This window comes from Neisseria uirgultaei (genome assembly GCF_962719845.1).
Taxonomy (GTDB): domain Bacteria; phylum Pseudomonadota; class Gammaproteobacteria; order Burkholderiales; family Neisseriaceae; genus Neisseria; species Neisseria bergeri.
The window spans coordinates 1-53,848 of sequence record NZ_CAUIYF010000007.1; the positions used below are offsets into that span (position 1 = coordinate 1).

The window sequence follows — 53,848 nt, forward strand, 5'->3', positions numbered from 1 at the left end:
CCCCCCCCCCCCCGAAAAAAGGTAGAATCGGGCTTGGTTTGGGCAGAATCATCCATCTGATTCCAAGGATGGATGATGTTTTATTCTCAAGTAAATAAAGGAAAGATGATGAGCCTACTTAATGTCTTTAAAGATATTTTGAACAACAAAGAATTGAATTCGGAAGAACGGCATGATTTGGAGCGGGCTGTTAAGATCTTGCAGGATACGCACGTCAATATTTTGATTACCGGAGCCACCGGTTGCGGAAAATCATCCACCATCAATGCCTTGTTCAGCATAGATCAGGCAACGGGAAAGAGCGATGGGCCGGTAAAGGAAGTCGCAAAAGTAGGCGTGGGTGTAGATCCTGAAACTATGGATATTGCCAAATATGAATTGGAGAATATGACGATTTGGGATAGTCCGGGTTTGGGCGATGGAGAGAAGGCAGACCAACAGCACCGGCGCAATATCATCAATAAGCTGCTGGAGAAAGACAGTAACGGCAATGCCGTCATCGACTTGGTTTTGGTACTGCTCGACGGCGGTTCCAGGGACTTGGGGACATCATACGAACTGATTAACAATGTAATTATCAATACATTGAAGAAGAGCGGGGAAGGCCGTACAGACCGGTTGCTGGTTGCGATTAATCAGTGTGATATGGCGATGAAGGGGCGGAATTGGGATGCGGAAGCCGGCCGTCCGAACGCTGACTTGGAAAACTTTTTGGAAGAGAAAGTGTGTTCGACACGCAAGCGCATTCAGGAAGCTACCGGCGTTACGGTCAATCCGATTTATTTTTCAGCGGGCTTTAAGAGTGAAGATGAGGAGCAACGTCCCTATAACATAACCCGCCTGTTGCGTTATATCATTACGGCTATGCCGTCTGAAAAACGGGTGATTGTGGCAGAGAAGATTAATGTGGAAGAAATCGAGCGAGATACCAGCCGCCGCAAACAGGAGGAGCGGCAAGAAATCGACAGCAGTATCGGCAGTGCGCTGGAGAAAATATTGGGGGCTGCGGGAGGCGTGGTTAAAGATGTTGTTTCAACGATAGCGAGCAGTGTCGGGACGCTGATCGGCGGCGCTGCAAAAGCGATTGGAGAAACGATTGGAAGGGGGATTAGCACGATTGCCTCTTGGTTTGGCTGGTAGGAGCGCATATGCATCGTTACCGTATTTCTGAAATCGGGCAAAAAGTCGCAGCAGCCGGTTTCCGTCCTTTGGATGTCTTGCTTGTCGGTGCGACAGGTGTCGGCAAGTCCTCAACCTTAAATGCCTTGTTTGGCGAACAAAAAGCCAAGGTAGGCACAGGCGTGGATCCCGAAACGCAATTGGTCGAAAGCTATATGCTGAACGATGTGTTGCGGTTTTGGGACAGCGCAGGCTTGGGCGACGGGAAGGAGGCTGACCGCGCCCATCAGAAAAAACTGATTGATGTCCTGTCTAAAACCTACACTCATTCGGATGGGCAGTGGGGCTGGATAGATTTGGTGTTCGTTATCCTTGACGGCAGTTCTCGCGATTTGGGTACGGCCTATGATTTGTTGAGGGACGTTATTCTTAAAATGATTGATCCGGATAGGGTTATTGTTGCGATTAATCAGGCGGATATGGCGATGAAAGGACGTTATTGGGATAAGGTGCTGCATCAGCCGCAGTCGGCTTTGCAACAATTTCTAGACGAGAAGGCCGAATCGGTACAAAAAAGGATTCTGGAAGCGACAGGTTTGCAGATTTCCAAACCCGTTTACTATTCGGCATACGAAAGCTACCATCTCAAAGAAATAATGGATGCAGTCATCAACCATATTCCGGTTTGTCGGAGAAAGATGCATACGCCGTGATGGTCGGATACCGACCCTTTAAAAGAGTCCGACCCTATGCCGTCTGAAGATTCAAAACGCTTCAGACGGCATATTGAAGATATTTCTGATATTTCTGTTGATATTTCTTTGACTTGTCGGATATAATGCCGAGCTTGGTACATTTGTGCCAAGTTTAACTTTGTCTGAAAGACAGGCCAATCGTAGCCTGTCCCTTTACTTTAAAAGGAAAATAATCATGACTTTAGGTCTGGTTGGACGCAAAGTTGGTATGACCCGCGTGTTTGACGAACAGGGTGTTTCTGTTCCGGTTACCGTTTTGGATATGTCTGCCAACCGCGTTACACAAGTAAAATCCAAAGATACTGACGGTTATACCGCCGTTCAAGTTACCTTTGGTCAGAAAAAAGCCAATCGTGTCAACAAAGCCGAAGCCGGACACTTTGCAAAAGCAGGTGTCGAAGCCGGTCGCGGTTTGGTCGAATTTGCTTTGACTGAAGAAAAACTGGCTGAATTGAAAGCCGGTGACGAAATCACCGTTTCTATGTTTGAAGTCGGTCAACTGGTCGATGTAACCGGCACCTCTAAAGGTAAAGGTTTCTCCGGTACGATCAAACGTCATAACTTCGGTGCCCAACGTACTTCCCACGGTAACTCCCGTTCTCACCGCGTTCCGGGTTCTATCGGTATGGCGCAAGACCCGGGCCGCGTGTTCCCCGGTAAACGCATGGCCGGCCAATACGGCAACACCAAAGCAACTGTTCAAAAATTGGAAGTTGTCCGTGTTGACGCAGAACGCCAACTGCTGTTGGTTAAGGGTGCTGTTCCGGGTGCGGTCAACAGCGATGTTGTAGTTCGTCCCAGCGTGAAAGTAGGTGCGTAATGGAATTGAAAGTAATTGACGCTAAAGGACAAGTTTCAGGCAGCCTGTCTGTTTCTGATGCTTTGTTCGCCCGCGAATACAATGAAGCGTTGGTTCATCAGCTGGTGAATGCCTACTTGGCAAACGCCCGCTCCGGTAACCGCGCTCAAAAAACCCGTGCCGAAGTAAAACACTCAACCAAAAAACCATGGCGTCAAAAAGGTACCGGCCGTGCCCGTTCCGGTATGACTTCTTCTCCGCTGTGGCGTAAAGGCGGTCGCGCGTTCCCGAACAAGCCCGACGAAAACTTCACTCAAAAAGTAAACCGTAAAATGTACCGTGCCGGTATGGCGACTATCCTGTCCCAATTGGCGCGTGACGAGCGTTTGTTTGCGATTGAGGCGTTGGCTGCCGAAACTCCTAAAACCAAAGTTTTTGCCGAACAAGTGAAAAACTTGGGTTTGGAGCAAGTGCTGTTTGTAACCAAACAGCTCGACGAGAATGTTTACTTGGCTTCACGCAACTTGCCAAACGTGTTGGTTTTGGAAGCTCAACAAGTTGATCCTTACAGCTTGCTACGTTACAAAAAAGTAATCATCACTAAAGATGCAGTTGCACAATTAGAGGAGCAATGGGTATGAATCAACAACGTTTGACTCAAGTGATTTTGGCACCTATCGTTTCTGAAAAAAGCAACGTATTGGCTGAAAAACGCAACCAAATGACGTTTAAAGTCTTGGCAAATGCAACCAAACCTGAAATCAAAGCTGCTGTTGAGCTGCTGTTCGGTGTTCAAGTTGCTTCTGTAACTACAGTTACAACTAAAGGCAAAACTAAGCGTTTTGGTCGTACTTTGGGCCGCCGCAGCGATGTTAAAAAAGCTTATGTAAGCTTGGCTGCCGGTCAAGAGTTGGATTTGGAAGCCGCTGCTGCAGCTGCAGATAAGGAATAAACAAAATGGCAATTGTTAAAATGAAGCCAACTTCTGCAGGCCGTCGCGGCATGGTTCGCGTGGTAACAGAAGGTTTGCACAAAGGTGCGCCTTATGCACCTTTGCTCGAAAAGAAAAATTCTACTGCCGGTCGTAACCATAATGGTCATATCACCACCCGTCATAAAGGCGGCGGTCATAAACACCATTACCGTGTTGTAGACTTTAAACGTAACAAAGACGGTATCCCTGCAAAAGTAGAGCGTATCGAATACGATCCTAACCGTACTGCCTTCATTGCACTGTTGTGCTATGCAGACGGTGAGCGTCGCTACATTATCGCTCCTCGCGGTATTCAAGCCGGTGCTGTATTGGTTTCCGGTGCTGAAGCTGCCATCAAAGTAGGTAACACCCTGCCGATCCGCAACATTCCCGTTGGTACCACTATCCACTGTATCGAAATGAAACCTGGCAAAGGTGCGCAAATTGCACGTTCTGCCGGTGCTTCTGCGGTATTGCTGGCTAAAGAAGGCGCATACGCTCAAGTCCGTCTGCGTTCTGGCGAAGTTCGTAAAATCAACGTAGATTGCCGTGCAACCATCGGTGAAGTCGGTAACGAAGAGCAAAGCCTGAAGAAAATCGGTAAAGCCGGTGCCAATCGTTGGCGCGGTATTCGTCCGACCGTTCGTGGTGTTGTCATGAACCCTGTCGATCACCCGCATGGTGGTGGTGAAGGTCGTACCGGTGAAGCTCGCGAACCGGTTAGCCCATGGGGTACTCCTGCTAAAGGCTACCGCACTCGTAATAACAAACGCACGGATAACATGATTGTTCGTCGCCGTTACTCAAATAAAGGTTAATTAGTATGGCTCGTTCATTGAAAAAAGGCCCATATGTAGACCTGCATTTGCTGAAAAAAGTAGATGCTGCTCGCGCAAGCAACGACAAACGCCCGATTAAAACTTGGTCTCGTCGTTCTACCATTCTGCCTGATTTTATCGGTCTGACCATTGCCGTGCACAACGGTCGCACCCATGTGCCTGTGTTTATCAGCGACAATATGGTTGGTCATAAATTAGGCGAATTCTCATTGACCCGTACCTTTAAAGGCCACCTGGCCGATAAAAAGGCTAAAAAGAAATAAGGTGAATCATGAGAGTAAATGCACAACATAAAAATGCCCGTATCTCTGCTCAAAAGGTTCGTTTGGTAGCTGATTTGATTCGTGGTAAAGACGTTGCCCAAGCTTTGAATATTTTGGCTTTCAGTCCTAAAAAAGGTGCCGAGCTGATCAAAAAAGTATTGGAGTCAGCTATTGCTAATGCCGAGCATAATAACGGTGCGGACATTGATGAACTGAAAGTGGTAACTATCTTTGTTGACAAAGGTCCAAGCTTGAAACGTTTTCAAGCTCGCGCCAAGGGTCGCGGTAACCGTATCGAAAAACAAACTTGTCATATCAATGTGACAGTGGGTAACTAAGGAAAAGCTATGGGACAAAAGATTAACCCTACAGGCTTTCGCCTGGCGGTAACTAAAGACTGGGCTTCAAAATGGTTTGCTAAAAGCACCGACTTTTCTACTGTTTTGAAGCAGGATATCGATGTTCGCAATTATTTGTGTCAAAAATTGGCTAATGCTTCAGTTGGTCGCGTAGTGATCGAGCGTCCTGCTAAATCTGCACGCATTACCATTCACTCCGCTCGTCCGGGTGTGGTTATCGGTAAAAAAGGTGAGGATATCGAAGTTTTGAAACGTGACTTGCAAGCCTTGATGGGTGTGCCTGTTCATGTAAATATTGAAGAGATCCGCCGTCCTGAGTTGGATGCTCAAATTATTGCTGACGGAATTGCCCAGCAGTTGGAAAAACGCGTTCAATTCCGTCGTGCTATGAAACGAGCAATGCAAAATGCAATGCGTTCTGGTGCTAAAGGCATTAAGATTATGACTTCAGGCCGTCTGAATGGTGCGGATATTGCCCGTAGCGAATGGTATCGTGAAGGTCGCGTGCCACTGCATACTTTACGTGCAAATGTAGATTATGCAACCAGCGAAGCGCACACCACATATGGTGTATTGGGTCTGAAAGTTTGGGTTTATACGGAAGGCAATATTAAATCTTCCAAACCTGAACATGAGAGTAAACAAAGAAAGGCAGGTAGACGTAATGCTGCAGCCAACTAGACTGAAATACCGTAAGCAACAAAAGGGTCGTAATACCGGCATCGCTACTCGCGGTAATAAGGTAAGTTTCGGTGAGTTCGGCTTGAAAGCCGTAGGTCGTGGTCGTTTGACTGCCCGTCAAATCGAAGCTGCTCGTCGTACAATGACCCGTCACATCAAACGTGGTGGTCGTATTTGGATTCGTGTATTCCCTGATAAACCGATTACTGAAAAGCCTATTCAAGTTCGTATGGGTGGCGGTAAAGGTAACGTGGAATATTACATTGCCGAAATTAAACCAGGTAAAGTGTTGTATGAAATGGATGGCGTTCCAGAGGAACTGGCTCGTGAAGCATTCGAGTTGGCTGCTGCCAAATTGCCTATTCCTACAACCTTTGTAGTAAGACAGGTGGGTCAATAATGAAAGCAAATGAATTGAAAGACAAATCCGTTGAGCAGTTGAATGCAGATTTGTTGGACTTGTTGAAAGCTCAGTTTGGCTTACGTATGCAAAACGCTACTGGTCAATTAGGCAAACCAAGTGAATTGAAACGTGTACGTCGCGATATTGCTCGTATTAAAACCGTTTTAACTGAAAAAGGTGCTAAGTAATGAGCGAAACTAAAAATGTTCGTACTTTGCAAGGCAAAGTAGTAAGCGACAAAATGGATAAAACCGTAACAGTATTGGTTGAGCGTAAAGTAAAACATCCGCTGTATGGTAAGATTATTCGATTATCTACTAAAATCCATGCCCATGATGAAAATAATCAATATGGAATTGGTGATGTAGTTGTTATATCGGAATCCCGTCCATTATCAAAAACTAAATCTTGGATTGTCAGTGAGCTGGTTGAGAAAGCACGTTCTGTTTAAGAATTAAAGCAACGTGCTTGAAATGGGAAACGAAGTATTGCAGCAAATTTAATTTGCGTGTAAACTTCGTTTCCTGTCTTTCAGTTTCTTCTGGAAGTTTCTTCCCTCTCGGGGTCCAAGACTGGTTTACTTGAACCGTAAGGTTTCATTTAATAAGCAGCGGCTTTGCTGTAAGTTATCTGAAAGTGGTAAATTAAGTTGGTTAATTTAAAGGTAATAACATGATTCAAATGCAGACCATCTTAGATGTGGCTGATAACTCTGGTGCGCGTAGAGTAATGTGTATCAAGGTATTGGGTGGGTCTAAGCGTCGCTATGCTTCGGTTGGCGATATTATTAAAGTTGCAATTAAAGATGCGGCTCCGCGTGGTCGTGTCAAGAAGGGCGATGTTTACAATGCTGTTGTTGTTCGTACTGCAAAAGGTGTTCGTCGTCCTGATGGGGCTTTGATTAAGTTTGATAACAATGCTGCTGTGTTGTTGAATAATAAGCTCGAACCTCTGGGTACTCGTATTTTTGGTCCTGTAACTCGTGAGCTGCGTACTGAGCGATTTATGAAAATCGTTTCATTGGCTCCTGAAGTATTGTAAGGGGTGGTGGAATGAATAAGATTGTTAAAGGCGATCAAGTTGTTGTTATCGCAGGTAAAGACAAGGGTAAGCGGGGTCAGATCATCCGTGTACTTGGTGGTAAGGTAATTGTTTCTGGTGTAAATGTTGTTAAGCGTCATCAGAAGCCGAATCCAATGCGCGGAGTTGAGGGTGGTGTTATTGTAAAAGAAATGCCTTTGGATATTTCTAATATTGCAATCCTGAATCCGGAAACTAATAAAGCAGACCGTGTTGGTATTAAGCTGATTGAAAATGAAGGCAAAGTTAAACGCGTTCGTTTCTTCAAATCAAATGGCTCTATCATTGGAGCATAAGGAGATAACATGGCTCGTTTGAGAGAGTTTTATAAAGATACAGTTGTTCCTGAATTGGTTAAACAATTTGGCTACAAATCAGTAATGGAAGTTCCACGTATTGAGAAAATCACCTTGAATATGGGTGTGGGTGAAGCTGTTGCTGATAAAAAAGTTATGGAGCACGCTGTTTCTGATTTAGAGAAAATTGCTGGTCAAAAACCAGTTGTTACTGTTGCTCGTAAATCTATCGCAGGTTTCAAAATCCGTGATAACTATCCAGTTGGTTGCAAAGTAACATTGCGTCGTGATCAAATGTTTGAATTCTTAGATCGTTTGATTACTATTGCATTGCCTCGCGTACGTGACTTCCGCGGTGTAAGCGGTAAATCATTTGATGGTCGTGGCAATTACAATATGGGTGTTCGTGAGCAAATTATTTTCCCGGAAATTGAATACGATAAAATTGATGCTTTGCGTGGTTTGAATATTACTATTACAACTACTGCAAAAACTGATGAAGAAGCGAAAGCTTTGTTGTCACTGTTCAAGTTTCCGTTTAAAGGATAATCATGGCTAAGAAAGCACTTATTAATCGTGAGCTGAAACGTCAAGCATTAGCGAAAAAGTTTGCTGCTAAACGTGAGGCAATTTTCGCTGTTATTAATGATGCTAATGCGACTGAAGAAGAACGCTTTGAAGCACGTTTGAAATTTCAATCCATTCCTCGTAATGCAGCACCTGTACGTCAACGTCGTCGTTGTGCTTTGACAGGTCGTCCTCGTGGTACTTTCCGTAAATTTGGTTTGGGTCGTATTAAAATCCGTGAAATCGCTATGCGTGGCGAGATTCCTGGTGTTGTTAAAGCTAGCTGGTAATAGGAGTATAAATAATGAGTATGCATGATCCTATTTCCGATATGTTGACTCGTATTCGCAATGCGCAACGTGCTAATAAAGCAACTGTTGCCATGCCTTCTTCAAAATTGAAATGTGCAATTGCAAAAGTTCTGAAAGATGAAGGCTATATCGAGGATTTTACGGTTTCTGCTGATGCAAAACCGGTATTGGAAATTCAATTGAAATACTATGCAGGTCGCCCTGTGATTGAGCAAATTAAACGTGTTTCACGTCCTGGTTTGCGTATTTACAAAGCATCAAGCGAGATCCCTAGCGTAATGAATGGCTTGGGTGTCGCTATTGTTAGTACTTCTAAAGGTGTGATGACTGATCGCAAAGCCCGTTCTGAGGGTGTTGGTGGTGAGTTGTTGTGCATCGTAGCCTAGTGGAGAAATGTAAATGTCACGCGTCGCAAAAAACCCAGTGACTGTTCCTGCTGGTGTAGAAGTAAAATTCGGAACAGATGCATTGGTAATCAAAGGTAAACATGGCGAACTGTCCTTTCCTTTGCATTCCGATGTTGCTATTGAACTAAACGATGGTAAATTGACTTTTGCTGCAAAAAATGACAGTAAGCAGGCTAATGCTATGTCTGGTACTGCTCGTGCATTGGTTAATAACATGGTTAAGGGTGTTTCTGAAGGTTTTGAGAAAAAACTTCAATTGATTGGTGTAGGTTATCGTGCCCAAGCGCAAGGCAAAGTTTTGAACTTATCTTTGGGTTTCTCTCATCCAATCGTATATGAAATGCCTGAAGGTGTTTCTGTTCAAACTCCTAGCCAAACAGAAATCGTTTTGACTGGTGCAGATAAACAAGTGGTTGGCCAAGTCGCTGCTGAAATTCGTGCATTCCGTTCTCCTGAGCCTTATAAAGGCAAAGGTGTTCGTTATGTAGGTGAAGTAGTAGTGATGAAAGAAGCCAAGAAAAAATAATTGAGGTTCACTAATGGATAAACATACAACCCGACTCCGTCGTGCACGCAAAACCCGTGCGCGTATTGCGGACTTGAAAATGGTAAGATTATGTGTGTTCCGCAGCAATAATCATATTTATGCTCAAGTAATTAGTGCTGAAGGTGATAAAGTATTGGCTCAAGCCTCTACATTGGAAGCTGAAGTACGTAGTAGCCTGAAATCAGGTAGCAACGTTGAAGCAGCAGCTGTAGTTGGTAAGCGTATTGCTGAAAAAGCTAAAGCAGTAGGTGTTGAAAAAGTTGCTTTTGACCGTTCAGGTTTCCAATATCACGGTCGTGTGAAAGCTTTGGCTGAAGCTGCACGTGAAAATGGTTTAAGCTTCTAATATTTGGAGACTTTCAGATGGCAAAACATGAAATTGAAGAACGCGGTGACGGCCTGATTGAAAAGATGGTTGCAGTTAATCGCGTGACTAAAGTAGTTAAAGGTGGCCGTATTATGGCTTTCTCTGCACTGACTGTTGTTGGTGATGGAGATGGTCGTATTGGTATGGGTAAAGGTAAGTCAAAAGAAGTGCCTGTTGCAGTCCAAAAGGCGATGGATCAAGCACGACGCTCTATGATTAAGGTTCCATTAAAAAATGGTACGATTCATCATGAGGTTATTGGTCAACATGGTGCTACTAAAGTATTTATGCAGCCTGCTAAAGAGGGTAGTGGCGTAAAAGCCGGTGGACCTATGCGTTTGGTTTTTGATGCCATGGGCATTCATAATATCTCCGCCAAAGTACACGGATCTACTAACCCATATAATATCGTACGTGCAACATTAGATGGTTTATCTAAGTTGTATACTCCTGCTGATATCGCAGCCAAACGTGGCTTGACAGTGGAAGACATTTTGGGAGTTAACCATGGCTGAGCAAAAAAAGATTAGGGTTACATTGGTTAAAAGCCTGATTGGTACAATTGAATCTCATCGTGCATGTGCACGCGGTTTAGGTTTGCGTCGTCGCGAGCATACGGTAGAGGTTTTAGATACCCCTGAAAACCGTGGTATGATTAATAAAATCAGCTACTTGTTGAAAGTGGAGTCTTGATATGTTTTTGAATACAATTCAACCTGCTGTTGGTGCTACGCATGCTGGTCGTCGTGTTGGACGCGGTATTGGTAGTGGTCTTGGTAAAACAGGTGGTCGTGGTCATAAAGGTCAAAAGAGCCGGTCTGGTGGGTTTCATAAGGTGGGTTTCGAGGGTGGTCAAATGCCCTTGCAACGACGCCTCCCTAAAAGAGGTTTTAAATCTTTAACAGCATCAGCTAATGCACAGCTTCGTTTAAGTGAACTGGAATCAATTGCTGTTAATGAGATTGATATTTTGGTCTTAAAGCAAGCAGGTCTGATTGCATCTACAGTCTCTAATGTTAAAGTTATTGCTTCTGGTGAAATTTCTAAGGCAGTTGCTTTGAGGGGTATTAAAGTTACCAAAGGTGCGAGAGCTGCTATCGAGGCTGCTGGTGGTAAGATTGAAATGTAAGGTTTAATATTGTGGCTAATCAACAAACGTCATCAGGTTTATCCAAGTTTGGAGATCTTAAGAAACGTCTTTTGTTTCTATTTGGAGCATTGATTGTTTTTCGAATTGGTGCCCATATACCCGTACCTGGAGTTGATGCTGTTGCTTTAGCTAAATTATACGAAAGCGCTGGAAACGGCATCCTGGGAATGTTGAATATGTTTTCCGGTGGGTCGTTAGAGCGCTTTAGTATATTTGCAATAGGAATCATGCCATATATTTCAGCTTCTATTATTGTACAGCTCGCTTCTGAAATTTTGCCATCATTGAAGGCTTTAAAAAAAGAAGGGGAGGCTGGTAGAAAGGTAATTACGAAATATACTAGGTATGGTACTGTTTTGTTAGCAATTCTTCAAAGTCTAGGTGTTGCATCTTTCGTATTTCAGCAAGGAGTTGTTGTAACAAGTTCATTTGAGTTTCATGTTTCCACGGTAGTTTCTTTGGTAACGGGAACCATGTTTCTTATGTGGCTTGGGGAGCAAATTACTGAAAGGGGTATCGGGAACGGTATTTCTTTAATTATTACGGCAGGTATTGCTTCAGGTATTCCTTCGGGTATTGCAAAGCTGGTTACACTGACGAACCAAGGTTCTATGAGCATGCTTACGGCGTTGCTTATTGTATTTGGTGCCTTATTATTAATTTATTTGGTTGTATACTTTGAAAGTGCACAGCGGAAGATTCCTATTCATTATGCAAAACGCCAGTTTAATGGTAGGGTGGGGAGTCAAAATACGCATATGCCTTTCAAGTTGAATATGGCTGGTGTTATTCCCCCAATTTTTGCTTCCAGTATTATTCTATTTCCATCTACTCTTTTAGGTTGGTTTGGTTCGGCTGACACAAATAGTGTTTTGCATAAAATAGCTGGATTGTTACAACACGGTCAATTGCTGTATATGGCTTTATTTGCAGCGACAGTTATTTTCTTTTGTTATTTTTATACGGCTTTGTTTTTTAGCCCTAAAGAAATGGCAGAGAATTTAAAAAAGAGTGGTGCTTTTGTTCCTGGGATTAGACCTGGTGAGCAGACCTCTAGGTATTTAGAAAAAGTTGTATTACGTTTGACATTGTTTGGAGCTCTTTATATTACAACTATTTGTTTAATTCCAGAGTTCTTAACTACGGTTTTAAATGTACCTTTTTATTTGGGTGGTACGTCTTTGTTGATTCTAGTTGTTGTAACGATGGATTTTAGTACACAAATAAATTCGTATAGGCTTACTCAACAGTATGATAAGTTAATGACTCGTTCAAAATGAAATCATTTTCTCGGAAATAGAATTATGGCGAAAGAAGATACTATTCAAATGCAAGGTGAAATTCTTGAAACTTTACCTAATGCAACATTTAAAGTAAAACTTGAGAATGACCATATTGTATTGGGTCATATTTCTGGGAAGATGCGGATGCATTACATTCGTATTTCTCCGGGAGATAAGGTCACAGTAGAGCTGACACCTTATGATTTAACTAGGGCTCGAATCGTTTTCAGAGCAAGATAAACCAATAAAAGGAAAATAAAATGCGTGTACAACCATCTGTTAAGAAAATTTGCCGAAATTGCAAGATTATTCGTCGAAATCGTGTAGTTCGTGTAATTTGTACTGATCCCCGTCACAAACAGCGTCAAGGTTAATAGAATATTTCTTTTAATGTGATTCTGTGATATAGTGACACACTTTGCCCTAAAAAGGAAAAAATATGGCTCGTATTGCAGGGGTAAATATCCCTAATAACGCACACATCGTAATTGGTCTTCAGGCTATTTACGGTATTGGTGCTACTCGTGCTAAATTGATTTGTGAGGCTGCAAATATTGCGCCTGATACTAAAGCAAAAGATTTGGACGAGACTCAATTAGATGCTTTGCGTGACCAAGTTGCCAAGTATGAAGTAGAAGGTGATTTGCGTCGTGAAGTAACTATGAGTATCAAGCGATTGATGGACATGGGCTGCTATCGTGGCTTCCGTCATCGTCGCGGCTTACCATGCCGCGGTCAACGCACTCGTACAAATGCGCGTACTCGCAAAGGTCCGCGTAAAGCGATTGCTGGTAAGAAATAAATTTTAAGGAATTTTATTAATGGCTAAAGCAAACACAGCTTCACGTGTACGTAAAAAAGTACGTAAAACCGTGAGTGAGGGTATTGTGCACGTTCATGCATCTTTCAACAATACCATCATTACAATCACTGACCGTCAAGGCAATGCGTTGTCTTGGGCTACCTCTGGCGGCGCTGGTTTTAAAGGTTCTCGTAAAAGTACACCATTTGCAGCACAAGTTGCAGCAGAAGCAGCTGGTAAAGTTGCCCAAGAGTATGGCGTTAAAAATTTAGAGGTTCGTATTAAAGGTCCAGGTCCTGGTCGCGAATCCTCTGTACGTGCTTTGAATGCTCTTGGTTTCAAGATTACCAGCATTACTGACGTTACCCCGTTGCCTCATAACGGTTGCCGTCCGCCTAAAAAACGTCGTATTTAATATTGGAGTGATTTGAAACATGGCACGTTATATTGGCCCTAAATGTAAGTTGGCACGTCGCGAAGGTACGGATTTGTTTTTGAAGAGTGCGCGCCGCTCTTTGGATTCTAAATGTAAAATTGATTCCGCTCCCGGTCAGCATGGTGCAAAAAAACCGCGTTTGTCAGACTATGGTTTGCAGTTGCGTGAAAAACAAAAAATCCGCCGTATTTATGGCGTATTAGAACGTCAGTTCCGTCGTTATTTCGCAGAAGCTGATCGTCGTAAAGGTTCTACTGGCGAGTTGCTGTTGCAATTGCTGGAATCTCGTTTGGATAATGTCGTTTATCGTATGGGTTTTGGTTCTACCCGAGCTGAAGCAAGACAGCTTGTTTCTCATAAGGCGATAGCTGTAAATGGACAAGTCGTCAATATTCCTTCTTTCCAAGTGAAAGCTGGTGATGTTGTCTCGGTTCGTGAGAAAGCCAAAAAACAGGCACGTATTCAAGAAGCATTGGGTTTGGCAACTCAAATCGGCTTGCCGGGTTGGGTTTCTGTAGATGCAGATAAACTTGAGGGTGTGTTCAAAAACATACCGGATCGCTCGGAATTGACCGGTGATATTAATGAACAGCTGGTGGTAGAGTTCTACTCTAAATAATGCTAGCTCAGTGAGGGACAGTTAAATGCAGAATGGCACAACCGAATTTTTGAAACCTCGTCAAATTGATGTAAATACTTTTTCTGCAACTCGTGCAAAAGTATCTATGCAGCCATTTGAACGTGGTTTCGGTCATACCTTAGGTAATGCTTTGCGCCGTATCTTACTGTCATCCATGAATGGTTTTGCTCCTACTGAAGTGGCTATTACCGGTGTATTACACGAATATTCTACTGTTGATGGTGTTCAGGAAGATGTTGTTGACATTTTGCTGAATATTAAAGGTATTGTGTTTAAACTCCATGGTCGTAGCCAAGTTCAACTTGTGTTGAAGAAATCAGGTTCAGGTGTCGTATCTGCCGGTGATATTGAGTTGCCGCATGATGTAGAAATTCTGAATCCTGGTCATGTCATTTGTCATTTGGCTGATAACGGTCAAATTGAGATGGAAATTAAAGTAGAGCAAGGTCGTGGTTATCAATCTGTTTCAGGTCGTCAGGTAGTTCGTGATGAGAACCGTCAGATTGGTGCAATCCAGTTGGATGCGAGCTTTTCGCCCATCAGCCGTGTTAGCTTTGAGGTTGAACCTGCACGTGTAGAGCAGCGGACGGATCTTGATAAGTTGGTTTTGGATATCGAAACCGACGGTTCTATTGATCCTGAGGAAGCTGTACGCAGTGCAGCACGTATTTTGATTGATCAGATGTCTATTTTTGCTGATTTGCAGGGTACGCCTGTGGAGGAGGTTGAAGAAAAGGCACCTCCTATCGACCCTGTTCTTTTGCGTCCGGTGGATGATCTGGAATTGACAGTACGTTCAGCTAATTGTTTGAAAGCTGAGGATATTTATTATATTGGCGATTTGATTCAACGCACTGAAACCGAGCTTCTTAAAACGCCGAATTTGGGACGTAAATCTTTGAATGAGATTAAGGAAGTATTGGCATCTAAAGGTTTGACACTGGGTTCTAAGTTGGAAGCATGGCCACCTGTAGGCTTGGAAAAGCCTTAATGAAGAATTAAAGGATAATTGATATGCGTCATCGTAATGGCAATCGCAAATTAAACCGTACCAGCAGTCATCGTGCTGCAATGCTGCGTAATATGGCGAATTCATTATTGACTCACGAAACTATTGTAACAACTCTGCCTAAGGCCAAGGAATTGCGCCGTGTAGTAGAGCCGTTGATTACATTGGGTAAAAAGCCGTCATTGGCAAACCGCCGTTTGGCATTTGACCGTACTCGCGACCGTGATGTTGTAGTAAAACTGTTTGGCGATTTGGGGCCTCGTTTTACTGCTCGTAACGGTGGTTATGTTCGAGTGTTGAAATACGGATTCCGTAAAGGTGATAATGCACCTCTGGCACTGGTTGAATTGGTTGACAAACCGGTTGCTGAGTAATTTTAGTCATATAACGCCATCTGCCGAAAAGCAGGTGGCGTTATTTTTGCAATATCTGATAGGTAATAGGGTATTGGCTATCATGTTTAAAATATTAATTGAATAGCTAAGGTTTGCGCGGTAAACTTATATCATTAAAAAATTCTATGATGGTCTATATGATGAATGCCTTCGATATAAAGTCGACAAAGATGGACGTATTGTCTATATCTTTGCATACATCAGACTTGTTTGATTTGGAAGATGTGCTGGTCAAATTGGGCAAGAAGTTTCAAGAGTCTGGTGTTGTTCCATTTGTTCTGGATGTTCAAGAGTTTGATTATCCCGAGTCTTTGGATCTTGCTGCATTGGTTTCGTTGTTTTCAAGGCATGGTATGCAAATTTTGGGTCTGAAGCATTCTGATGAACGATGGGCTGCTGTGGCTATGAAGTATCATTTGCTGTTTTGTCTGTCTCATTCGGAAAATGTCAAAGAACTGGGTCAGGTTGAGGTGCAGAAAACGGAGGATGGTCAGAAAGCAAGGAAAACAGTATTGATTACATCCCCTGTCCGTACCGGTCAGCAGGTTTATGCCGAAGATGGCGATTTGATTGTTACAGGGGCGGTCAGTCAGGGGGCGGAATTGATTGCGGATGGCAATATACATATTTATGCGCCGATGAGGGGGCGTGCTTTGGCCGGTGCCAAGGGTGATACTTCTGCCCGCATATTTATCCACTCCATGCAGGCAGAACTGGTTTCTGTGGCGGGTATTTACCGTAATTTTGAACAGGATTTGCCGGATCATCTGCACAAGCAGCCGGTACAGATATTGTTGCAGGATAACCGATTGGTTATCAGTGCAATTGGCTCAGAGTAATTGTTTGATATTTTAAAAAGGAAATATTGTGGCAAAAATTATTGTAGTAACTTCAGGTAAGGGCGGTGTCGGTAAAACGACTACCAGCGCAAGTATTGCAACAGGTTTGGCATTACGCGGATATAAAACTGCGGTAATTGATTTTGATGTGGGTTTGCGTAATCTCGACCTCATTATGGGTTGCGAGCGTCGTGTCGTTTATGACCTGATCAATGTCATTCAGGGTGAGGCGACGCTCAACCAGGCTTTGATTAAAGATAAAAATTGTGAAAACCTGTTTATTTTGCCGGCTTCCCAGACTCGGGATAAAGATGCTTTGACACGCGAGGGCGTAGAAAAAGTGATGCAGGAGCTGTCCGGCAAGAAAATGGGCTTTGAGTATATTATTTGCGACTCTCCCGCCGGTATTGAGCAGGGTGCATTGATGGCGTTGTATTTTGCTGATGAAGCCATTGTAACGACCAATCCTGAGGTTTCCAGTGTGCGTGACTCCGACAGGATTTTGGGAATTTTGCAAAGCAAATCCCGTAAGGCGGAGCAAGGCGGTTCGGTTAAAGAACATCTGTTGATTACGCGTTATTCTCCCGAACGTGTGGCAAAAGGCGAAATGCTGTCTGTACAGGATATTTGCGATATTCTGCGTATTCCTTTGCTGGGTGTGATTCCCGAATCCCAAAACGTCTTGCAGGCATCCAATTCCGGAGAACCGGTCATCCATCAGGACAGCGTAGCGGCTTCTGAGGCATATAAGGACGTTATTGCCCGTCTTTTGGGCGAGAACCGTGAAATGCGTTTCTTGGAAGCTGAGAAAAAAAGCTTCTTCAAACGTCTGTTCGGAGGATAAGGTATGTCATTGATCGAACTTTTATTCGGTAGAAAGCAGAAAACGGCAACCGTTGCCCGCGACCGCCTTCAAATCATCATTGCCCAAGAGCGCGCCCAAGAAGGTCAGGCTCCGGATTACCTGCCGACTTTACGTAAAGAGTTGATGGAAGTCCTGTCCAAATATGTGAATGTTTCATTAGACAATATCCGTATTTCCCAAGAAAAGCAGGATGGTATGGATGTGCTTGAGTTGAACATTACTTTGCCGGAACAGAAAAAGGTATAGGACATGACCTTAACCGAATTGCGGTACATCGTCGCAGTCGCCCAAGAACGTCATTTCGGTCGGGCGGCGCGGCGTTGTTTTGTCAGCCAGCCCACTTTGTCTATTGCCATTAAGAAATTGGAAGAAGAGCTTGCCGTCTCTTTGTTTGACCGTAGCAGCAACGATATTATTACGACTGAGGCGGGGGAACGTATCGTTGCACAGGCGCGTAAGGTATTGGAAGAGGCGGAGCTTATCAGGCATTTGGCAAATGAAGAACAAAACGAGCTGGAGGGTGCGTTCAAACTCGGGCTGATTTTTACGGTTGCGCCGTACCTGTTGCCGAAATTGATTGTTTCGTTGCGCCGTACTGCACCGAAAATGCCTTTGATGTTGGAAGAGAATTACACGCATACTTTGACCGAGTCGCTCAAACGCGGGGACGTTGACGCGATTATCGTTGCCGAACCGTTTCAAGAGCCGGGCATTGTTACCGAACCCTTGTATGACGAACCGTTTTTCGTGATTGTCCCGAAAGGGCATTCATTTGAGGAACTGGATGCCGTTTCGCCCCGGATGCTGGGTGAGGAGCAGGTTTTGCTGCTGACGGAAGGTAACTGTATGCGGGATCAGGTGCTCTCAAGCTGTTCCGAATTGGCGGCGAAACAACGCATACAGGGGCTGACCAATACATTGCAGGGCAGCTCGATCAATACAATCCGCCATATGGTCGCCAGCGGTTTGGCAATCAGCGTGTTGCCGGCAACCGCGCTGACCGAAAACGATCATATGCTGTTCAGCATTATTCCGTTTGAGGGTACGCCGCCAAGCCGGCGGGTCGTATTGGCGTACCGCCGCAATTTTGTCCGTCCGAAGGCGTTGTCGGCGATGAAGGCGGCGATTATGCAGTCGCAGCTTCACGGGGTAAGTTTTATCCACGACTAGGCGCGGGCAATGCCGTCTGAAACGAAACGGGTTTCAGACGGCATTTGTTATCTCTGCCGTCAATCAGGCAAACCGATTTGACCTGCAATCGTTTTTTATTTCACTTTCGTACATACCTCACGGGAAGTTCCGTCTTCAGACACTAATTTTCCTGTTTTATCCAGTTGATACACTTCATCTTTTCCGGGTTTGTCCATCTGCGCGACCAATCCGGTGTATATCATACTTTCCAAGAATTGGCCGTCTTCTGATTCTTCCAACCATGCCAATGTTTCAGGGCTGTGGAGTCGTGAAACTTTGCTGTACTTGATTTGGCTTTGCGTTAAGGCATTGTTCTCAAAATGCCATTTGCCTCCGCCGACAATATGGTATGTCAAGACATTGCCGTCATCATCCACTTTGAGTATGGCATCGCCACGGAAGCTGCCGTCCTGAAGATATTCGACTTTTGTATCACTGCGGATGTTTTCATCAGTGCCGATGCAATGCCACATACCGACAATCGGAGAAGCCGTGGCGGTTGTTGCGGATAAAAGCATCGGCAGAATAAAGCGTTTCATCTATTTCCTTTTTGAAAAGAGGCCGTCTGAAAAACATTTTTCAGACGGCCTTTGCGGGTATTTTACTGTAGGCGGACGTTCAAGAAATATAAATCACGAGGCCGGCAATCAGCACCAGTTGGACACCCAGCTTCATCAGTGCGGTACGGCTGACGAAGTAGATAAACCAAGTGCCGGTCAAAATCAACAGTAGAATAATCAGCCATGGCCGCCATTTGTTGAGGTGGACGGCTTCGGTAAAGCAGGTATGAATATGAAGTACGACGATGGCGACGACGAGCAATGTAGGCACGATGAAGTCCATCATTTGATTCCCTTTTGATGAGGTCGTCTGAAAAATATTTTTCAGACGGCCTTGTTTATTCAATCAAATCAGTCTTTCAACTTCGCCAACTGATTTTGCACTTTCGCCATTTTGTCTTCCAACTCCGCCAAATCGGCTTTGTCTTTTTCCACCAAATGCACCGGGGCTTTTTCGGTGTAGCCGGGTTTGGAGAGTTTGGCGTTGAGTTTGTCCAAGGCTTTTTGCAGCTTCTCGGCCTCTTTGCTCAAACGGGCGGTTTCGGCGGCTTTATCGATTTCGACTTTCAGCATCAGGCGCGCGCCGTTGCAGACGGCGACAGGTGCATCTTCCGCTTCGGGCAGGGCGGCGACTTGCTGTGCTTCGGTCAGGCGGGTCATCATCGGCAGGTATTTGAGGTAGTCTGCCAAGTCGTCCGCGCTTTCGACAAACAGCGGGGCTTTCACGTTGGGCTGGATACCCATTTCACCGCGCAGGTTGCGGACGGTGCCGATCAAATCCTGCAACACGGTCATTTGCCCGAATGCCGTCTGAACAATATCGCCGCCGTCGGCTTCGGGGAAGCGGGCGAGCATGATGCTGTCGGCGGTTTTCGCGTCGCACATAGGAGCGACGGTTTGCCACAGTTCTTCGGTGATGAAGGGGATAATCGGATGCAGCAGGCGCAGGGCGGCTTCGAGTACGCGCAACAAGGTATGGCGTGTGGCGCGCTGGCGGCTGGCGCAACCGGTTTGAAGCTGCACTTTGGCGAGTTCCAAATACCAGTCGCAATAGTCGTTCCACACGAAGCTGTACAGGGTTTCCGCCGCCAAATCAAAGCGGTAGGTTTCGTAGGCTTGCGTAACCTGCTCGATGGTCTGATTCAGACGGCCTACAATCCACATATCGGGGAAGGAATAGCCGCGTGGTTCGGTGGCGGTTGCGCCGTAGCCGCAGTCTTGGTTTTCAGTGTTCATCAAGACGAAGTTGGTGGCGTTCCAGATTTTGTTGCAGAAGTTGCGGTAGCCTTCGGCGCGTTTGAAGTCGAAGTTCACGCTGCGCCCCAAGCTGGCGTAGCTCGCCATGGTGAAGCGCAATGCGTCCGCGCCCATGCTGGGGATACCTTCGGGGAAGAGTTTTTTGGTTGCTTCTTCCACTTTCGGCGCGGTTTCGGGTTTGCGCAGGCCGGTGGTGCGTTTCACCAGCAGTTTTTCCAAGTCGATGCCGTCGATCAAATCCACAGGGTCGATGACGTTGCCTTCGGATTTGGACATTTTTTTGCCTTCGTGGTCGCGCACGATGCCGTGGATGTACACGTCTTTAAACGGTACTTTGCCGGTAAAGTGGGTGGTCATCATAATCATGCGTGCCACCCAGAAGAAGATGATTTCGTAGCCGGTAACCAAGACGTTGGACGGCAGGAAGGCTTTGAGTTCGTCGGTTTCAGACGGCCAGCCGAGCGTAGAGAACGGCACGAGTGCGGAGGAGAACCATGTGTCCAATACGTCTTCTTCGCGGGTCAAACCGGTTTTGCCGGCCTGTTTTTCGGCTTCCGCCTGATTGCGGGCAACGTACACATTGCCTGCTTCGTCGTACCACGCGGGGATTTGATGACCCCACCACAGTTGGCGCGAGATACACCAGTCTTGGATATTGTTCATCCATTGGTTGTAGGTGTTGACCCAGTTTTCGGGGATGAAGCGTACCGCGCCGCTGTCGACGGCTTTTTTGGCTTTGTCGGCGAGGCTTAAGCCTTTGAATTCGCTGTCCGGCTCGCCGCCGTTTGGCGTGGCGGACATGGCGACAAACCATTGGCTGGTCAGCATTGGCTCAATCACTGAGCCTGTACGGTCGCCTTTCGGCGTCATCAGCGTGTGCGCTTTGATTTCGACCAACAAGCCTTGTTCCTGCAAATCGGCAACCATTTGTTTGCGCGCGGCAAAGCGGTCCAAGCCTGCGTATTTTTCAGGCAGGGCAAAGCCTTGTTGCGCCTCGCCTTTGAAGTTGAACACTTCGGCGTTTGCCAATACTTTGGCTTCCAAATCAAACACATTAATCAGGCGCGTGTCGTGGCGTTTGCCGACTTCGTAGTCGTTGAAGTCGTGCGCAGGCGTGATTTTCACGCAGCCTGTGCCAAAGTCTTTTTCAACGTATTCGTCGGCAATCACGGGAATGGTGCGGCCGGTCAGCGGCAGGATTAATTCCTTGCCGATTAAGTGGATGTAACGTTCGTCTTCGGGATTGACGGCAACGGCAACGTCGCCCAGCAGCGTTTCGGGGCGGGTGGTCGCAACAATCACGGCTTCGGCGGGATTGTCCGCCAGCGGATAGCGGATGTGCCACATAGAGCCTTGTTCTTCCACGCTTTCCACTTCCAAATCCGATACTGCCGTACCCAAAACCGGATCCCAGTTCACCAAGCGTTTGCCACGGTAAATCAAACCCTGTTCATACAGGCGCACGAACACTTCGGTTACGGTTTCAGCGCGCACGTCGTCCATCGTGAAATACTCGCGCGTCCAGTCGGCAGAACAGCCCACGCGGCGCATTTGTTGGGTAATCGTACCGCCGGAAACTTCTTTCCATTCCCACACTTTTTCCAAGAATTTTTCACGGCCCAAGTCATGACGGGACACGTTTTGCGCGGCAAGCTGACGCTCGACCACGATTTGCGTGGCGATGCCCGCGTGGTCGGTGCCGGGAATCCAGGCGGTATTGCAGCCTTTCATGCGGTAGTAGCGGGTCAGGCCGTCCATGATGGTTTGGTTGAAGGCATGGCCCATGTGCAGCGTGCCAGTTACATTGGGCGGCGGTAGCTGGATGGAGAAAGACGGTTTCGTCAAATCCATATCGGGCTGGAAATAGCCTTGGCTTTCCCAGTTTTGATAGTGTTTGGATTCGATTTCGGCGGGGGAGTATTTGTCTAACATATGAAGCCCTGAGAAATAAGATGATTTGATGGTTTGAATTATAGCGCAAATGCCGTCTGAAACGCTTTTGGAGGTTTCAGACGGCATCAAAAGGATACGGTCAGCGGATGATGCCGCGCGTCGATTGTGCGAAAAAGTCTCGGAATACGGCAAGTTCGGCTTGGGTTTCGGCGCGGCGGAGAATGTCTGCCTTGGCCTCTTCAAACGGAATGCCGCGATGGTAGAGGGTTTTGTACACGTCTTTGACGGCGGAAATCTGCTCTGCGGTAAAACCGTTGCGGCGCATGCCTTCGCTGTTGAGCCCCGCCGGTTCGGCGCGGTAGCCCGATGCCATAAAGTAGGGCGGTACGTCTTTGTGTACGCCTGCGGCGAAGGCGGTCATGGCGTAGTCGCCGATGCGGCAGAATTGGAAAACCAGCGTGTAGCCGCCCAAAACGACGTAGTCGCCGATGGTAACGTGTCCGGCAAGCGAGGCGTTGTTGGCGAAGATGGTGTGGTTGCCGACCACGCAGTCGTGCGCGAGGTGGCAGTACGCCATAATCCAGTTGTCGTCGCCGATACGGGTTTCGCCGATGCCGGTAACTGTTCCGAGGTTGAACGTTGTAAATTCGCGGATGGTGTTGCCGTTGCCGATAATCAGCCGGGTCGGCTCGTCGCGGTATTTTTTGTCCTGCGGAATTTCGCCGAGGCTGGCAAATTGGAAAATGCGGTTGTTTTCGCCGATGGTGGTGTGGCCGTTGATGACGGCGTGCGGACCGATTTCTGTATTCGCACCGATTTGGACGTTGGGGCCGATAACGGTGTACGCGCCGACTTTGACGCTGGAGTCGAGTTCGGCTTTGGGGTCGATGACGGCGGTCGGGTGGATGAGGGGCATATTTTGTTCCTTCGGATGGGTATGCCGTCTGAAGGCCTGTGAGGATGTTCAGACGGCATCATGTGCATCAAACCACGCGTTTGGCGCACATAATCACGGCTTCAACGGCGACTTGCCCATCTACTTTGGCAACGGCGTTGAATTTGCCGATGCCGCGCCGGCTGGTCAGCAGCTCGACTTCAAAGACGAGTTGGTCGCCGGGGATGACTTGGCGTTTGAAACGGGCTTCGTCTATACCGGCGAAGAAGAAGAATTCGTTTTCCTTGCGGCCGCCTTCGCTGAGGATGGCGAGTGTGCCGCAGGCTTGCGCCATCGCTTCGATGATGAGTACGCCGGGCATCACGGGCAGGTCGGGAAAGTGGCCTTGGAACTGCGGTTCGTTTATGGTTACGTTTTTGATGGCGGTCAGGGTTTTCATCGGCTCGAAAGCGGTGATGCGGTCGAGCTGGAGAAACGGGTAGCGGTGGGGGATGAGTTTTTGGATGTCTTTGGCTTCGATAGGGAGTTGTACGTCCATGTTTTTGTGTTCCTTGGAAAAATCGGTTTGGATTTATTGCGTGTCTTTGCCGTCTGAAAGCTGCTGTTCCAGCGTTTTGAGGCGTTTGTTCATTTCGCTTAAGCGGTGGATGTAAACGGCGTTGCGCGCCCATTCTTTATGCTCGGACATCGGGAAGATGCCGGCGAGGTGTTTGCCGCTTTCGGTAATGCTGTGGGTGACGGACGTGCCGCCGCCGATGGTGGTTTTGTCGGCGATTTCGATGTGTCCGACCGTGCCGACGCCGCCGCCGATGATGCAGTAGCTGCCTATGGTTACGCTGCCTGAGATGCCGGTTTTGGCGGCGATGACGGTGTGCGAACCGATTTTGCAGTTGTGTCCGATTTGGACTTGGTTGTCGATTTTGGTGCCGTTGCCGACGGTGGTGTCGCTCATCGCGCCCCGGTCGATGTTGGTGTTTGAACCGATTTCTACGTCGTCGCCCAGCGTTACCGCGCCGGTTTGCGGGATTTTAAACCACGAGTCGCCGGCGAAGGCGAGTCCGAAGCCGTCTGCGCCGATGACCGCGCCGCTGTGGATTTCGACGCGGTTGCCGAGTGTGCAACCGTAATAAACGACGGCGTTGGGATGTAAAACAACTTCATCACCTAAACGGCAATCGTGTTGGACGACGGCGTTTGCCAAGATGCGGCAGCCTTCGCCGAGTACGGTGTTCGCGCCGATGTAGGCGTTCGCGCCGATTTCGCAGCTTGCGGGAACGGTTGCGCCCGGTTCGACGACGGCGGTCGGATGGATGCCGCCGCGCGCTTTGACGACGGGTGAAAACAGGCGCGCGACTTTGGCGAAATAGAGATAGGGGTCGTCGGCGACAATCAGGTTGCGCCCTTCAAATCCGTCTGCCGCTTTGGCGGAAACGATGACCGCGCCCGCGCTGCTGTCGTGGACTTCGGCTTTGTATTTCGGGTTGGCGAGGAAGCTGATGTGTTCCGCCTGCGCGTCTGCGAGCGGGCGCACGGCAGTAACGGAAATGTCCTCGCCGCGCCATTCGCCGCCGAGCCGCGCGGTGATTTGGGACAGGGTGTAGGTGGCCGGAATCATGGTTTTCCTGTTCGGTATGCCGTCTGAAAGGGTCAGCGGGCGTTCATTTCTTTAATGACGCTGTCGGTAACGTCGTATTGGGTGTTGACGTAAATCACGTCCTGCAAAATGACATCGTAACCTTCCTGTTTGGCGATTTTGACGATGACGCGGTTGGCGTTTTGCTGGAGGGAGGCAAACTCTTCGTTGCGGCGGAGGTTGTAGTCTTCTTCAAACTGCGCCTGTTTTTTGCGGAACGACGCGACCAGTTCGCGCCATTTTTCTTCGGCTTGCGCCTTTTTTGCGTCTTTGAGTTTGCCTTCGGCAAGCTGCCTTTCCAAATCCAAACCTTCGCGTTGCAGTTTTTGCAATTCGTCCTGGCGGGCGGAAAATTCGCCGTCCAGCGTTTTTTGAATCTCGCGCGCCTGCTTGGATTCGAGGTAGATGCGCTCGGTGTTGATAAAGCCGATTTTTTGGAAGGTGTCGGCGTGCGCGCCTGCGGTGCAGCACAAACCGATCAGGGCGGCGGCAAACGCGCGGGTCAAACGGGTCATGGTAAAACTCCTTCGGATGTTGCCGCGAAATGCCGTCTGAAGGGCTTCAGACGGCATTTGCGGGATTAGAACGTCGTGCCGAGTTGGAATTGGAAGCGTTGGATTTCGTCTTCCGGTTTTTTCTTCAGCGGGTAGGCGTAGCTGAATTTCATCGGGCCCAAAGGCGAGAGCCAGGTAACCGCGCCGCCGGCGGAATAGCGCAATTCGTTGGTAAAGGTGGATTTGTGCGCGTTTTCCGGGTAAACCGATTTGTTGTTGCCGCTTTCGGCGGCGGTATAGGTTTTGCCGTCCCATACGCTGCCTGCGTCGGCAAACAGGCTCAGGCGGACGGTGCGCGCGTCTTTCGCACCGGGCATCGGGAAGAGCAGCTCGGCGGAAACGTTGGCTTTTTTGTTGCCGCCGTAGCTGATTTTGTCGCCGTATTCGTCATACACTTTCGGACCGAGCGTGCCGCTTTCGTAGCCGCGCACCGAACCCAGACCGCCGCCGTAGAAGTTTTCAAAGAAGGGGATTTCTTTGGTTTTGCTGTAGCCGTTGGCATAGCCGGCTTCGCCGCCGAGCATCAGCGTGAAGGTTTTGCTCAGGGGGAAGAACCAGGTTTGGTTGTGGGTGGCGGAGTAGTATTGCAGTTTGCTGCCGGGCAGGGCGATTTCGGCATTCACGCCGGTCAGGTAGCCGCGCGTCGGCCACAGGGCATTGTCGGTTTTGTTGCGCCCCCAGCCGACGGTACCTTTGTACAGCCAGCCTTTGAAGCTGCCGTCTGTGCCGTTGGTTTTGCCGTATTGTTTGATAAAGTCGGCATAGCGTTTGGGTGCTTTGTTGTAGGTGTTGACGGTCAGGTGTTCCGCCGCCAGACCGAAATTCACGCGGTCGTATTCGGTAACGGGGATACCCATCCTTACGCCGCCGCCGACGGTGGTGGTTTTATATTGTTTGACACTGGTCGATGCTTTGCGCGGGTCGAAGGCTTTTCCGTAAATATCGTAGCCCAGGCTGACCCCGTCTGCCGTGAAGTACGGGTCGGTAAACGACAGCGAGCCGTTGAGCGTGGTTTTGCTTCGTGAGGCGCGCACGGATGCGGATTTGCCCGTGCCGAAGAGGTTGTCCTGCGATACGCCGGCAGACATCACCAAACCGGTATCCTGCACCCAGCCCGCGCTCAAGTCGAGCGAGCCGGTGGAGCGTTCGGCCAGGCTCATGTTCAAATCGACTTTGTCGGGCGTGCCGGCAAGCGGGACGGCATCAAACTGTACGTTGTCGAAGTAGCCCAACAGCTCGACGCGCTCTTTGGAACGTTGCAGCTTGGAGGTGTCGTAAGGCGCAGATTCCATTTGGCGCAATTCGCGGCGGACGACTTCGTCGCGGGTTTTGTTGTTGCCGGTGATGTGGATTTCGTTGACGTAGATTTTCCGGCCCGGTTCGATGTGCAGGACGAAATCGACGGTTTTGGTTTCGGCGTTCGGCAGCGGCTGTACGCTGATTTCGCTGTATGCGTAGCCTGCCGAGCCCATGCGGTTCTGAATCTCACCTAAAACGGCGGTCATCTGCTGACGTTCGTACCATTTGCCGGGCTTCATGGTCAGCAGTTTTTCCAGTTCGGCCTTGGGGACTTCGTTGGTGTCGCCTTCAATCGACACTTTGCCCCAGCGGAAACGTCCGCCTTCGTGGACGGTGATTTTGATGGTCTGCTTGGTTTTGTCTTCGTTGGTTTGGATGTCGGTATCGAGGATACGGAAATCGAAGTAGCCGTTGTTTTGGTAGAAGTCGGTTACTTTTTCCATGTCTTGGGCAAATTTCTGCTCGTTGAATTGGTTGCTTCGTGTCAGCCAGGTCCAAATGCCGCCTTCGGTCAGGGACATCTGCCGCATCAGTTTGCGGTCGGAATAGACTTGGTTGCCTTCAAATTCGATGTCGGTAATTTTGGCGGATTTGCCCTCGTCAATCGTGATGTCGATGTCGACGCGGTTGCGGGCGAGTTTGGTTACTTTGGGCGTGATTTGGATATTGAGTTTGCCGCGTCCGAGGTATTCTTCTTTCAGTCCGGCGACTGCCTGATTGAGTGTCGCCTGATTAAAGTATTGCGACTGCGCCAGCCCGAACGATTCGAGGTTTTTCTTGATGGCGTCGTTTTGCAGCATTTTTGCGCCGGTGATGTTGAGCGAGCCGATGGTGGGGCGTTCGATGACGGTCAGCAGGAGCTGCCCGTCCGCAGTTTCGACGCGCACGTCGTCGAAAAAGCCGGTGGCGTACAGGCTTTTGATGATTTCCCCGCCGCGATCGTCGTTGTAGGTATCGCCGACTTTGACGGGCAGGTAGTTGAATACGGTGCTCGGCTCGGTACGCTGCAAGCCTTCGACGCGGATGTCTTGGATGGTGAAGTCGGCAAATGCCAAAGGCGATATGCCCAACATCATCAGTGCGGAAGCAATCTGTTTCAGTTTCATCGTAAGTTCCTTGTGGTGCGGAATGCGGTTTCAGACGGCATTCCGAAACGTAAAATCTAACCGAGCAGCCGGGTAACGTCGTTGAAGAAGGCGACCGCCATCATCAGCATCATGAGGGCGAGCCCGAAGCGCAAACCGATGTTTTGGACGCGTTCGCCCAAAGGTTTGCCGCGTATCCATTCGGCAGTATAAAACACGAGGTGCCCGCCGTCCAAAACGGGGACGGGCAGCAGGTTCAGCACGCCGAGGCTGATGCTGACCAACGCTAAAAATTCCAAATAACTTTGCAAGCCGAGTTCGGCGGACTGTCCGGCAATATCGGCAATGGTCAGTGGCCCGGAAATATGGCTGACGGAGGCGTTGCCGCTAATCAGTTTGCCGAAAAATTTGAGGGTTGTCCATGAGTGGGAAACGGTTTTTTCCCAGCCCATGCCGAATGCGCGGACAACAGACGGACGGTAGCTGCGGCGGATCTGCGCGTCCCACGCCCTGTCCGGCTGCGGACGGAGGCCGACGCGCCCGATCAGGGTGTGGTCGGGCTGTTCGACAGTATCGGGGCGGATGTCGGCGGTGTGGGTTTGTCCGGCGCGTTCGTAGGTCAGGGTGATTTTTTTGCCGGGGCTTTGGCGGGTCAGGTTTGCCCATTCCTGCCATGAGGCGATGGGTTTGCCGTCGGCGGCAGTCAGCCTGTCGCCCGGTTTCAGACCTGCTTTTTCGGCGGGGCTGCCTTTTTCCACGCCGCCGGCAACGGTTGTGATTTTAAAGGGCATCAGCCCGATGTAGCCTTGGTTTTTTGCGATTTTGCCGGCTTCCGGCGTGCCTGCGGCATCGATGGTGCGGACGGTTTGCGCGCCCGATGCCGTCTGAACGGCGACGGCGACTTTGCCGGCTTCGAGGTTGAGGACGATTTCGGTTTGCGCGCTGCCCCAATCTGCAACGGGTGTGCCGTTGACGGATTGTATTTTATCGCCGCTTTGGAAGCCGGCGCGGGCGGCAATGGTGTCGGGTTCGACTGTGCCGACATAGGGGCGGATTTCGGTAACGCCGAAGGAAAAACTTAAGCCGTAAAGCAAAACCGCCAGTGCGAGGTTGGTCAGCGGGCCTGCGGCGACGATGGCGATGCGTTTGGCGGGGTGTTGTTTGTCAAAAGCGTAGGGTAAATCGGCTTCTGATACTTCGCCTTCGCGCGTATCGACCATTTTGACGTAACCGCCCAACGGAATCGGGGCGAGGCACCATTCGGTGTCGCCGCGCTTTCGGGTGAAAAATGGTTTGCCGAAGCCGACGGAAAAGCGCACAACCTTGACGCCGCACAATCTGGCGACGATGTAGTGTCCGAATTCGTGCAGGCTGACCAAAATCAGGATGGCGGCGATAAAGGCGATCAGGGTTTGCAAATGATTTTCCTTTGATAACGGTGTTCAGACGGCATCAGCGCAGTGTGCCGATAAATGCCCGCGCCTGTGCGCGTGTCCGGGCATCTTGCGCCAAGAGCTCCCCTATATCGCCTATGCCGTCTGAAAAGTCTTGTGCGAGGCAGTGGGCGACGGTTTTGGCAATGTCGGTAAACTTAATCTGCCCGTCCAAAAAGGCGGCGACGGCGGCTTCGTTGGCGGCGTTCAATACGCAGGGCGCGGCTCCGCCTGCGTTCATGGCTTCATAGGCGAGCTTCAGGCAGGGGAAGCGGTCAAAGTCGGGCTTTTGGAAGGTCAGCGCGGACAATGCGTCGAAATCAAGGTCGCTGACACCCGAATCGATGCGCTCGGGCAAACCCAAACAATACGCGATGGGCGTACGCATATCGGGATTGCCCAGTTGCGCCAACACGGAGCCGTCGCGGTAGCGCACCATGCTGTGTATCACGGATTGCGGATGGATGACGACTTCGAGTTTATCAGGCGGGCAGTTGAACAGCCAATGCGCTTCAATCAGCTCCAAACCTTTGTTCATCATGGTGGCGGAATCGACGGAGATTTTGCGCCCCATACTCCAATTGGGGTGTTTGACCGCTTGCGCGGGCGTAATGCTGTCGAACGTGCCTAAATCGGCCGTCAGAAACGGGCCGCCGGAAGCGGTCAGGATAATCGAGCGGATGCCGTGTTCGTTCAGACGGCCTGTGTAATCACGCGGCAAAACTTGGAAAATGGCGTTGTGTTCGCTGTCGATAGGCAACACTGCCGCACCGTTTGCACGGGCGGTTTCCATAAACAACGCGCCGGAAACCACCAGCGTCTCTTTGTTCGCCAGATAAATGGTTTTGCCTTTTTGCGCCGCTGCGAGCGCGGAAGGCAGCCCCGCCGCCCCGACGATGGCGCACATGACACCGCTGACTTCGCCGGCAGAGGCAACATCGATCAATGCCTGCGCGCCGTGTAAAACCTGCGTCGCCGTGCCGTCGCGTTTCAACAGGGCTTCAAGCCGGGCGGTGTGTTCCGCATCGGCAACGACGGCATATTCGGGGCGGAACGTTTGACATTGAGCCGCCAGTTTCTCGACCTGCTTATGCCCTGCCAGCGCGAATACGCGGAATTTTTCGGGGTGGCGGGAGACAACGTCCAGCGTGCTTTCGCCTATGCTGCCGGTACTGCCTAATATGGTCAGGACTTGTGGTGTCATAATGAGGATAACTTTATACCAGATGCCGTCTGAAGCGTTTTCAGACGGCATAGAATCAATTTAAAACCGACATCATCGCCGCATAGACGCTGATAACGGCAATCAGGCTGTCGGTGCGGTCAAACACGCCGCCGTGTCCGGGCAGCAGCTTGCTGCTGTCTTTGATGCCCGCCGCACGTTTGAGCCAGCTTTCCAACAGATCACCGCATACGCTGACAACGGTCAGCACCAAACCGATTAACACGGTATCGAACCAGCCTGTATCGAATGCCAGCCAGCTGGCACTTCGTACGGCAGTCATGTACACGGCCACGCAAACCGCGCCGCCGATTGCGCCTTCCCAGCTTTTGCCGGGGCTGATTGCCGGTGCGATTTTGTGTTTACCGAACGCCTTGCCGCTGAAATACGCGCAAACGTCGGCAACCCAGACCAGACCCATGACGGCGAGCAGCGGAAGGGCATCATCGGGATTCGGGCGCAGGGATAGGAGCGCGAACCAAAACGGCATGACCAGAAGCCAGCCGACGGCATAAACCTGCCAACCGCCGTTGAGCCTCCATTTGAATCTCAACCATAAAGGCATGATGGCGAGCCAAAATGCCAAAACAACATACCAAACCAAATTAGGCAGCATCCAGCCGCCCGCATAGGCAACCACGCCGAAAACCAAGGTTGCGGCGAGGTAATGGTTGGTTTTGATTTTGCACAAACCGCCCATACGGGCATATTCCCACAAGGCAATCAGGGCAATCAGCCCGCAAAATGCAGCCCACAACCATTGCGGCGCGTAAAACAGCATGCCCAGCATCAGCGGCAGCAGCCACATAGCGGTTATTACCCGTTGTTTCAGCATATTCAGTTCCTTTGCTGTTCGATAGGCAGTTGCTCGGAGGTGCGTCCGAACCGCCGTTCGCGTTTTTGGAACGAAGCGACGGCATCGTCCAAAGCCTTGCCGTCAAAATCGGGCCACAAAATATCGGTGAAATACAGTTCGGCATAAGCCATTTGCCAGAGCAGGAAATTGCTGATGCGCGTTTCGCCGCCGGTGCGGATGAACAAATCCGGTTCCGGTGCATCGCCCAGCATCAAGTGTTTGGCCAGCGTGTCTTCCGTAATCTCGGATACGCCTTCGGCAATCAGCTTGTTTGCCGCCTGCAAAATGTCCCAACGTCCGCCGTAATCGGCGGCAATGCTCAGGGTCAGACCGGTATTGTTTGCCGTCAAGGCTTCCGCCTCTTTGATGCCTTGCAGAATCTGCCGATTAAAGCGTTCGCGGCTGCCCAGTATTTTCAGGCGCATATTGTTTTCGTGCAGACGGCGTACCTGTTTTTGCAAAGCCTGTAAAAACAGCCCCATCAGGAACGAAACTTCGTCTTCGGGGCGGCGCCAGTTTTCGGTTGAAAAGGCAAACACGGTCAGATATTGCACACCCAGTTTGGCGCAATGCTTCACCATATTTTCCAATGCGTCCAAACCGCGTTTGTGTCCCATTATGCGCGGGAGGAAACGCTTTTTCGCCCAACGGCCGTTGCCGTCCATAATTACGGCGATATGCTTGGGAATGGCGGTGTGTTCTAAAACGGCCTGCGTGCTGCTTTTCATGTCTGCCTTTCGCGGTTCGGCGTTCAAATGCCGTCTGAACGCCGAACCGTGCAGGTTAAATTGCCATCAAATCTTCTTCTTTGGCAGTCAGGAGTTTGTCGGCTTCGGTAATGTATTTGTCGGTCAGTTTTTGAACCGCTTCTTCGCCGCGACGTGCCTCGTCTTCGGAAATTTCTTTGTCTTTGAGGAGTTTTTTGATGTGGTCGTTGGCATCGCGGCGCACGTTGCGGATAGAGACGCGGCCTTCTTCCGCTTCGCCGCGTACGACTTTAATCAGGTCTTTGCGGCGTTCCTCGGTCAGCATGGGCATCGGCACGCGAATCAGGTCGCCGACCGCTGCCGGGTTCAGTCCCAAGTTTGAATCGCGGATGGCTTTCTCGACTTTGGCCGCCATATTGCTTTCAAACGGTTTCACGCCGATGGTGCGCGCGTCCAGAAGCGTTACGTTGGCAACCTGGCTGACGGGGACCATGCTGCCCCAGTATTCGACTTCCACTTGGTCGAGCAGGCCGGTATGCGCGCGGCCGGTACGCACTTTCGCCAGATTTTCTTTCAGTACTTCGACCGAACGCTGCATCTTGCCTTCGGCTGTTTTTTGAATATCGTTGATCATATTGTTCTTTCGGTAAGATAAGGTAAGCGGGCAGCCGTCTGAAACGTGCTTCAAACCTTTCAGACGGCATGAAAACTGTTAACTGCGAATAGTACCGTTATTCGGGCATGACGACAAGGTAGGCGGATTGGGGATGCCGTCTGAAGCGGCAGGCGTTTCAGACGGCATCGTGTTTGACCGTCAACTGTGTTCCCGTGTTTCAAGCAGGCTTTGGCGCAGGTGTTGGCGTTCGTGGGCATCCAGCCATTTGCGGCGGGTGCGTTGCAGCAGGATGACGAGGGCGGAAATTTCCTGACGCATATTGGTGCTGAGCCAGAGGAAGCCCTGCCATTGGTAGTGGAGGTGTTCGGCGAGGGCTTCCAGTTCGGGGTTGATGGCGGTATCGATGCGGATACGGCGGGCGTGTCTGCCGTTGATGAGGGCGACGGTTTGTTGCAGGTCGGTTTGGAGCAGGGTGAAGTGGCGGTCGAGCAGCCGGATTTCGCTGCCGTTGAGTTTGGGAGATTGCAGCTTGGCGGCGGTGGTCAGGAGCAGCTCGGTGGTGTTGACGATTTTACGGTGGGCATGCTGCATGGCTTCCATCATAGCGGGGCTGATGCGGCTTTCGCCCGATGTGGCGGCGAGGTGGCTGCGGCTTTTGACCATGCGTGCGTTGATTTGGCGCATTTTCGCCATGTTCTCCTCGAGGCGTTCGCGCGTCATACGCCTGCCGTTGCTGATTTCGGCAATCATTTTGCTGCAGTCGGTCAGGTTGTCGGCAAGCATGAAACGCCACATCAGTGTGGATTTCAGCGGCAGCAGTTTGGCGGCGGCAATGGCGATGGCCGCGCCGATGAGGACGTTCATGGCGCGCATGAGGCCGCTGTCGAGCCATTCGCTGCCGTTGTCGCCGATGAGCATGCACATCGTCAGCCCCGCCAGCATAGGGACGTAACCGTTTTTGCCGACCGCCGCCCAACCGGCCAGTGCGCTTGCCGTGCCGACGGTAAGGTAGAAGAGGAGATTGTCGTGGAAATAATGCTGGTTCAGCCATAAGACGCCCAAACCCGCACCCAGTCCAATGACCGTGCCGAGCATACGTTCCACCGCCTTGGAGTAAATCGCGCCTTGGAACTGGAGCATGCCGAGGACGACGAAGACGGTCATGCCTATCCATTCGCCGTGTTGGAGATGGAGCAGCCGGGCGAGTGCGGTGGCGAACAGGACGGCCCCGCCGAGCCGCACGGCGTGGATGAGGCGGCGGTGGCGGTAGCGTTCGTAGGAGTTGAGCCAGCGGCTGACGAGGCGGTTGCGTTGCGAGGTGTTCATATCGGTTGCCGTCTGAAGCGGAAATGTGAAAAAGCACAGGCTTCCCGGGGTAGGGAGGGTCTGTGCTTGGTATTGGTGCCGGAGAAGGGAATCGAACCCCCGACCTTCGCGTTACGAATGCGCTGCTCTACCGACTGAGCTACACCGGCTTTTTTCGTTATGATATATATGAACGGTTGTTTGTGCAACTTTTCGGGCGGCTGCACGGGTTTTGCACGGTATAATGCGGTTTGCTTCGTGAGGAGGGTCGGCGATGTATGTGAACGAGAAATATCCCTATACGGCTCTGTTTGCGGGGCTGGTGTTTTTGACGCTGCCGTTTGCGTTGGCGGTGCATGATGCCTTTGCGCTTGCGTTCGGACGGGCGGGGCTGACGGTGTCGGTGTCGGACGGCGGATTCGGTTGGCGTGGCGGTTGGGACGGCGTGGTGTGGTTTGTGTATGGCGTGTTTGCGTTTTTGAATGTGGTTGTATCAGCGGGTCTGACGAAGCTGGCGTACAAAAAGATGATGCGGCGGCATTCGCGTTACGCGCTGTTTCTGTCGGGCGTGGCGGCTTGCGCGGCGGCGGCGGTGGCTTGGATTCTCGAGCTGTTGTTGGGCAGTGCCGCTTTGGGCGGGCTGCGCGGGGAGGCGGTGTCGGAATATGCGTTTGCCGTGTGGCTGGTGTCTATGCTGACGCTGCCCAAACGCCTGACGCGCGCGCCGGTGCAGCCGGTGGTGTTTCACAGGAAAAAATAGGTTGGAACGGGAATGCCGTCTGAAACCCGATACGCGGTTTCAGACGGTATGTTTTTCCGCTAACATTACGCCTGAATATGGACAGGAAGCATATATGGAACGTAAAGAACGCCTGCGTGCAGGCATTGCCGCGATGGGGCTGGATATTTCGGAAACGGCGCAGGACAGGCTTTTGGCCTATGTGGATTTGTTGAAAAAGTGGAACAAAACCTACAATCTGACCGCCCTGCGCGACGAGGAAAAAATGGTTGTCCATCATCTTTTGGACAGCCTGACGCTGCTGCCCCATATCGAAGGCGCACAGACGATGCTGGATGTCGGTTCGGGCGGCGGCCAGCCCGGCATTCCGGCGGCGGTGTGCCGTCCCGATTTGCAGATTACGCTGTTGGATGCGAATACGAAGAAAACGGCTTTTTTGCGGCAGGCGGTTATCGAGTTGGGATTGGACAATGTGCGCGTGGTATCCGGACGCGTGGAGGCGGTTTTGGACGTACGTGCCGACGTGATTACCAGCCGTGCGTTTGCAGAACTGGCGGATTTTGTGTCTTGGACGGGGCATCTGTTGAAAGACGGCGGATACTGGGCGGCGATGAAGGGCGTATATCCGCAGGAAGAAATCGGCCGCCTGCCGCAGGATGTGTGCGTCGAAAAAGTCCAAAGGCTCGATGTGCCGGGCTTGGATGCGGAACGCCATATCGTCATCCTGAGCAAGCGTTGAGCGCGCTTCAGACGGCATGAATACCTTTTTTGTGCGGATAAAGGTAAAATTCCGCACTGTTTTTCTTTTTTCAACATCAGACGGGACACGGGCGGGACATGAGTGCGAACATCCTTGCCATCGCCAATCAGAAGGGCGGTGTGGGCAAAACGACGACGACGGTAAATTTGGCGGCTTCGCTGGCATCGCGCGGCAAACGCGTGCTGGTGGTCGATTTGGATCCGCAGGGCAATGCGACGACGGGCAGCGGTATCGACAAGGCGAGTTTGCAGTCCGGCGTTTATCAGGTCTTATTGGGCGATGCGGACGTGAAATCGGCGGCGGTACGCAGCAAAGAGGGCGGATACGCTGTGTTGGGCGCGAACCGCGCGCTTGCCGGTGCGGAAATCGAGCTGGTGCAGGAAATCGCCCGGGAAGTACGTTTGAAAAACGCGCTCAAGGCAGTGGCGGAAGATTACGACTTTATCCTGATCGACTGTCCGCCTTCGCTGACGCTGTTGACACTTAACGGCTTGGTGGCGGCGGGCGGCGTGATTGTGCCAATGTTGTGCGAATATTACGCGCTGGAAGGGATTTCCGACCTGATTGCAACCGTCCGAAAAATCCGTCAGGCAATCAATCCCGATTTGGACATCACGGGCATCGTGCGCACGATGTACGACAGCCGCAGCAGGCTGGTTGCCGAAGTCAGCGAACAGTTGCGCAGCCATTTCGGGGATTTGCTGTTTGAAACCGTCATCCCGCGCAATATCCGCCTTGCGGAAGCACCGAGCCACGGTATGCCGGTGATGGCTTACGACGCGCAGGCAAAGGGTACCAAGGCGTATCTTGCCTTGGCGGACGAGCTGGCGGCGAGGGTGTCGGGGAAATAGGTCAATCCAAATCGGGCTGCACGTGCCTTTATGCTGTTTGGCCGGGTGCGTTAATATGGCGGATTAAAATAAAAATACTTATATCGTCATTTATAGTGGATTAACAAAAACCAGTACGGCGTTGCCTCGCCTTAGCTCAAAGAGAACGATTCTCTAAGGTGCTCAAGCACCAAGTGAATCGGTTCCGTACTATTTATACTGTCTGCGGCTTCGTTGCCTTGTCCTGATTTTTGTTAATCCACTATATCGTCATTCCCGCAAAAACAAAAAAAATCAAAAACAGAAAACTGAAATATCGTCATTCCCGCGCAGGCGGGAATCTAGGTCTGTCGGTACGGAAACTTATCGGGAAAACGGTTTCTTTAGATTTTACGTTCCGGATTCCCGCTTTCGCGGGAATGACGGGATTAAAGTTTCAAAATTTATTCTAAATAACTGAAACTCAACGAACTAGATTCCCGCTTTTGCGGGAATGACGGTTTGGAAGTTACCTGAAATTCAAAAAAAAAAAAACGGAAACCGGACGGATTGGATTCCCGTCTGCTTGGGAATGATGGCTTTTAGGTTTCTTTTTTGATTTTCTGTTTTTCGCGGGAATGACGGTTGGGAAGTTTCCCGAAACTTAAAAACAACTGAAACCCAAAAAACTATAGTGGATTAACAAAAACCAGTACAGCGTTGCCTCGCCTCAGCTCAAAGAGAACGATTCTCTAAGGTGCTGAAGCACCAAGTGAATCGGTTCCGTACTGTTTGTACTGTCTGCGGCTTCGTCGCCTTGTCCTGATTTTTGTTAATCCACTATAAATTACCGCCTGCGCGGGAATGACGGTTTGGGTTCTTTCTCTTTGAAGTTGCGATGCTGGAAATGCCGTCTGAAGTTCAGACGGCATTTTTGTGCCGGTTTAAAACAGCGTCTGCTGCGCGAGCAGGTTTCTGACGGGGGCGAAGTCGCGGCGGTGTTCGGGCAGCACGCCGTATTGTTTGAGGGCTTCCAAATGCTGCTTCGTGCCGTAACCTTTGTGTTTGTCGAAACCGTATTGGGGATGGCGTTGCGCCAGTGCGTACATTTCTGCATCGCGGGCGGTCTTTGCCAAAACGGATGCGGCGGAGATTTCGATGATTTTGCTGTCGCCTTTGACGACGGCTTCGGCAGGGATGCCTAAATGTTCTGGAATGCGGTTGCCGTCGATGAATATTTTTTCGGGATGCACAGCCAAGCCGTCAACGGCGCGTTTCATCGCGAGCATGGTGGCGTGCAGGATGTTGAGGCTGGCGATTTCTTCGGGCGAGGCGGCGGCGACGTGCCACGCGGCCGCCTGTTCTTTAATCATTTTGGCAAGTGCGTCGCGTTTTTTCTCGCTGAGTTTTTTGGAGTCGGTCAGTCCGGGCAGGTCGAATGTTTCCGGAAGGATGACGGCGGCGGCAAACACGCTGCCGACTAAAGGCCCGCGTCCTGCCTCGTCCACGCCGGCGGTCAGTATGTGCATGATGTTTCCTGTCGGGATGGTGGGAATGCCGTCTGAAAAGGGTTTCAGACGGCATCGCACCGATGTGTTTATTTCGCGTCTTTAAACCCGCGCTTCAAATGCACCATCAGCAGTGCCACTGCCGCAGGCGTTACGCCGGAAATGCGGCTTGCCTGCCCGACGGTTTCGGGTTTGTGCTGGTTGAGCTTTTGCTGCACTTCTGCCGACAAGCCTTTGACTTTGCCGTAATCGATGCCGTCGGGCAGTTTTAAGGTTTCGATGTCGCGGCGGCTGCCGATTTCTTCGTTTTGGCGGTCGATATAGCCTTGGTATTTGACTTGGATTTCGACTTGTTCGACCACTTCGGCGGAGAGGTTTTCAGACGGCATCGCGCCTTCGAGCGTCATCAGCACGGCGTAGTCAAGGTTGGGGCGGCGCAGTAGGTCGTGCAGGTTGGCTTCGCGGCTGAGTTTTTGGCCGAATACGCGCAGCTGCTCTTCTTCGGCGAGTTTTTGCGGCGTGTACCACGTTGTTTTCAAGCGTTGGATTTCGCGTTCGATGGCTTCGCGTTTTTCGTTGAACATGCGCCATTGCGCTTCGGACACCAAGCCGATTTTGTAGCCGTCTTCGGTCAGGCGCATGTCGGCGTTGTCTTCCCTGAGTTGCAGGCGGTATTCGGCGCGGCTGGTGAACATCCGGTAAGGCTCGTTCACGCCTTTGGTGATGAGGTCGTCCACCAATACGCCGAGGTAGGCTTGTTCGCGGCGCAGCAGGAGCGGGTCTTGTCCGCGGACGTATTGCACGGCGTTCGCGCCTGCCAATAAACCTTGCGCGGCGGCTTCTTCGTAGCCGGTCGTGCCGTTGATTTGCCCGGCGAAAAACAGTCCCTCAATGGTTTTGGTTTCGAGGCTGGCTTTGAGGTTGCGCGGATCGAAGTAGTCGTATTCGATGGCGTAACCGGGGCGCAGGATATGGGCGTTTTCCAAACCTTTCATACTGCGGACGAGCGCGATTTGAATGTCGAACGGCAGGCTGGTGGAGATACCGTTTGGATAGTATTCGTGCGTGGTCAGGCCTTCGGGTTCGAGGAAAATCTGGTGGCTGTCTTTATCGGCGAAGCGGTTGATTTTGTCTTCGATAGACGGACAATAACGCGGGCCCACGCCTTCGATTTTGCCGGTAAACATCGGGCTGCGGTCGAAGCCCGAACGGATGATGTCGTGGGTTTTCAAATTGGTATGCGTAATCCAGCAGGACACTTGGCGCGGGTGCATATCGGCGTTGCCGCGCACGGACATGATGGGAACGGGCGTGTCGCCGGGCTGTTCGGTGAGTTGGGAGAAGTCAATCGTGCGTCCGTCAATACGCGGCGGCGTGCCGGTTTTCAGACGGCCTTGCGGCAGCTTCAATTCGCGCAAACGTCCGCCCAGCGATTTGGCGGCAGGATCACCGGCGCGGCCGCCTTCGTAGTTTTCCAAACCGATGTGGATTTTGCCGGACAAAAACGTGCCGGCGGTCAGCACCACGGCGCGTGCTTTAAATTCCACGCCCATCGCGGTAACCACGCCGCTGATGCGTTCGCCGTCGAGTGTTACGTCTTCGACGGCCTGTTGGAAAAGCTCCAGATTTTCTTGGTTTTCCAGCATTTCGCGGATGGCGGCTTTATATAGGATACGGTCTGCCTGCGCACGCGTGGCTCGTACTGCCGCGCCTTTGCTGGCGTTCAAGCGGCGGAACTGGATGCCTGATTTGTCGGTCGCCAACGCCATTGCGCCGCCGAGCGCGTCGAGTTCGCGCACAAGATGGCCTTTGCCGATGCCGCCGATGGAGGGGTTGCACGACATTTGTCCGAGCGTTTCGATATTGTGTGTGAGCAAAAGCGTCTGTGCGCCCATACGGGCGGCGGCAAGCGCGGCTTCCGTGCCTGCGTGTCCGCCGCCGACGACAATCACGTCGTAGGTTTTGGGGTAAATCATGTGGGTCATGTGTGTATTGCCTATCGGTTTTTCAGACGGCATTCCAAGCAGGATGCCGTCTGAAAAACGAAATGGATTCAAAAGTAAAGGGTTGGGATTGTACGCTTGTTCGCCCTGTTTTTATAGTGGATTAAATTTAAACCAGTACAGCGTTGCCTCGCCTTGCCGTACTATTTTTGTACTGTCTGCGGCTTCGTCGCCTTGTCCTGATTTAAATTTAATCTACTATACAGTGCGCGGAAAGGGAAAAGCCGCTTCGCGGGGAAGCGGCTCCGGTAAGGGCGGGATTTACCAAACGTCGGATTTGATGCGGCGTTTCAGGCCCGGATGTTCGGAAAGTTTGAACTCGGGGTCTTTGCCCATTTTCAGCTTGGCGGTGTAATCGCGCAGCAGCATAAACGCCAGTGGCGAGAGCAGCAGGATGGCGACAAGGTTGATCCACGCCATAATGCCCATCGCCATATCCGCCATATCCCAGACCAAAGGCACATTGGCAACCGCGCCGAAATAGACCCACGCCAAAACCAGCATACGGAAAACGGCGGTAATCAGCCAATGGCTTTTGATGAATTGGACGTTGGACTCGGCATAGGCATAGTTGCCGATAACGGTGGAAAAGGCAAACATAAACAGGATGACGGCGAGGAAGCCCGCGCCCCATTGCCCCACTTGGCTGACAATCGCCGCCTGCGTCAGCGCCGCACCGCTCAAATCGCCATAAGGCTGTTGGTAAATCAAGATGATGAAGGCGGTGCAAGAGCAAACGATGATGGTATCGACAAACACGCCCAGCATTTGAATCATACCTTGCGAAACAGGGTGTTTCACTTCGGCGGCGGCGGCGGCGTTCGGCGCGGAACCCATACCCGCCTCGTTGGAATACAGGCCGCGTTTGATGCCCATCATCATCGTTTGCGAAATCAGACCGCCGAGGAAGCCGCCTGCTGCCGCGTCGAATTTGAACGCGCCCGAAAAAATCTGACCGAACACGTCCGGAATCATCGGAATATTGGTCAAAATGATGAAAAGCGCGATAAAGAGGTACAAAACCGCCATCAGGGGCACGACGATTTCCGCCGCTTTAGATACGCGCCTGATGCCGCCGAAGATAATCGGCGCGGTTAAAATCACCAGGGCGACGCCGACATAATGAGGCTCCCAGCCCCACGCCGCTTTGACGGTATCGGCGATGGTATTGGTCTGAACCGCTTCAAACACAAAGCCGAAACAGAAAATCAGACTCAGGGCGAACAACACGCCCAGCCATTTCTGCCCCAGCCCTTGAGTGATGTAGTAGGCGGGGCCGCCCCGGAAATGGTGGTTGTCGTAGTCGCGGACTTTAAAGAGCTGCGCCAGCGAAGATTCGACAAACGCCGAACTCATACCGATTAAGGCGGTTACCCACATCCAAAACACCGCGCCCGGCCCGCCGACTTTGATGGCGATTGCCACGCCCGCGATATTGCCCACGCCCACGCGGCTGGCAAGGCCGGTTACAAATGCCTGAAACGGCGTGATGCCGTGAGGGTCGTCCCCCTGTTTGCGGCCGCCGAGCATTTCTTTGATGCTGCGCCCGAACAGGCGGAATTGGACAAAGCCCGTGGTTACGGTGAAGAAAAGCCCCGTACCCAAAAGCATATAAACCAAGTACGACCACATCGGATCGTTGATGGCGCCGACCCAGCCGTGCAGCCATTCGGTAAAGTTCTCGTTCATATCGCTTCCTTAAAGTTGAAACCCGCACATATGGCGGTATGTAAGCAGGGTTTAAATTTTGTAAACTTCTATTCTAGCAGATTGTCAACAAAATCAGAAAAATTTACATCGCTGCGCGGCTGTGGCGTTAGAATCGCATTTTGTTTGGAGCAAACACGATGAAACAGCCTGTTTTTGCCGTTACTTCCGGCGAGCCTGCCGGCATCGGCCCCGATATTTGTTTGGACTTGGCATTTGCACGCCTGCCCTGCCGCTGCGCGGTATTGGGCGACAAAAACCTGTTGCGCGCGCGCGCCGAAGCCTTGGGCAAAAGCGTCGTCTTGCGCGACTTCAATCCGGAATCAGGCGGTGCGGCATACGGCGAGCTGGAAGTGCTGCACATTCCGACCGCCAAAGCGGTTGAGGCCGGGCGGCTCAATCCCGCCAACGCCGCCTATGTGCTGCAACTTCTAGACACCGCGTTCGCAGGCATTTCAGACGGCATTTTCGACGGCATCGTTACCGCGCCGCTGCACAAAGGCATCATCAACGACGCGCGCGCAAGCACAGGTTTTTTCAGCGGACACACCGAATATCTGGCGGAAAAAAGCGGCACGGGGCAGGTCGTGATGATGCTTGCCGGCAAAGGCCTGCGCGTCGCCCTCGTAACGACCCACCTGCCGCTGAAAGACGTTGCCGCCGCCATCACGCAACCGTTGATTGAAAGCGTCGCACGCATTCTGCATCACGACTTAAAACACAAATTCGGCATCAAAAATCCCAAAATCCTAGTCGCCGGACTCAACCCCCACGCCGGCGAAGGCGGACACCTCGGACACGAAGAAACCGACACCATTATCCCCGCGCTCGAAAACCTGCGCGGCGAAGGGATAAACCTCGCCGGCCCGTATCCGGCAGATACGCTGTTCCAACCGTTTATGCTCGAAGGCGCGGATGCCGTATTGGCGATGTACCACGACCAAGGGCTGCCCGTGTTGAAATACCACAGCTTCGGACAGGGCGTGAACATCACGCTGGGGCTGCCCTTTATCCGCACCTCCGTCGATCACGGCACCGCGCTCGATTTGGCGGCAACCGGCAGGGCAGATTCCGGCAGCCTGATAACTGCCGTGGAGACCGCCGTCGAGATGGCGCGCGGCAGCCTTTAAAGATGATAAAAGACCCGTCATTCCCGCGCAGGCGGCATCGTCCACCCGCCGCCGTCATTCCCGCGTAGGCGGGAATCCAGACCTTGGGATAGCGGCAATATTCAAAGATTATCTGAAAGTTTGAGGTTCTAGATTCCCGTTTTCACGGGAATGACGGAATGTTGCGGGAATCCGGACCTTCGGGCGGCGGCAATATTCAAAGGTTATCCGAAAGTTTAGAGGTTCTAGATTCCCGTTTTCACGGGAATGGCGAAAGGTGGTGGGAATCCAGACCTTCGGGCGGCGGCAATATTTAAAGATGATAAAAGCCCCGTCATTCGCGTATGCCGTAAAAAAAGCCGTCTGAAATTGTTTCAGACGGTATTGCAGGTATCCGAACCCATGTAAAAAAGAGGTTCTGCGAAACAGAACCTCTTTTTGCCGCCGTCGGTTCAGCCTTGCCGGGTTTCGACTTGGATCATTTCTTCGGCAGGGACGGTTGCGGCTTCTTCCGGCTTGGGCTGTTCGGAACGGCGCAAACCTCGTTCGGTTTGAACTTCGGGTTGTGCCGCCCATGCCTTCAATGCGACAGGGTCGGTTTCAATCAGGACGAGTCCGCCGGTTTGTGCGGTTTCCCGTGCCTGTTCCGCCGCAGCCGTAAAGGTTGCGGTTTCAGACGGCATTTCCTGTGCTTCGGCTTTCGGTGCTACGCCTTCGGGAAGGATGGCGGCAACCGCCTGACGGATTTTTTCCGCCGCATCATAAACCAGTGCGTCGTTGTTTGAAACGGTGGGAGATGCTGTCGGAACGTCCCTTTCTGCAACCGGTTCGGCAATGCTGACGGTAATCGGAGCATTTGCATCGTTTTCCCCGAAAACATGGGCGACAGCGGAACGGACTTTGTCGGCGGTGTCGTGAATATTCAGGTACTGCTCGATTTTGGCGGCAGACGGAATATTGCGTTTTTTGCCGTTTTGACGGCGGTCGCGCTGATTGTTGCGCTCGCGGCGTTCTTTGGCGTCTCGGCTGTCGCGTTCGCGGCGGTTGCGTTCGGATTTGGGCTTGCTGCCTTTGTCTTCTGCGGTATGCGGTTCGGATGGCGTGTTTTCCGCTGTCTGAACGGCTGTTTCGGCAACGGCGGCGGTTTCCGGCGCGGTTTGGCTGCGTTCGTTACGGCTGCCGTTGCGGCGGCGTTTGCCGGTTTGCACTTCGGTTTCGGACGGTGCGGCATCTGCAACGGTTGCGGCAGGCTGTACGTTGCGGCCTTGAATTTCCGCTTCGTTGGCACGTTCGGCGGCATGGTCGCCGCGTTCGCTGCGGCGGCGGTTGCCGTTGTTGCGCGTTTCGGCTTTGTCGGCACGCGCTTCCTGTCCGGCAGTTTTGCCTGCCACTTCGCGGACTTCTACTTTGCTGCCTTCGCGTTTGCTGCGGCGCGGGTTTTGGCGGCGGTTGTTGGCGCGGCTGCCGCTGCGGTTTGCCGTGCTGCGTTTTTCGGAGGTTTCGGCAGCGGGTGCGGCTTGGGTTTCGCTGCCGCCGAAAATGCGTTTGAGCCATGCTTTGAAGCTGTCCCACCAGGAGGTTTTTTTCCTGGGGGTGGCAGTCGGGGCGGGGCTGGTGTGGCGCACGCCTTTGACGGCGGGTTCGGGACGGGCGGCTTTGGCTTTTTCGCCGCCGAACGGTTTGGCGGATTCGTCTTCTTCAGGCTCGGCAACGCGCTTGTAGCTCGGTTCGCCGTCTTCTTCTACGTCGTCGGTGCGGATGCGGTTGATTTCGTAGTGCGGATTTTCGAGGTGGATGTTCGGAATCAGGACGACGTTCACATCCAAACGCTCTTCCATCGCAAACAGCTCGGCGCGTTTTTCGTTCAGCAGGAAGGTGGCGACATCGACGGGCACTTGGGCGTGTACTTCGCCGGTGTTGTCTTTCATTGCTTCTTCTTGAATGATGCGCAAAACGTGCAGGGCGGTCGATTCGATACCGCGGATGACACCGGTACCGGCACAGCGCGGACACGCAACATGGCTGCTTTCGCCCAAAGCCGGTTTCAAACGTTGGCGGCTCAATTCCAAAAGGCCGAAACGCGAAAGTTTGCCCATTTGCACGCGGGCGCGGTCTTTTTTGAGCGCATCGCGCAGGACGTTTTCAACATCGCGCTGATGTTTCGGATTTTCCATGTCGATGAAGTCGATGACGACCAAACCACCCAAGTCGCGCAGGCGCATTTGACGGGCAACCTCTTCGGCGGCTTCCATATTGGTTTTGAACGCGGTGTCTTCAATGTCAGAGCCGCGTGTGGCGCGGGCAGAGTTGACGTCGATGGAAACCAGGGCTTCGGTGTGGTCGATCACAATCGCGCCGCCGGAAGGCAGACTGACGCTGCGTGAGAACGCGCTTTCAATTTGGTGTTCGATTTGGAAACGGGAGAACAGCGGCGTGTGGTCTTGATAGAGTTTCAGACGGCCTACATTGCTCGGCATGACGTAGCTCATGAACTCGGCAACTTGGTCGTAAACTTCTTGATTGTCCACCAAAATCTCACCGATATCGGGACGGAAATAGTCTCGAATCGCACGGATCAGCAGTGAGCTTTCCATAAAGAGCAGGTAAGGGTCATGGTGTGCTTTGCCTGCTTCTTCAATGGCTTGCCAGAGTTGTTTGAGGTAGTTCAAGTCCCATTCCAACTCTTCCGCACTGCGGCCGATGCCTGCGGTGCGGGCGATGATGCTCATGCCGTTCGGAATGTCGAGTTCCGCCATGGCGGCTTTCAACTCTTGACGCTCTTCGCCTTCGATACGGCGGGATACGCCGCCGCCGCGCGGGTTGTTCGGCATCAATACCAGATAGCGTCCGGCGAGGCTGATGAAGGTGGTCAGCGCCGCGCCTTTGTTGCCGCGCTCGTCTTTTTCGACTTGGACGATGACTTCCATACCTTCTTTGAGCACGTCTTGGATGCGCGCGCGCCCGCCTTCGTAGCCGAGGAAATACGAACGCGATACTTCTTTAAACGGCAAAAAGCCGTGGCGGTCGGTTCCGTAATCGACGAAACACGCTTCCAGCGACGGCTCGATGCGGGTAATGATGCCTTTGTAGATATTGCCTTTGCGCTGTTCTTTGCCCAGCGTTTCGATGTCCAAATCCAGCAGGTTTTGTCCGTCGACGATGGCAACGCGCAGCTCTTCGGCCTGCGTTGCGTTAAATAACATTCTTTTCATGATCACCTCGTGGACGGGCGGCATTCGGGCGCGCCGGTCCGGTTCGGCATTCCGTAAGGCTGGGTTTTCCGATGTCTTCGGATAAAACCGGTAATCAGTTTTTGAGTTGAAAATCCGCAGGGATGCACGTTCCGGAGAACCGTGTGCGGAAGGGTCGGATAAAGAAGGCTATAAAGATCGATGCGGCGGTCTGTCTGCCGCGTTCCGAACGCTGCGGTCGGAAAAGTGGGTGCCGGCTTCTTCTTGTTATCGTTATGCCTGTGTTTTCGGGCGGTTTGCGTTTGGGGCTTGGACCCGGCTGCCGTCTTACTTCCGCGCCGAAACGGCAAAATCAATTCAAACTTGACTACGTTCTGCGCCTGCCGGCTGGGAACAGGCGCAGGGAAAATGCTTTGCGGAGTGCGTTTTTAATATAAAATTCCGTTTTAAAGTAAACCGTTTCAGGGGCGCGGCGGGCGCGCTTTCTGCTGAAACGGACGTTCGGATTATAGATGAAAACGCACGAAATAAGCAAAGATTCGGTCAGCTTGATAGGGGTTGCCGAACATGAGGCGGGTCAACGCCTTGATAACTATCTGATAAAAATCCTCAAGGGTGTTCCCAAGAGCCATATCCACCGCATTATCCGCGCCGGCGAGGTACGGTTGAACAAGAAACGCTGCAAACCCGACAGCCGTATTGCGGAAGGGGATATGGTACGGATTCCGCCTGTGCGCGTGGCGGAGAAGGAAATGCCGTCTGAAAGGCGTGCCGTCGTACCGGCGCGTGCGTTTGAGGCGGTGTATGAGGACGACGCGCTGCTGGTGGTCAATAAGCCTTCCGGCGTGGCGGTACACGGCGGCAGCGGCGTGAGTTTCGGCGTTATCGAACAGTTGCGCCGCGCCCGTCCGGAGGCGAAGTATTTGGAGTTGGTTCACCGTTTGGACAAGGATACGAGCGGCTTGTTGATGGTGGCGAAGAAACGCAGCGCGCTCGTCAAACTTCACGAAGCCATCCGTAACGACCACCCCAAAAAAATCTACCTTGCGCTGGGGGTGGGCAAACTGCCGGACGACAATTTCCACGTCAGGCTGCCCCTGTTCAAATATACGGGCGCACAAGGCGAAAAGATGGTGCGCGTCAGCGAGGACGGGCAGGCTGCGCATACGGTGTTCCGTGTGTTAAGCCGTTTTTCAGACGGCATTTTGCACGGTGTCGGGCTGTCGCACCTGACTTTGGTGCGGGCGACGCTGAAAACGGGGCGCACGCACCAAATCCGCGTGCACCTGCAATCTCAAGGCTGTCCGATTGCGGGCGACGAACGCTACGGCGATTATCAGGCGAATCGGCGTTTGCAGAAGTTGGGTTTGAAGCGGATGTTTTTGCACGCGTCCGAGCTGCACCTGAACCATCCGCTCACTGGTGAGCCGCTGGTGTTGAAGGCGGAGCTGCCGCCGGACTTGGCGCAGTTTGCGGCGATGTTGGAAAACGGGACGAAAATGTGAACCCCGATGCCGTCTGAAGCCTTCAGACGGCATCGGGACGTGAAAGTGTGGGGACGAATATGGCTGATAAAAAAAGCCCTTTGATTGCCGTCAGTGTCGGCGAAGCGTCGGGCGACCTGTTGGGGGCGCACCTGATACGCGCCATCCGAAAGCGTTGCCCGCAGGCGCGGTTTACCGGCATCGGCGGGGAACTGATGAAGGCGGAAGGTTTCGAGAGCCTTTATGATCAGGAGCGGCTGGCGGTGCGCGGCTTTGTCGAGGTGGTCAGGCGGCTGCCGGAAATTTTACGGATACGCAGGGGGCTGGTACGGGATTTGCTGTCGTTGAAACCTGATGTCTTTGTCGGTATCGATGCGCCCGATTTTAATCTGGGTGTGGCGGAGCGGCTCAAACGGGCGGGCATTCCGACCGTGCATTATGTCAGTCCGTCGGTGTGGGCGTGGCGGCGCGAACGCGTGGGCAAAATCGTGCATCAGGTCAACCGCGTGCTGTGCCTGTTCCCGATGGAGCCGCAGCTTTATCTCGATGCGGGCGGACGTGCGGAGTTTGTCGGTCATCCGATGGCGCAGCTTATGCCCTTGGAAGACGACCGTGAAACGGCGCGGAAAACTTTGGGCGTGGATGCCGGCATCCCCGTATTTGCCCTGCTGCCCGGCAGCCGCGTCAGCGAAATCGACTATATGGCGCCGGTGTTTTTTCAGACGGCATTATTGTTGTTGAAACGCTATCCTGCCGCCCGCTTCCTGCTGCCTGCCGCAACTGAGGCGACGAAGCGGCGTTTGGCGGAAGTTTTGCAGCGGCCGGAGTTTGCCGGCCTGCCGCTGACGGTAACCGACAGACAGTCTGAAACGGTGTGCAGGGCGGCGGATGCGGTGCTGGTAACGAGCGGTACGGCAACTTTGGAGGTGGCGCTGTGCAAGCGTCCGATGGTCATCAGCTACAAGATTTCGCCGCTGACTTATGCTTATGTGAAACGCAAAATCAAAGTGCCGCATGTCGGCCTGCCGAATATCCTGTTGGGTAAGGAGGCTGTGCCGGAGCTGCTTCAACATGATGCCGTACCGGAAAAACTGGCGGCGGCGTTGGCGGACTGGTATGAACACCCCGATAAGGTTGCCGCGCTGCAACAGGATTTCAGGGTGTTGCACCTGCTGTTGAAAAAAGATACGGCGGATTTGGCTGCGCGCGCGGTTTTGGAAGAGGCGGGATGTTGAGCGGTTAATGGATTATCTTCCCGAAGCAGCACGTATTACAAAAAAAGGGGGAGAAATTGTGATTAATGGCACATCAAACAATAAGTATTTAAGAGAAATTCCAAATGAAGCAGAACTGGTCCGAATGGGCTTAAGGTTAAAATATAATGGGCCGTTAACTGATTAATTTTGTTATATATGATTATATTTTATACTAATACGCTTACTTACCTTGTTTCATTTGTTCTTCGTAAATTTCTATTTTAGGCAATTGTGTCAATTCAATAGGGCAAGTTGCTCCCCACCAAAAATGTTCTACATAAAACCAAGGATTATCTGGGAAATATAGCAACATCTCTTCCATATCCGGCCAAATTCTTCTTAATTCATCTACCTGTGTTTTTGGCGAACCAGTTAATATTTTTGGAGGATTTTCACGATAATCACATAATTCAATAACACCATCTGATAAAAGTTCGTCCAAAAAATCAAAAAATCTAATTTTTAAATTTGGATCTTTGATATCCATATTTAAATAATTTTTATAAACACCAAAAATACCACCTAAATATTCACAATATTCTAAAAGATTATATTTTATCTTCACATTCATAACGTAACCTTTATCTAAATTTTAATTCTAATCTTTGCCCACGTACTGAATCAGGTTGATTCCTAAACTCAATCGTCCATTTTGCTCCAGTTTGTTCTCGGCTAGTTGAAAAATTCCTTAAAATAAAGGAAGAGTTTAAACAACTGAAATTTCATAAGAGTAGTGGAACCAACTTGGACTCAAAAAATCTTAAAACCATTGTTTTTGAAAAGGTAAAATAATATGACAACTTATACTATTCCAAGAAAAGATTATCAATTTCTGTATATATATGAGGGCACTCTATTCAACTATACTTTGAAAAACAATGAATTTCATATCATCGTCAATTGTGTGGATTATCCAGATTTACCTCAAGAAATCCCTATGCCTAATTATTCAGACTGGGTAAAAATTAAATTCAAGCAGTTCAGCTATCTAAAATTTAGATATGAATACGCTACGAAGAACCAAGATAAAAAGATCACAAATGTATTGGAGCTTGGCGAATTAAAGCAAGATGATGAAATCTGGGATTATGGAGGTACGTTGGAATTGATAGGCGGTAGGTATGATCTTCCGACCGGTTTTATCATAGATATAGTTTGCCGGGAAATAGAGTTAGAATTTTTAGATCAGGAGAGTTTCAATTAAACGAGCCGTAGCTTGTCATGCTGCGCAAGCAGACTTTTGAAGGTAAAATAATATGACAACTTATACTATTCCAAGAAAAGATTATCAATTTCTGTATATATATGAGGGCACTCTATTCAACTATACTTTGAAAAACAATGAATTTCATATCATCGTTAATTGTGTGGATTATCCGGATTTACCTCAAGAGCTTCCTACCCCCAGTTATTCAGACTGGGTAAAAATTAAATTCAAGCAGTTCAGCTATTTGAAATTTGTCTATGGATACGCCACAAAGAACCGAGATAAAGATATCGATAATACATTGGAGCTTGGCGAGTTAAAGCAAGATGATGAAATCTGGGATTATGGAGGTACGCTGGAATTGATAGGCGGTAGGTATGATCTTCTGACTGCTTTTAGGATAGATATAGTTTGCCGGGAAATAGAGTTAGAATTTTTAGATCAGGAGAGTTTCAATTAAACAAGCCGTAGCTTGTCATGCTGCGCAAGCAACTTTATTGATATGCCGATACGGAGCCTGTCGGCAAAATGCCGTCTGAACAATATCTTTTCAGACGGCATTTTGTATGGGGGTTAACGGTTGTTCAGCCCGAGTACGTTCTGCATATCGTACAAACCCGTTTTGCAGTTTACCCAAACTGCGGCGCGGACGGCACCGGCGGCAAAGGTCATGCGGCTGCTGGCTTTGTGGGTGATTTCCACGCGCTCGCCGTCGGTGGCGAAGAGGGCGGTGTGGTCGCCGACGATGTCGCCTGCGCGGACGGTGGCAAAGCCGATGGTGGACGGATCGCGCGGACCGGTGTGGCCTTCGCGTCCGTAAACGGCGCATTGTTTGAGGTCGCGGCCGAGCGCGCCGGCGATGACTTCGCCCATGCGTAACGCGGTGCCGCTGGGGGCATCGACTTTGTGGCGGTGGTGGCCTTCGATGATTTCGATGTCGTAGCCTTCGTTTAATACGCGGGCGACGGTGTCGAGGATGTGGAAAGTGAGGTTGACGCCGACGCTGAAGTTGGCGGCGAAGACAACGCCTGTTTTTTCGCCTGCGGCTTGGATGGCGGCTTTGCCCGCATCGTCGAAGCCTGTTGTGCCGATGATGATGCAGACACCTTTTTCCACGCATTTTTGCAGGTGTTTGAGGGTCGGCTCGGGGCGGGTAAAGTCGATGAGTACGTCGCTTTGTGCGAGAACGGCGTCAACGTCGTCTGAAATGGCGATGCCGGTTTTGAGTCCGACGGCGTAGCCTGCGTCCAGCCCGAGGGCTTCTGAGCCTGAGTGTTCGAGCGCGCCGGAAAGGACAGTGTCGGGATGGTTGTTGACGGCTTCAACCAATACGCGCCCCATGCGGCCGTTGACGCCGGCGATGGCGATTTTGAGCGGTGTCATGTGTGTTCCTTATGGTTTGTCTGCATTTTGTTTCGCGCGGAGGGCTTCGGCGGCATTTTGGAGGGCGTCGCCTTCGGCGCGTACGAGCACGCCGTTTTCAAAATAGACGGTCAGATTGCTGCGTTCTTTGATAATGCCGTTGCGGGAGGTGTTGAAGGTATAGTCCCAGCGGTCGGTATGGAAAGCGTCGCGCAGCATGGGGCTGCCGAGCAGGAGCAGGACTTGGTCTTTGGTCATGCCGGCGCGGAGGGAGGCGACGGCGCGAGGTTCGAGTTCGTTGCCCTGTATGATTTTGAGTTTGTACGAGGGGAACAGTGAAACGCGTTCGACGCTGCACGCGGTCAGGCTGAACAGGGCGGAAAGGACGAGTATGAGGGTTTTGTTCACGAGAGAACCTTTCTGTGCAAATCGGGATGTCTAGTGTAGCACTGCTTGAATATTTTATAAAAGCGAACGATAATCATACGCTTAAGCGGTATTTCACCCTGTCTGTGTCCGACTGCCCGTCCGCCGTTGCGGTTTTGCTATTGCAAACTGCTATGGTGTGATAGTGGGCAAGCAGGCTGAAATTGCGTATTATAGCGTCTATTATTTTACAGGGATATTGAATATTATGGAAAAATTCAGCAACATTGCGCAACTGAAAGACAGTGGACTGAAAGTTACCGGCCCGCGTTTGAAGATTTTGGATTTGTTCGAGACTCATGCGGAAGAGCATTTGAGTGCCGAGGATGTGTACCGTATTTTGTTGGAAGAGGGTGTGGAAATCGGTGTGGCGACGATTTATCGCGTGCTAACGCAATTTGAGCAGGCGGGCATTTTGCAACGCCACCATTTTGAAACGGGCAAGGCGGTTTATGAGTTGGACAAGGGCGACCACCACGACCATATCGTCTGTGTGAAGTGCGGCGAGGTAACGGAATTCCACAATCCCGAAATCGAAGCCCTGCAAGACAAAATCGCCGAGGAAAACGGCTACCGCATCGTCGATCACGCGCTTTATATGTACGGCGTGTGCAGCGACTGTCAGGCCAAGGGCAAACGTTAAATCCGGACGGTTTGTTGTTCAGACGGCATTCATGATTTTGGATGCCGTCTGTGTTTTTGGAGAACTGCCATGCGTATTCCGCTGCTTGCCCCTGACAATTATGCCTTTCCCGATCCTGCCTATGCTTTGGCCCGGTGCGACGGGCTGGTCGGCGTGAGCGGCGATTTGGATGCGGGGCGGCTGCTCGAGGCGTATCGGAACGGCGTGTTTCCGTGGTTTTCTCGGGACGGTTGGTTTTTTTGGTATGCGGTCGGGCCGCGTGCGGTGATTGTTCCCGAACGTCTGCACGTTCCGCGCTCGCTGGCGAAAACGCTGCGCAACGGCAGCTATCGGGTTACGGTCAACGGCTGTTTTGCGGAAGTGGTCGCGCATTGTGCGGCAGCGGCGCGCCCGAATCAGGACGGAACTTGGATTGCGCCCGAGTTTCAGACGGCATATTTGAAGCTGCACGAAATGGGATACGCGCATTCTTTCGAGTGCCATTATCCCGATGAAAGCGGTGAAACGAGGTTGGCGGGCGGCTTTTACGGCGTTCAGATCGGCAGGGTGTTTTATGGCGAGTCGATGTTTGCGTTGCAGCCGGATGCGTCGAAAATCGCGTTTGCCTGCGCCGTGCCGTTTTTGGCGGATTTGGGCGTGGGACTGATAGACTGCCAGCAGGACACGGAACATATGCGCCGTTTCGGTTCGGAGCTGCTGCCGTTTGCGGATTTTGCCGAACGTCTGCGGATGTTGAACGCCGTGCCGTTGAAAGAGGAAATCGGGCGGCGCGAAGTAGTGTGCAAGGGGCTTTGATGGCGGCTTATGCTTCGGTCAGGTTCAAATATGGCGGATTAAAATTGGAAATGACGACAGCCGGGTAAAATCGCGGCCAAAAATGAAAAATGCCGTCTGAAACTTGAAAACATCGGGTTTCAGACGGCATTTTGTTTGACGGTTTATTGCTTATTTGAGCGGGCGCACTTCAAGTCCGAACATGCGGCGTGCAGTGTTCAGCATTTGACAGCTGAATCCCCATTCGTTGTCATACCATGCGAAGACTTTAACCATGTTGCCGTCAACGACTTTGGTCAGCGTTGAGTCGAAGTGGCTGGCTTGCGTGGTGTGGTTGAAGTCCATAGAAACAAGCGGCAGGGTGTTGTAGCCCAAAACACCTTTGAGCTCGCCTTCTTCGGAGGCAGCTTTCAGCAGTGCGTTGATTTCTTCGGCTGTCGTGTCGCGTTCGGCCTGGAAGCTTAAATCGACCAGGGAAACGTTGACGGTCGGTACGCGGATGGCAAGCCCGTCGAGTTTGCCTTTCAATTCGGGCAGTACCAGTCCGACGGCTTTTGCCGCGCCGGTTTTGGTCGGAATCATGTTCTCTATGCCGCTGCGTGCCCGGCGGAGGTCTTTGTGGCGTACGTCGGTTACGGTCTGGTCGTTGGTCAGGGCATGGATGGTCGTCATCGCGCCTTTGACGATGCCGACGCTTGCGCTCAATACTTTGGCGACGGGGGCGAGGCAGTTGGTGGTGCAGGAGGCGTTGGAAACGACGGTCATGTCGTCGGTCAGGACGCCATCGTTTACGCCGTAAACGATGGTCGCATCGATATCATCGCCGCCCGGTGCGGAAATGAGGACTTTTTTCGCGCCGCTTTCCAGATGTATTTTGGCTTTTTCTTTGCTGGTAAACGCGCCGGTACATTCCATGACCAAATCTACGCCGAGTTCTTTCCACGGCAGTTCGGCGGGATTTCGGGTGGAGAAGTAGGGAATTTTGTCGCCGTTGATGATGAGGTGGCTGCCGTCATGGGATACATCGGCGTCAAAGCGGCCGTGCACGGTGTCGAATTTGGTGAGGTGGGCGTTGGTTTCAAGGCTGCCGCTGGCGTTGACGGCGACGATTTGGAGCTGGTCTTGGATTTTATAGTCGTAGATGGCGCGCAAAACCTGGCGGCCGATGCGTCCGTAGCC

66 protein-coding genes, 1 tRNA gene and 1 pseudogene (1 of these 68 cut by a window edge) are annotated in these 53,848 nt (G+C 51.2%); 45 read left to right on the plus strand and 23 right to left on the minus strand.

The genetic code is table 11. The features are described 5' to 3' along the window. Positions 1 to 75: 75 nt before the first annotated feature. The 34 genes and pseudogenes from Q9J32_RS05560 (at position 76) to oxyR (ending at position 18,355) form a co-directional block, all read left to right on the plus strand. Entirely contained in the window at positions 76 to 1,140 is a 1,065-nt protein-coding gene (locus Q9J32_RS05560; RefSeq protein WP_301883579.1) for a GTPase family protein, read from the plus strand. Positions 1,141 to 1,148: 8 nt separating this feature from the next. Beyond that, positions 1,149 to 1,832: a GTPase family protein gene (locus Q9J32_RS05565; RefSeq protein WP_301883577.1), complete on the plus strand. Its 684-nt coding sequence runs from the start codon at positions 1,149 to 1,151 to the stop codon at positions 1,830 to 1,832. Between the two features lie 217 nt (positions 1,833 to 2,049). After that, entirely contained in the window at positions 2,050 to 2,694 is a 645-nt protein-coding gene (gene rplC, locus Q9J32_RS05570; RefSeq protein ID WP_107863395.1) for a 50S ribosomal protein L3, read from the plus strand. Further along, positions 2,694 to 3,314, plus strand: a complete 621-nt coding sequence (gene rplD, locus Q9J32_RS05575) for a 50S ribosomal protein L4 (protein ID WP_016686304.1) — start codon at positions 2,694 to 2,696, stop codon at positions 3,312 to 3,314. The genes rplC and rplD overlap by 1 nt, the downstream gene beginning before the upstream one ends. Further along, positions 3,311 to 3,625, plus strand: coding sequence for a 50S ribosomal protein L23 (gene rplW, locus Q9J32_RS05580; protein ID WP_002231529.1), 315 nt, complete (start codon positions 3,311 to 3,313; stop codon positions 3,623 to 3,625). Before rplD ends, rplW begins: the two co-directional genes overlap by 4 nt. A 5-nt stretch (positions 3,626 to 3,630) precedes the next feature. After that, positions 3,631 to 4,464, plus strand: a complete 834-nt coding sequence (gene rplB, locus Q9J32_RS05585; RefSeq protein WP_003707139.1) for a 50S ribosomal protein L2 — start codon at positions 3,631 to 3,633, stop codon at positions 4,462 to 4,464. 5 nt (positions 4,465 to 4,469) lie between these two features. Then, positions 4,470 to 4,748 (plus strand): 30S ribosomal protein S19, encoded by a 279-nt coding sequence (gene rpsS / locus Q9J32_RS05590; protein WP_002215422.1) that lies wholly within the window; start codon positions 4,470 to 4,472, stop codon positions 4,746 to 4,748. 8 nt (positions 4,749 to 4,756) lie between these two features. Next, entirely contained in the window at positions 4,757 to 5,086 is a 330-nt protein-coding gene (gene rplV / locus Q9J32_RS05595; protein ID WP_301883571.1) for a 50S ribosomal protein L22, read from the plus strand. Between the two features lie 9 nt (positions 5,087 to 5,095). Then, entirely contained in the window at positions 5,096 to 5,788 is a 693-nt protein-coding gene (gene rpsC / locus Q9J32_RS05600; protein ID WP_301883567.1) for a 30S ribosomal protein S3, read from the plus strand. Further along, on the plus strand, positions 5,772 to 6,188 hold the full coding sequence (rplP, locus tag Q9J32_RS05605; protein WP_003749802.1) for a 50S ribosomal protein L16: 417 nt from the start codon (positions 5,772 to 5,774) through the stop codon (positions 6,186 to 6,188). The genes rpsC and rplP overlap by 17 nt, the downstream gene beginning before the upstream one ends. After that, complete coding sequence (rpmC, locus tag Q9J32_RS05610) at positions 6,188 to 6,379, plus strand: 50S ribosomal protein L29 (protein ID WP_002215432.1); 192 nt, start codon at positions 6,188 to 6,190, stop codon at positions 6,377 to 6,379. The genes rplP and rpmC overlap by 1 nt, the downstream gene beginning before the upstream one ends. Beyond that, on the plus strand, positions 6,379 to 6,642 hold the full coding sequence (rpsQ, locus tag Q9J32_RS05615; RefSeq protein WP_107819967.1) for a 30S ribosomal protein S17: 264 nt from the start codon (positions 6,379 to 6,381) through the stop codon (positions 6,640 to 6,642). Before rpmC ends, rpsQ begins: the two co-directional genes overlap by 1 nt. A 221-nt stretch (positions 6,643 to 6,863) precedes the next feature. Next, positions 6,864 to 7,232: a 50S ribosomal protein L14 gene (gene rplN, locus Q9J32_RS05620; RefSeq protein ID WP_003749804.1), complete on the plus strand. Its 369-nt coding sequence runs from the start codon at positions 6,864 to 6,866 to the stop codon at positions 7,230 to 7,232. Between the two features lie 11 nt (positions 7,233 to 7,243). Beyond that, positions 7,244 to 7,567 (plus strand): 50S ribosomal protein L24, encoded by a 324-nt coding sequence (rplX, locus tag Q9J32_RS05625; RefSeq protein WP_301883564.1) that lies wholly within the window; start codon positions 7,244 to 7,246, stop codon positions 7,565 to 7,567. Positions 7,568 to 7,576: 9 nt separating this feature from the next. Then, positions 7,577 to 8,116 (plus strand): 50S ribosomal protein L5, encoded by a 540-nt coding sequence (gene rplE / locus Q9J32_RS05630; RefSeq protein WP_003684750.1) that lies wholly within the window; start codon positions 7,577 to 7,579, stop codon positions 8,114 to 8,116. A gap of 2 nt (positions 8,117 to 8,118) precedes the next feature. Further along, on the plus strand, positions 8,119 to 8,424 hold the full coding sequence (gene rpsN / locus Q9J32_RS05635; RefSeq protein WP_003684736.1) for a 30S ribosomal protein S14: 306 nt from the start codon (positions 8,119 to 8,121) through the stop codon (positions 8,422 to 8,424). A gap of 14 nt (positions 8,425 to 8,438) precedes the next feature. Beyond that, positions 8,439 to 8,831 (plus strand): 30S ribosomal protein S8, encoded by a 393-nt coding sequence (gene rpsH / locus Q9J32_RS05640; RefSeq protein ID WP_003749283.1) that lies wholly within the window; start codon positions 8,439 to 8,441, stop codon positions 8,829 to 8,831. A 13-nt stretch (positions 8,832 to 8,844) separates the two neighbouring features. Continuing rightward, positions 8,845 to 9,378, plus strand: a complete 534-nt coding sequence (gene rplF, locus Q9J32_RS05645) for a 50S ribosomal protein L6 (RefSeq protein ID WP_003749285.1) — start codon at positions 8,845 to 8,847, stop codon at positions 9,376 to 9,378. 13 nt (positions 9,379 to 9,391) lie between these two features. Next, positions 9,392 to 9,745, plus strand: a complete 354-nt coding sequence (gene rplR / locus Q9J32_RS05650) for a 50S ribosomal protein L18 (RefSeq protein ID WP_003749287.1) — start codon at positions 9,392 to 9,394, stop codon at positions 9,743 to 9,745. Positions 9,746 to 9,762: 17 nt separating this feature from the next. Further along, positions 9,763 to 10,281: a 30S ribosomal protein S5 gene (rpsE, locus tag Q9J32_RS05655; RefSeq protein ID WP_301667501.1), complete on the plus strand. Its 519-nt coding sequence runs from the start codon at positions 9,763 to 9,765 to the stop codon at positions 10,279 to 10,281. After that, entirely contained in the window at positions 10,274 to 10,459 is a 186-nt protein-coding gene (rpmD, locus tag Q9J32_RS05660; RefSeq protein ID WP_002215447.1) for a 50S ribosomal protein L30, read from the plus strand. The genes rpsE and rpmD overlap by 8 nt, the downstream gene beginning before the upstream one ends. Position 10,460: 1 nt before the next feature. Continuing rightward, positions 10,461 to 10,895, plus strand: a complete 435-nt coding sequence (gene rplO / locus Q9J32_RS05665) for a 50S ribosomal protein L15 (protein WP_301883561.1) — start codon at positions 10,461 to 10,463, stop codon at positions 10,893 to 10,895. A gap of 11 nt (positions 10,896 to 10,906) precedes the next feature. Next, positions 10,907 to 12,216, plus strand: a pseudogene (secY, locus tag Q9J32_RS05670) (preprotein translocase subunit SecY). A gap of 4 nt (positions 12,217 to 12,220) precedes the next feature. Continuing rightward, on the plus strand, positions 12,221 to 12,439 hold the full coding sequence (infA, locus tag Q9J32_RS05675; RefSeq protein WP_002215452.1) for a translation initiation factor IF-1: 219 nt from the start codon (positions 12,221 to 12,223) through the stop codon (positions 12,437 to 12,439). A gap of 20 nt (positions 12,440 to 12,459) precedes the next feature. Beyond that, positions 12,460 to 12,573, plus strand: a complete 114-nt coding sequence (gene rpmJ / locus Q9J32_RS05680; protein ID WP_003697674.1) for a 50S ribosomal protein L36 — start codon at positions 12,460 to 12,462, stop codon at positions 12,571 to 12,573. 65 nt (positions 12,574 to 12,638) lie between these two features. Next, on the plus strand, positions 12,639 to 13,001 hold the full coding sequence (gene rpsM, locus Q9J32_RS05685) for a 30S ribosomal protein S13 (RefSeq protein ID WP_002215453.1): 363 nt from the start codon (positions 12,639 to 12,641) through the stop codon (positions 12,999 to 13,001). A 19-nt stretch (positions 13,002 to 13,020) separates the two neighbouring features. Next, positions 13,021 to 13,416: a 30S ribosomal protein S11 gene (gene rpsK / locus Q9J32_RS05690; RefSeq protein WP_002216249.1), complete on the plus strand. Its 396-nt coding sequence runs from the start codon at positions 13,021 to 13,023 to the stop codon at positions 13,414 to 13,416. A 19-nt stretch (positions 13,417 to 13,435) separates the two neighbouring features. Beyond that, complete coding sequence (gene rpsD / locus Q9J32_RS05695) at positions 13,436 to 14,056, plus strand: 30S ribosomal protein S4 (protein ID WP_301883560.1); 621 nt, start codon at positions 13,436 to 13,438, stop codon at positions 14,054 to 14,056. A gap of 25 nt (positions 14,057 to 14,081) precedes the next feature. Continuing rightward, positions 14,082 to 15,068: a DNA-directed RNA polymerase subunit alpha gene (locus Q9J32_RS05700; protein WP_301883558.1), complete on the plus strand. Its 987-nt coding sequence runs from the start codon at positions 14,082 to 14,084 to the stop codon at positions 15,066 to 15,068. A 23-nt stretch (positions 15,069 to 15,091) separates the two neighbouring features. Then, the gene (rplQ, locus tag Q9J32_RS05705; RefSeq protein WP_003713265.1) at positions 15,092 to 15,460 is read left to right on the plus strand and encodes a 50S ribosomal protein L17; all 369 of its coding nucleotides are present in this window, start codon (positions 15,092 to 15,094) and stop codon (positions 15,458 to 15,460) included. Between the two features lie 146 nt (positions 15,461 to 15,606). Next, complete coding sequence (gene minC, locus Q9J32_RS05710; protein WP_118792941.1) at positions 15,607 to 16,320, plus strand: septum site-determining protein MinC; 714 nt, start codon at positions 15,607 to 15,609, stop codon at positions 16,318 to 16,320. A 28-nt stretch (positions 16,321 to 16,348) separates the two neighbouring features. Further along, on the plus strand, positions 16,349 to 17,164 hold the full coding sequence (gene minD, locus Q9J32_RS05715) for a septum site-determining protein MinD (protein WP_003690053.1): 816 nt from the start codon (positions 16,349 to 16,351) through the stop codon (positions 17,162 to 17,164). A gap of 3 nt (positions 17,165 to 17,167) precedes the next feature. Continuing rightward, positions 17,168 to 17,431, plus strand: a complete 264-nt coding sequence (gene minE, locus Q9J32_RS05720; RefSeq protein WP_003749826.1) for a cell division topological specificity factor MinE — start codon at positions 17,168 to 17,170, stop codon at positions 17,429 to 17,431. A gap of 3 nt (positions 17,432 to 17,434) precedes the next feature. Then, entirely contained in the window at positions 17,435 to 18,355 is a 921-nt protein-coding gene (oxyR, locus tag Q9J32_RS05725; protein WP_003749828.1) for a LysR family transcriptional regulator OxyR, read from the plus strand. A 95-nt stretch (positions 18,356 to 18,450) separates the two neighbouring features. Here the strand turns inward: oxyR and Q9J32_RS05730 are convergent, their stop codons facing one another. The 15 genes from Q9J32_RS05730 to Q9J32_RS05800 form a co-directional block, all read right to left on the minus strand. Then, on the minus strand, positions 18,451 to 18,915 hold the full coding sequence (locus Q9J32_RS05730) for a hypothetical protein (protein ID WP_301883555.1): 465 nt from the start codon (positions 18,913 to 18,915) through the stop codon (positions 18,451 to 18,453). Between the two features lie 79 nt (positions 18,916 to 18,994). Beyond that, positions 18,995 to 19,222 (minus strand): enterochelin ABC transporter, encoded by a 228-nt coding sequence (locus Q9J32_RS05735; RefSeq protein WP_301883552.1) that lies wholly within the window; start codon positions 19,220 to 19,222, stop codon positions 18,995 to 18,997. A gap of 65 nt (positions 19,223 to 19,287) precedes the next feature. Beyond that, positions 19,288 to 22,125: a valine--tRNA ligase gene (locus tag Q9J32_RS05740; protein WP_301883592.1), complete on the minus strand. Its 2,838-nt coding sequence runs from the start codon at positions 22,123 to 22,125 to the stop codon at positions 19,288 to 19,290. Between the two features lie 100 nt (positions 22,126 to 22,225). Next, the gene (lpxA, locus tag Q9J32_RS05745) at positions 22,226 to 23,002 is read right to left on the minus strand and encodes an acyl-ACP--UDP-N-acetylglucosamine O-acyltransferase (protein ID WP_301883550.1); all 777 of its coding nucleotides are present in this window, start codon (positions 23,000 to 23,002) and stop codon (positions 22,226 to 22,228) included. A gap of 67 nt (positions 23,003 to 23,069) precedes the next feature. Beyond that, positions 23,070 to 23,519, minus strand: coding sequence for a 3-hydroxyacyl-ACP dehydratase FabZ (gene fabZ / locus Q9J32_RS05750; protein ID WP_002231544.1), 450 nt, complete (start codon positions 23,517 to 23,519; stop codon positions 23,070 to 23,072). Between the two features lie 33 nt (positions 23,520 to 23,552). After that, positions 23,553 to 24,596 carry a UDP-3-O-(3-hydroxymyristoyl)glucosamine N-acyltransferase gene (gene lpxD, locus Q9J32_RS05755; RefSeq protein WP_301883548.1) on the minus strand — a complete coding sequence of 348 codons (1,044 nt, stop codon included), beginning with the start codon at positions 24,594 to 24,596 and terminating at the stop codon, positions 23,553 to 23,555. Between the two features lie 32 nt (positions 24,597 to 24,628). Beyond that, complete coding sequence (locus tag Q9J32_RS05760; RefSeq protein ID WP_301883586.1) at positions 24,629 to 25,129, minus strand: OmpH/Skp family outer membrane protein; 501 nt, start codon at positions 25,127 to 25,129, stop codon at positions 24,629 to 24,631. A gap of 65 nt (positions 25,130 to 25,194) precedes the next feature. Further along, positions 25,195 to 27,573: an outer membrane protein assembly factor BamA gene (gene bamA / locus Q9J32_RS05765; protein WP_301883545.1), complete on the minus strand. Its 2,379-nt coding sequence runs from the start codon at positions 27,571 to 27,573 to the stop codon at positions 25,195 to 25,197. 56 nt (positions 27,574 to 27,629) lie between these two features. Beyond that, on the minus strand, positions 27,630 to 28,970 hold the full coding sequence (gene rseP, locus Q9J32_RS05770) for an RIP metalloprotease RseP (protein ID WP_301883544.1): 1,341 nt from the start codon (positions 28,968 to 28,970) through the stop codon (positions 27,630 to 27,632). Positions 28,971 to 29,004: 34 nt separating this feature from the next. Further along, positions 29,005 to 30,240, minus strand: coding sequence for a 1-deoxy-D-xylulose-5-phosphate reductoisomerase (gene ispC / locus Q9J32_RS05775; protein WP_301883543.1), 1,236 nt, complete (start codon positions 30,238 to 30,240; stop codon positions 29,005 to 29,007). A gap of 4 nt (positions 30,241 to 30,244) precedes the next feature. After that, entirely contained in the window at positions 30,245 to 31,042 is a 798-nt protein-coding gene (locus Q9J32_RS05780) for a phosphatidate cytidylyltransferase (RefSeq protein ID WP_301883540.1), read from the minus strand. Between the two features lie 2 nt (positions 31,043 to 31,044). Further along, positions 31,045 to 31,791: an undecaprenyl pyrophosphate synthase gene (uppS, locus tag Q9J32_RS05785; RefSeq protein ID WP_301883538.1), complete on the minus strand. Its 747-nt coding sequence runs from the start codon at positions 31,789 to 31,791 to the stop codon at positions 31,045 to 31,047. A gap of 55 nt (positions 31,792 to 31,846) precedes the next feature. Further along, a complete protein-coding gene (gene frr, locus Q9J32_RS05790) occupies positions 31,847 to 32,404 on the minus strand; it encodes a ribosome recycling factor (protein WP_002244379.1) in 558 nt (185 codons plus the stop codon). Between the two features lie 180 nt (positions 32,405 to 32,584). After that, positions 32,585 to 33,712, minus strand: coding sequence for an FUSC family protein (locus Q9J32_RS05795; protein ID WP_249182713.1), 1,128 nt, complete (start codon positions 33,710 to 33,712; stop codon positions 32,585 to 32,587). A 73-nt stretch (positions 33,713 to 33,785) separates the two neighbouring features. Then, positions 33,786 to 33,861 (minus strand) — tRNA-Thr (locus Q9J32_RS05800). 104 nt (positions 33,862 to 33,965) lie between these two features. Here Q9J32_RS05800 and Q9J32_RS05805 point away from each other — a divergent pair. From Q9J32_RS05805 to Q9J32_RS05815, 3 genes are all read left to right on the plus strand, one after another. Continuing rightward, positions 33,966 to 34,451 carry a hypothetical protein gene (locus Q9J32_RS05805; protein ID WP_107819945.1) on the plus strand — a complete coding sequence of 162 codons (486 nt, stop codon included), beginning with the start codon at positions 33,966 to 33,968 and terminating at the stop codon, positions 34,449 to 34,451. 94 nt (positions 34,452 to 34,545) lie between these two features. Further along, positions 34,546 to 35,169, plus strand: coding sequence for a 16S rRNA (guanine(527)-N(7))-methyltransferase RsmG (rsmG, locus tag Q9J32_RS05810; protein ID WP_107819944.1), 624 nt, complete (start codon positions 34,546 to 34,548; stop codon positions 35,167 to 35,169). A gap of 98 nt (positions 35,170 to 35,267) precedes the next feature. After that, complete coding sequence (locus Q9J32_RS05815) at positions 35,268 to 36,041, plus strand: ParA family protein (RefSeq protein ID WP_107819943.1); 774 nt, start codon at positions 35,268 to 35,270, stop codon at positions 36,039 to 36,041. Between the two features lie 902 nt (positions 36,042 to 36,943). On the opposite strand, the gene rnhB is transcribed toward Q9J32_RS05815, so the two are convergent. The 3 genes from rnhB to Q9J32_RS05835 all read right to left on the minus strand — a co-directional run bounded on the left by rnhB (position 36,944) and on the right by Q9J32_RS05835 (position 41,199). After that, on the minus strand, positions 36,944 to 37,528 hold the full coding sequence (gene rnhB / locus Q9J32_RS05820) for a ribonuclease HII (protein ID WP_118811903.1): 585 nt from the start codon (positions 37,526 to 37,528) through the stop codon (positions 36,944 to 36,946). A 68-nt stretch (positions 37,529 to 37,596) separates the two neighbouring features. Next, positions 37,597 to 39,492 carry a tRNA uridine-5-carboxymethylaminomethyl(34) synthesis enzyme MnmG gene (mnmG, locus tag Q9J32_RS05825; RefSeq protein WP_301883584.1) on the minus strand — a complete coding sequence of 632 codons (1,896 nt, stop codon included), beginning with the start codon at positions 39,490 to 39,492 and terminating at the stop codon, positions 37,597 to 37,599. Positions 39,493 to 39,771: 279 nt separating this feature from the next. After that, entirely contained in the window at positions 39,772 to 41,199 is a 1,428-nt protein-coding gene (locus tag Q9J32_RS05835; RefSeq protein WP_003713203.1) for an alanine/glycine:cation symporter family protein, read from the minus strand. 158 nt (positions 41,200 to 41,357) lie between these two features. Here Q9J32_RS05835 and pdxA point away from each other — a divergent pair, with 158 nt between their 5' ends. Beyond that, positions 41,358 to 42,347, plus strand: coding sequence for a 4-hydroxythreonine-4-phosphate dehydrogenase PdxA (gene pdxA / locus Q9J32_RS05840; RefSeq protein WP_301883435.1), 990 nt, complete (start codon positions 41,358 to 41,360; stop codon positions 42,345 to 42,347). Between the two features lie 431 nt (positions 42,348 to 42,778). On the opposite strand, the gene Q9J32_RS05845 is transcribed toward pdxA, so the two are convergent. Beyond that, complete coding sequence (locus tag Q9J32_RS05845) at positions 42,779 to 45,538, minus strand: Rne/Rng family ribonuclease (RefSeq protein WP_301883432.1); 2,760 nt, start codon at positions 45,536 to 45,538, stop codon at positions 42,779 to 42,781. Between the two features lie 491 nt (positions 45,539 to 46,029). On the opposite strand from Q9J32_RS05845, the gene Q9J32_RS05850 reads away from it, so the two are divergent. From Q9J32_RS05850 to Q9J32_RS05860, 3 genes are read left to right on the plus strand one after another with little or no spacing between them, the layout of a single operon-like run. Further along, positions 46,030 to 47,022: an RluA family pseudouridine synthase gene (locus tag Q9J32_RS05850; protein ID WP_301883429.1), complete on the plus strand. Its 993-nt coding sequence runs from the start codon at positions 46,030 to 46,032 to the stop codon at positions 47,020 to 47,022. A 59-nt stretch (positions 47,023 to 47,081) separates the two neighbouring features. Beyond that, a complete protein-coding gene (lpxB, locus tag Q9J32_RS05855) occupies positions 47,082 to 48,236 on the plus strand; it encodes a lipid-A-disaccharide synthase (RefSeq protein WP_301883427.1) in 1,155 nt (384 codons plus the stop codon). 7 nt (positions 48,237 to 48,243) lie between these two features. Then, positions 48,244 to 48,402 carry a hypothetical protein gene (locus tag Q9J32_RS05860; RefSeq protein ID WP_301883425.1) on the plus strand — a complete coding sequence of 53 codons (159 nt, stop codon included), beginning with the start codon at positions 48,244 to 48,246 and terminating at the stop codon, positions 48,400 to 48,402. 36 nt (positions 48,403 to 48,438) lie between these two features. Here the strand turns inward: Q9J32_RS05860 and Q9J32_RS05865 are convergent, their stop codons facing one another. Beyond that, positions 48,439 to 48,828 carry a DUF596 domain-containing protein gene (locus Q9J32_RS05865; RefSeq protein ID WP_301883422.1) on the minus strand — a complete coding sequence of 130 codons (390 nt, stop codon included), beginning with the start codon at positions 48,826 to 48,828 and terminating at the stop codon, positions 48,439 to 48,441. Between the two features lie 222 nt (positions 48,829 to 49,050). On the opposite strand from Q9J32_RS05865, the gene Q9J32_RS05870 reads away from it, so the two are divergent. Further along, positions 49,051 to 49,461: a hypothetical protein gene (locus Q9J32_RS05870; RefSeq protein WP_301883419.1), complete on the plus strand. Its 411-nt coding sequence runs from the start codon at positions 49,051 to 49,053 to the stop codon at positions 49,459 to 49,461. A gap of 52 nt (positions 49,462 to 49,513) precedes the next feature. After that, a complete protein-coding gene (locus tag Q9J32_RS05875; RefSeq protein ID WP_301883417.1) occupies positions 49,514 to 49,924 on the plus strand; it encodes a hypothetical protein in 411 nt (136 codons plus the stop codon). 113 nt (positions 49,925 to 50,037) lie between these two features. Here Q9J32_RS05875 and dapB read toward each other — a convergent pair whose 3' ends face one another. Then, positions 50,038 to 50,847: a 4-hydroxy-tetrahydrodipicolinate reductase gene (gene dapB, locus Q9J32_RS05880; RefSeq protein WP_301883415.1), complete on the minus strand. Its 810-nt coding sequence runs from the start codon at positions 50,845 to 50,847 to the stop codon at positions 50,038 to 50,040. A gap of 9 nt (positions 50,848 to 50,856) precedes the next feature. Then, positions 50,857 to 51,234 carry an outer membrane protein assembly factor BamE gene (locus tag Q9J32_RS05885; RefSeq protein ID WP_301883413.1) on the minus strand — a complete coding sequence of 126 codons (378 nt, stop codon included), beginning with the start codon at positions 51,232 to 51,234 and terminating at the stop codon, positions 50,857 to 50,859. A 226-nt stretch (positions 51,235 to 51,460) separates the two neighbouring features. On the opposite strand from Q9J32_RS05885, the gene fur reads away from it, so the two are divergent. Together fur and aat are read left to right on the plus strand one after the other, a co-directional pair. Next, complete coding sequence (gene fur / locus Q9J32_RS05890) at positions 51,461 to 51,895, plus strand: ferric iron uptake transcriptional regulator (RefSeq protein WP_002216289.1); 435 nt, start codon at positions 51,461 to 51,463, stop codon at positions 51,893 to 51,895. Positions 51,896 to 51,964: 69 nt separating this feature from the next. After that, on the plus strand, positions 51,965 to 52,690 hold the full coding sequence (aat, locus tag Q9J32_RS05895) for a leucyl/phenylalanyl-tRNA--protein transferase (protein WP_301883408.1): 726 nt from the start codon (positions 51,965 to 51,967) through the stop codon (positions 52,688 to 52,690). A 150-nt stretch (positions 52,691 to 52,840) separates the two neighbouring features. Here the strand turns inward: aat and gap are convergent, their stop codons facing one another. Further along, positions 52,841 to 53,848, minus strand: the 3' portion of a protein-coding gene (gene gap, locus Q9J32_RS05900) for a type I glyceraldehyde-3-phosphate dehydrogenase (RefSeq protein WP_301883407.1). Its footprint extends 24 nt past the window's final position; the window shows 1,008 of its 1,032 coding nt (coding positions 25–1,032); its start codon lies off the right edge, out of view; it ends in the stop codon at positions 52,841 to 52,843.

Bases quoted from the DNA above. Each gene is read 5' to 3' on its own strand.
- Q9J32_RS05560 (WP_301883579.1), top strand. From the start codon at position 76: ATGTTTTATTCTCAAGTAAATAAAGGAAAGATGATGAGCCTACTTAAT.
- Q9J32_RS05565 (WP_301883577.1), top strand. From the start codon at position 1,149: ATGCATCGTTACCGTATTTCTGAAATCGGGCAAAAAGTCGCAGCAGCC.
- rplC (WP_107863395.1), top strand. From the start codon at position 2,050: ATGACTTTAGGTCTGGTTGGACGCAAAGTTGGTATGACCCGCGTGTTT.
- rplD (WP_016686304.1), top strand. From the start codon at position 2,694: ATGGAATTGAAAGTAATTGACGCTAAAGGACAAGTTTCAGGCAGCCTG.
- rplW (WP_002231529.1), top strand. From the start codon at position 3,311: ATGAATCAACAACGTTTGACTCAAGTGATTTTGGCACCTATCGTTTCT.
- rplB (WP_003707139.1), top strand. From the start codon at position 3,631: ATGGCAATTGTTAAAATGAAGCCAACTTCTGCAGGCCGTCGCGGCATG.
- rpsS (WP_002215422.1), top strand. From the start codon at position 4,470: ATGGCTCGTTCATTGAAAAAAGGCCCATATGTAGACCTGCATTTGCTG.
- rplV (WP_301883571.1), top strand. From the start codon at position 4,757: ATGAGAGTAAATGCACAACATAAAAATGCCCGTATCTCTGCTCAAAAG.
- rpsC (WP_301883567.1), top strand. From the start codon at position 5,096: ATGGGACAAAAGATTAACCCTACAGGCTTTCGCCTGGCGGTAACTAAA.
- rplP (WP_003749802.1), top strand. From the start codon at position 5,772: ATGCTGCAGCCAACTAGACTGAAATACCGTAAGCAACAAAAGGGTCGT.
- rpmC (WP_002215432.1), top strand. From the start codon at position 6,188: ATGAAAGCAAATGAATTGAAAGACAAATCCGTTGAGCAGTTGAATGCA.
- rpsQ (WP_107819967.1), top strand. From the start codon at position 6,379: ATGAGCGAAACTAAAAATGTTCGTACTTTGCAAGGCAAAGTAGTAAGC.
- rplN (WP_003749804.1), top strand. From the start codon at position 6,864: ATGATTCAAATGCAGACCATCTTAGATGTGGCTGATAACTCTGGTGCG.
- rplX (WP_301883564.1), top strand. From the start codon at position 7,244: ATGAATAAGATTGTTAAAGGCGATCAAGTTGTTGTTATCGCAGGTAAA.
- rplE (WP_003684750.1), top strand. From the start codon at position 7,577: ATGGCTCGTTTGAGAGAGTTTTATAAAGATACAGTTGTTCCTGAATTG.
- rpsN (WP_003684736.1), top strand. From the start codon at position 8,119: ATGGCTAAGAAAGCACTTATTAATCGTGAGCTGAAACGTCAAGCATTA.
- rpsH (WP_003749283.1), top strand. From the start codon at position 8,439: ATGAGTATGCATGATCCTATTTCCGATATGTTGACTCGTATTCGCAAT.
- rplF (WP_003749285.1), top strand. From the start codon at position 8,845: ATGTCACGCGTCGCAAAAAACCCAGTGACTGTTCCTGCTGGTGTAGAA.
- rplR (WP_003749287.1), top strand. From the start codon at position 9,392: ATGGATAAACATACAACCCGACTCCGTCGTGCACGCAAAACCCGTGCG.
- rpsE (WP_301667501.1), top strand. From the start codon at position 9,763: ATGGCAAAACATGAAATTGAAGAACGCGGTGACGGCCTGATTGAAAAG.
- rpmD (WP_002215447.1), top strand. From the start codon at position 10,274: ATGGCTGAGCAAAAAAAGATTAGGGTTACATTGGTTAAAAGCCTGATT.
- rplO (WP_301883561.1), top strand. From the start codon at position 10,461: ATGTTTTTGAATACAATTCAACCTGCTGTTGGTGCTACGCATGCTGGT.
- infA (WP_002215452.1), top strand. From the start codon at position 12,221: ATGGCGAAAGAAGATACTATTCAAATGCAAGGTGAAATTCTTGAAACT.
- rpmJ (WP_003697674.1), top strand. From the start codon at position 12,460: ATGCGTGTACAACCATCTGTTAAGAAAATTTGCCGAAATTGCAAGATT.
- rpsM (WP_002215453.1), top strand. From the start codon at position 12,639: ATGGCTCGTATTGCAGGGGTAAATATCCCTAATAACGCACACATCGTA.
- rpsK (WP_002216249.1), top strand. From the start codon at position 13,021: ATGGCTAAAGCAAACACAGCTTCACGTGTACGTAAAAAAGTACGTAAA.
- rpsD (WP_301883560.1), top strand. From the start codon at position 13,436: ATGGCACGTTATATTGGCCCTAAATGTAAGTTGGCACGTCGCGAAGGT.
- Q9J32_RS05700 (WP_301883558.1), top strand. From the start codon at position 14,082: ATGCAGAATGGCACAACCGAATTTTTGAAACCTCGTCAAATTGATGTA.
- rplQ (WP_003713265.1), top strand. From the start codon at position 15,092: ATGCGTCATCGTAATGGCAATCGCAAATTAAACCGTACCAGCAGTCAT.
- minC (WP_118792941.1), top strand. From the start codon at position 15,607: ATGATGGTCTATATGATGAATGCCTTCGATATAAAGTCGACAAAGATG.
- minE (WP_003749826.1), top strand. From the start codon at position 17,168: ATGTCATTGATCGAACTTTTATTCGGTAGAAAGCAGAAAACGGCAACC.
- oxyR (WP_003749828.1), top strand. From the start codon at position 17,435: ATGACCTTAACCGAATTGCGGTACATCGTCGCAGTCGCCCAAGAACGT.
- Q9J32_RS05730 (WP_301883555.1), bottom strand. From the start codon at position 18,915: ATGAAACGCTTTATTCTGCCGATGCTTTTATCCGCAACAACCGCCACG.
- Q9J32_RS05735 (WP_301883552.1), bottom strand. From the start codon at position 19,222: ATGATGGACTTCATCGTGCCTACATTGCTCGTCGTCGCCATCGTCGTA.
- Q9J32_RS05740 (WP_301883592.1), bottom strand. From the start codon at position 22,125: ATGTTAGACAAATACTCCCCCGCCGAAATCGAATCCAAACACTATCAA.
- lpxA (WP_301883550.1), bottom strand. From the start codon at position 23,002: ATGCCCCTCATCCACCCGACCGCCGTCATCGACCCCAAAGCCGAACTC.
- fabZ (WP_002231544.1), bottom strand. From the start codon at position 23,519: ATGGACGTACAACTCCCTATCGAAGCCAAAGACATCCAAAAACTCATC.
- lpxD (WP_301883548.1), bottom strand. From the start codon at position 24,596: ATGATTCCGGCCACCTACACCCTGTCCCAAATCACCGCGCGGCTCGGC.
- Q9J32_RS05760 (WP_301883586.1), bottom strand. From the start codon at position 25,129: ATGACCCGTTTGACCCGCGCGTTTGCCGCCGCCCTGATCGGTTTGTGC.
- bamA (WP_301883545.1), bottom strand. From the start codon at position 27,573: ATGAAACTGAAACAGATTGCTTCCGCACTGATGATGTTGGGCATATCG.
- ispC (WP_301883543.1), bottom strand. From the start codon at position 30,240: ATGCCGTCTGAAAACGCTTCAGACGGCATCTGGTATAAAGTTATCCTC.
- Q9J32_RS05780 (WP_301883540.1), bottom strand. From the start codon at position 31,042: ATGCTGAAACAACGGGTAATAACCGCTATGTGGCTGCTGCCGCTGATG.
- uppS (WP_301883538.1), bottom strand. From the start codon at position 31,791: ATGAAAAGCAGCACGCAGGCCGTTTTAGAACACACCGCCATTCCCAAG.
- frr (WP_002244379.1), bottom strand. From the start codon at position 32,404: ATGATCAACGATATTCAAAAAACAGCCGAAGGCAAGATGCAGCGTTCG.
- Q9J32_RS05795 (WP_249182713.1), bottom strand. From the start codon at position 33,712: ATGAACACCTCGCAACGCAACCGCCTCGTCAGCCGCTGGCTCAACTCC.
- Q9J32_RS05805 (WP_107819945.1), top strand. From the start codon at position 33,966: ATGTATGTGAACGAGAAATATCCCTATACGGCTCTGTTTGCGGGGCTG.
- rsmG (WP_107819944.1), top strand. From the start codon at position 34,546: ATGGAACGTAAAGAACGCCTGCGTGCAGGCATTGCCGCGATGGGGCTG.
- Q9J32_RS05815 (WP_107819943.1), top strand. From the start codon at position 35,268: ATGAGTGCGAACATCCTTGCCATCGCCAATCAGAAGGGCGGTGTGGGC.
- rnhB (WP_118811903.1), bottom strand. From the start codon at position 37,528: ATGCACATACTGACCGCCGGCGTGGACGAGGCAGGACGCGGGCCTTTA.
- mnmG (WP_301883584.1), bottom strand. From the start codon at position 39,492: ATGACCCACATGATTTACCCCAAAACCTACGACGTGATTGTCGTCGGC.
- Q9J32_RS05835 (WP_003713203.1), bottom strand. From the start codon at position 41,199: ATGAACGAGAACTTTACCGAATGGCTGCACGGCTGGGTCGGCGCCATC.
- pdxA (WP_301883435.1), top strand. From the start codon at position 41,358: ATGAAACAGCCTGTTTTTGCCGTTACTTCCGGCGAGCCTGCCGGCATC.
- Q9J32_RS05845 (WP_301883432.1), bottom strand. From the start codon at position 45,538: ATGAAAAGAATGTTATTTAACGCAACGCAGGCCGAAGAGCTGCGCGTT.
- Q9J32_RS05850 (WP_301883429.1), top strand. From the start codon at position 46,030: ATGAAAACGCACGAAATAAGCAAAGATTCGGTCAGCTTGATAGGGGTT.
- lpxB (WP_301883427.1), top strand. From the start codon at position 47,082: ATGGCTGATAAAAAAAGCCCTTTGATTGCCGTCAGTGTCGGCGAAGCG.
- Q9J32_RS05860 (WP_301883425.1), top strand. From the start codon at position 48,244: ATGGATTATCTTCCCGAAGCAGCACGTATTACAAAAAAAGGGGGAGAA.
- Q9J32_RS05865 (WP_301883422.1), bottom strand. From the start codon at position 48,828: ATGAATGTGAAGATAAAATATAATCTTTTAGAATATTGTGAATATTTA.
- Q9J32_RS05870 (WP_301883419.1), top strand. From the start codon at position 49,051: ATGACAACTTATACTATTCCAAGAAAAGATTATCAATTTCTGTATATA.
- Q9J32_RS05875 (WP_301883417.1), top strand. From the start codon at position 49,514: ATGACAACTTATACTATTCCAAGAAAAGATTATCAATTTCTGTATATA.
- dapB (WP_301883415.1), bottom strand. From the start codon at position 50,847: ATGACACCGCTCAAAATCGCCATCGCCGGCGTCAACGGCCGCATGGGG.
- fur (WP_002216289.1), top strand. From the start codon at position 51,461: ATGGAAAAATTCAGCAACATTGCGCAACTGAAAGACAGTGGACTGAAA.
- aat (WP_301883408.1), top strand. From the start codon at position 51,965: ATGCGTATTCCGCTGCTTGCCCCTGACAATTATGCCTTTCCCGATCCT.